The 55,695-nt window shown below is 66.1% G+C and carries 54 protein-coding genes and 7 pseudogenes (1 of these 61 only partly in view); 36 read left to right on the top strand and 25 right to left on the bottom strand.

Annotated features, from left to right (window positions below):
• The 6 genes in view from ASG77_RS00275 to ASG77_RS00250 are tightly spaced (at most 58 nt apart) and all read left to right on the top strand, a layout consistent with a single transcriptional unit that may run on beyond the window.
• Positions 1-232, top strand: partial view of a fumarylacetoacetate hydrolase family protein gene (locus ASG77_RS00275; RefSeq protein ID WP_056339607.1) — the 3' end only. It extends 1,295 nt beyond the left edge of the window; 232 of the gene's 1,527 nt are visible here — the last part of the coding sequence; the start codon falls outside the window, past its left edge; the stop codon is at positions 230-232.
• Positions 229-909: a GntR family transcriptional regulator gene (locus ASG77_RS00270; protein WP_056339604.1), complete on the top strand. Its 681-nt coding sequence runs from the start codon at positions 229-231 to the stop codon at positions 907-909. Before ASG77_RS00275 ends, ASG77_RS00270 begins: the two co-directional genes overlap by 4 nt.
• Before the next feature lie 58 nt (positions 910-967).
• Positions 968-2,482 (top strand): 5-carboxymethyl-2-hydroxymuconate semialdehyde dehydrogenase, encoded by a 1,515-nt coding sequence (hpaE, locus tag ASG77_RS00265; protein ID WP_056339601.1) that lies wholly within the window; start codon positions 968-970, stop codon positions 2,480-2,482.
• A gap of 33 nt (positions 2,483-2,515) precedes the next feature.
• On the top strand, positions 2,516-3,595 hold the full coding sequence (gene hpaD / locus ASG77_RS00260; RefSeq protein WP_056339600.1) for a 3,4-dihydroxyphenylacetate 2,3-dioxygenase: 1,080 nt from the start codon (positions 2,516-2,518) through the stop codon (positions 3,593-3,595).
• Between the two features lie 2 nt (positions 3,596-3,597).
• On the top strand, positions 3,598-4,383 hold the full coding sequence (gene hpaH, locus ASG77_RS00255) for a 2-oxo-hept-4-ene-1,7-dioate hydratase (protein WP_056339597.1): 786 nt from the start codon (positions 3,598-3,600) through the stop codon (positions 4,381-4,383).
• Positions 4,368-5,165 (top strand): HpcH/HpaI aldolase family protein, encoded by a 798-nt coding sequence (locus ASG77_RS00250; protein WP_082575759.1) that lies wholly within the window; start codon positions 4,368-4,370, stop codon positions 5,163-5,165. The genes hpaH and ASG77_RS00250 overlap by 16 nt, the downstream gene beginning before the upstream one ends.
• On the opposite strand, the gene ASG77_RS00245 is transcribed toward ASG77_RS00250, so the two are convergent.
• The 3 genes from ASG77_RS00245 to ASG77_RS00235 all read right to left on the bottom strand — a co-directional run bounded on the left by ASG77_RS00245 (position 5,140) and on the right by ASG77_RS00235 (position 7,334).
• Positions 5,140-5,769 (bottom strand): dihydrofolate reductase family protein, encoded by a 630-nt coding sequence (locus ASG77_RS00245; protein ID WP_056339591.1) that lies wholly within the window; start codon positions 5,767-5,769, stop codon positions 5,140-5,142. The two genes, ASG77_RS00250 and ASG77_RS00245, sit on opposite strands and share 26 nt — an antisense overlap.
• A gap of 207 nt (positions 5,770-5,976) precedes the next feature.
• On the bottom strand, positions 5,977-6,570 hold the full coding sequence (locus tag ASG77_RS00240; RefSeq protein WP_056339584.1) for an adenylate kinase: 594 nt from the start codon (positions 6,568-6,570) through the stop codon (positions 5,977-5,979).
• A 245-nt stretch (positions 6,571-6,815) separates the two neighbouring features.
• Complete coding sequence (locus ASG77_RS00235; RefSeq protein WP_056339583.1) at positions 6,816-7,334, bottom strand: flavin reductase family protein; 519 nt, start codon at positions 7,332-7,334, stop codon at positions 6,816-6,818.
• Between the two features lie 251 nt (positions 7,335-7,585).
• On the opposite strand from ASG77_RS00235, the gene ASG77_RS00230 reads away from it, so the two are divergent.
• From ASG77_RS00230 to ASG77_RS00220, 3 genes are all read left to right on the top strand, one after another.
• Positions 7,586-7,987 carry a RidA family protein gene (locus tag ASG77_RS00230; RefSeq protein ID WP_056339582.1) on the top strand — a complete coding sequence of 134 codons (402 nt, stop codon included), beginning with the start codon at positions 7,586-7,588 and terminating at the stop codon, positions 7,985-7,987.
• Positions 7,988-8,167: 180 nt separating this feature from the next.
• Positions 8,168-9,412 carry a non-homologous end-joining DNA ligase gene (ligD, locus tag ASG77_RS00225; RefSeq protein WP_056339581.1) on the top strand — a complete coding sequence of 415 codons (1,245 nt, stop codon included), beginning with the start codon at positions 8,168-8,170 and terminating at the stop codon, positions 9,410-9,412.
• Positions 9,413-9,521: 109 nt separating this feature from the next.
• Positions 9,522-9,740: a three-helix bundle dimerization domain-containing protein gene (locus ASG77_RS00220; RefSeq protein WP_056339580.1), complete on the top strand. Its 219-nt coding sequence runs from the start codon at positions 9,522-9,524 to the stop codon at positions 9,738-9,740.
• Positions 9,741-9,828: 88 nt separating this feature from the next.
• On the opposite strand, the gene ASG77_RS22330 is transcribed toward ASG77_RS00220, so the two are convergent.
• The 4 genes from ASG77_RS22330 to ASG77_RS00215 all read right to left on the bottom strand — a co-directional run bounded on the left by ASG77_RS22330 (position 9,829) and on the right by ASG77_RS00215 (position 11,808).
• Positions 9,829-10,176, bottom strand: a complete 348-nt coding sequence (locus ASG77_RS22330; RefSeq protein ID WP_082575758.1) for a DUF202 domain-containing protein — start codon at positions 10,174-10,176, stop codon at positions 9,829-9,831.
• Positions 10,176-10,343, bottom strand: coding sequence for a hypothetical protein (locus ASG77_RS21630; protein ID WP_156380145.1), 168 nt, complete (start codon positions 10,341-10,343; stop codon positions 10,176-10,178). Before ASG77_RS21630 ends, ASG77_RS22330 begins: the two co-directional genes overlap by 1 nt.
• Before the next feature lie 5 nt (positions 10,344-10,348).
• Positions 10,349-10,627, bottom strand: coding sequence for a carboxypeptidase-like regulatory domain-containing protein (locus tag ASG77_RS22090; RefSeq protein WP_235564217.1), 279 nt, complete (start codon positions 10,625-10,627; stop codon positions 10,349-10,351).
• A gap of 107 nt (positions 10,628-10,734) precedes the next feature.
• Entirely contained in the window at positions 10,735-11,808 is a 1,074-nt protein-coding gene (locus ASG77_RS00215) for a DNA polymerase IV (protein ID WP_442854224.1), read from the bottom strand.
• Positions 11,809-12,075: 267 nt separating this feature from the next.
• Here ASG77_RS00215 and bioB point away from each other — a divergent pair, with 267 nt between their 5' ends.
• From bioB to ASG77_RS00190, 6 genes are read left to right on the top strand one after another with little or no spacing between them, the layout of a single operon-like run.
• Positions 12,076-13,101: a biotin synthase BioB gene (bioB, locus tag ASG77_RS00210; RefSeq protein WP_056339577.1), complete on the top strand. Its 1,026-nt coding sequence runs from the start codon at positions 12,076-12,078 to the stop codon at positions 13,099-13,101.
• A gap of 50 nt (positions 13,102-13,151) precedes the next feature.
• Positions 13,152-13,403 (top strand): biotin synthase auxiliary protein BsaP, encoded by a 252-nt coding sequence (gene bsaP / locus ASG77_RS20955; RefSeq protein ID WP_082575824.1) that lies wholly within the window; start codon positions 13,152-13,154, stop codon positions 13,401-13,403.
• A complete protein-coding gene (locus tag ASG77_RS00205) occupies positions 13,400-14,758 on the top strand; it encodes an adenosylmethionine--8-amino-7-oxononanoate transaminase (protein ID WP_056339576.1) in 1,359 nt (452 codons plus the stop codon). Before bsaP ends, ASG77_RS00205 begins: the two co-directional genes overlap by 4 nt.
• 8 nt (positions 14,759-14,766) lie before the next feature.
• Complete coding sequence (locus tag ASG77_RS00200; protein ID WP_056341451.1) at positions 14,767-15,924, top strand: aminotransferase class I/II-fold pyridoxal phosphate-dependent enzyme; 1,158 nt, start codon at positions 14,767-14,769, stop codon at positions 15,922-15,924.
• Positions 15,921-16,598: a dethiobiotin synthase gene (gene bioD, locus ASG77_RS00195; protein WP_056339575.1), complete on the top strand. Its 678-nt coding sequence runs from the start codon at positions 15,921-15,923 to the stop codon at positions 16,596-16,598. Before ASG77_RS00200 ends, bioD begins: the two co-directional genes overlap by 4 nt.
• The gene (locus ASG77_RS00190; RefSeq protein ID WP_327019602.1) at positions 16,595-17,836 is read left to right on the top strand and encodes a cytochrome P450; all 1,242 of its coding nucleotides are present in this window, start codon (positions 16,595-16,597) and stop codon (positions 17,834-17,836) included. The genes bioD and ASG77_RS00190 overlap by 4 nt, the downstream gene beginning before the upstream one ends.
• Before the next feature lie 78 nt (positions 17,837-17,914).
• Here ASG77_RS00190 and ASG77_RS22325 read toward each other — a convergent pair.
• Positions 17,915-18,122: pseudogene (locus ASG77_RS22325) on the bottom strand (glyceraldehyde-3-phosphate dehydrogenase); the annotation flags it as partial.
• Between the two features lie 116 nt (positions 18,123-18,238).
• Here ASG77_RS22325 and ASG77_RS00185 point away from each other — a divergent pair.
• From ASG77_RS00185 to ASG77_RS00170, 4 genes are all read left to right on the top strand, one after another.
• Entirely contained in the window at positions 18,239-19,138 is a 900-nt protein-coding gene (locus ASG77_RS00185) for a LysR family transcriptional regulator (RefSeq protein ID WP_056339574.1), read from the top strand.
• 138 nt (positions 19,139-19,276) lie between these two features.
• Complete coding sequence (locus ASG77_RS00180; protein ID WP_056339573.1) at positions 19,277-20,374, top strand: tartrate dehydrogenase; 1,098 nt, start codon at positions 19,277-19,279, stop codon at positions 20,372-20,374.
• Between the two features lie 148 nt (positions 20,375-20,522).
• Positions 20,523-22,007, top strand: coding sequence for a C4-dicarboxylate transporter DctA (gene dctA / locus ASG77_RS00175; RefSeq protein WP_056339572.1), 1,485 nt, complete (start codon positions 20,523-20,525; stop codon positions 22,005-22,007).
• A gap of 1 nt (position 22,008) precedes the next feature.
• Positions 22,009-23,157, top strand: coding sequence for a glycerate kinase (locus ASG77_RS00170; protein ID WP_056339571.1), 1,149 nt, complete (start codon positions 22,009-22,011; stop codon positions 23,155-23,157).
• 112 nt (positions 23,158-23,269) lie between these two features.
• On the opposite strand, the pseudogene ASG77_RS00165 reads toward ASG77_RS00170, so the two are convergent.
• Positions 23,270-24,658, bottom strand: a pseudogene (locus ASG77_RS00165) (SLC13 family permease); the annotation flags it as partial.
• 540 nt (positions 24,659-25,198) lie between these two features.
• On the opposite strand from ASG77_RS00165, the gene ASG77_RS00160 reads away from it, so the two are divergent.
• The 3 genes from ASG77_RS00160 (at position 25,199) to ASG77_RS00150 (ending at position 26,603) form a co-directional block, all read left to right on the top strand.
• The gene (locus ASG77_RS00160; protein ID WP_056339568.1) at positions 25,199-25,483 is read left to right on the top strand and encodes a hypothetical protein; all 285 of its coding nucleotides are present in this window, start codon (positions 25,199-25,201) and stop codon (positions 25,481-25,483) included.
• A gap of 120 nt (positions 25,484-25,603) precedes the next feature.
• Positions 25,604-25,846: a hypothetical protein gene (locus ASG77_RS00155; protein WP_056339565.1), complete on the top strand. Its 243-nt coding sequence runs from the start codon at positions 25,604-25,606 to the stop codon at positions 25,844-25,846.
• A 55-nt stretch (positions 25,847-25,901) separates the two neighbouring features.
• Positions 25,902-26,603 (top strand): universal stress protein, encoded by a 702-nt coding sequence (locus ASG77_RS00150; protein WP_056339562.1) that lies wholly within the window; start codon positions 25,902-25,904, stop codon positions 26,601-26,603.
• Between the two features lie 213 nt (positions 26,604-26,816).
• Here ASG77_RS00150 and ASG77_RS00145 read toward each other — a convergent pair whose 3' ends face one another.
• From ASG77_RS00145 to ASG77_RS00120, 8 genes and pseudogenes are all read right to left on the bottom strand, one after another.
• On the bottom strand, positions 26,817-27,680 hold the full coding sequence (locus ASG77_RS00145; protein WP_056339559.1) for a universal stress protein: 864 nt from the start codon (positions 27,678-27,680) through the stop codon (positions 26,817-26,819).
• 134 nt (positions 27,681-27,814) lie between these two features.
• Positions 27,815-28,444 (bottom strand): hypothetical protein, encoded by a 630-nt coding sequence (locus ASG77_RS21625; protein WP_156380144.1) that lies wholly within the window; start codon positions 28,442-28,444, stop codon positions 27,815-27,817.
• Positions 28,399-29,424: a hypothetical protein gene (locus ASG77_RS21620; RefSeq protein WP_156380143.1), complete on the bottom strand. Its 1,026-nt coding sequence runs from the start codon at positions 29,422-29,424 to the stop codon at positions 28,399-28,401. The genes ASG77_RS21625 and ASG77_RS21620 overlap by 46 nt, the downstream gene beginning before the upstream one ends.
• A 7-nt stretch (positions 29,425-29,431) precedes the next feature.
• A pseudogene (locus tag ASG77_RS22780) lies at positions 29,432-30,365 on the bottom strand (ATP-binding cassette domain-containing protein).
• Positions 30,366-30,434: 69 nt separating this feature from the next.
• Positions 30,435-30,527: pseudogene (locus ASG77_RS22775) on the bottom strand (DUF3040 domain-containing protein); the annotation flags it as partial.
• Positions 30,528-30,566: 39 nt separating this feature from the next.
• The gene (locus ASG77_RS00130; protein WP_056341447.1) at positions 30,567-31,952 is read right to left on the bottom strand and encodes an MBL fold metallo-hydrolase RNA specificity domain-containing protein; all 1,386 of its coding nucleotides are present in this window, start codon (positions 31,950-31,952) and stop codon (positions 30,567-30,569) included.
• 71 nt (positions 31,953-32,023) lie between these two features.
• Positions 32,024-32,386 carry an SPW repeat domain-containing protein gene (locus tag ASG77_RS00125; protein WP_056339558.1) on the bottom strand — a complete coding sequence of 121 codons (363 nt, stop codon included), beginning with the start codon at positions 32,384-32,386 and terminating at the stop codon, positions 32,024-32,026.
• Positions 32,387-32,434: 48 nt separating this feature from the next.
• Positions 32,435-32,905, bottom strand: a complete 471-nt coding sequence (locus ASG77_RS00120; RefSeq protein WP_056339555.1) for a universal stress protein — start codon at positions 32,903-32,905, stop codon at positions 32,435-32,437.
• 199 nt (positions 32,906-33,104) lie between these two features.
• Between ASG77_RS00120 and ASG77_RS00115 the strand changes: the two genes are divergently transcribed.
• On the top strand, positions 33,105-33,803 hold the full coding sequence (locus ASG77_RS00115; RefSeq protein ID WP_056339552.1) for a response regulator: 699 nt from the start codon (positions 33,105-33,107) through the stop codon (positions 33,801-33,803).
• 15 nt (positions 33,804-33,818) lie between these two features.
• Here the strand turns inward: ASG77_RS00115 and ASG77_RS00110 are convergent, their stop codons facing one another.
• Entirely contained in the window at positions 33,819-35,537 is a 1,719-nt protein-coding gene (locus tag ASG77_RS00110; RefSeq protein ID WP_056339549.1) for a sensor histidine kinase, read from the bottom strand.
• Between the two features lie 174 nt (positions 35,538-35,711).
• On the opposite strand from ASG77_RS00110, the gene ASG77_RS00105 reads away from it, so the two are divergent.
• The 5 genes from ASG77_RS00105 to ASG77_RS00085 all read left to right on the top strand — a co-directional run bounded on the left by ASG77_RS00105 (position 35,712) and on the right by ASG77_RS00085 (position 40,217).
• Positions 35,712-36,176: a pyridoxamine 5'-phosphate oxidase family protein gene (locus ASG77_RS00105; RefSeq protein WP_056339546.1), complete on the top strand. Its 465-nt coding sequence runs from the start codon at positions 35,712-35,714 to the stop codon at positions 36,174-36,176.
• A 139-nt stretch (positions 36,177-36,315) separates the two neighbouring features.
• Positions 36,316-36,765: a pyridoxamine 5'-phosphate oxidase family protein gene (locus tag ASG77_RS00100; protein WP_056339538.1), complete on the top strand. Its 450-nt coding sequence runs from the start codon at positions 36,316-36,318 to the stop codon at positions 36,763-36,765.
• Between the two features lie 52 nt (positions 36,766-36,817).
• The gene (locus tag ASG77_RS00095; protein WP_056339535.1) at positions 36,818-37,282 is read left to right on the top strand and encodes a pyridoxamine 5'-phosphate oxidase family protein; all 465 of its coding nucleotides are present in this window, start codon (positions 36,818-36,820) and stop codon (positions 37,280-37,282) included.
• A gap of 58 nt (positions 37,283-37,340) precedes the next feature.
• Positions 37,341-38,282 carry an alcohol dehydrogenase catalytic domain-containing protein gene (locus ASG77_RS00090; RefSeq protein ID WP_056339532.1) on the top strand — a complete coding sequence of 314 codons (942 nt, stop codon included), beginning with the start codon at positions 37,341-37,343 and terminating at the stop codon, positions 38,280-38,282.
• Positions 38,283-38,312: 30 nt separating this feature from the next.
• Complete coding sequence (locus ASG77_RS00085) at positions 38,313-40,217, top strand: heavy metal translocating P-type ATPase (RefSeq protein WP_082575755.1); 1,905 nt, start codon at positions 38,313-38,315, stop codon at positions 40,215-40,217.
• Positions 40,218-40,223: 6 nt separating this feature from the next.
• Here the strand turns inward: ASG77_RS00085 and ASG77_RS00080 are convergent, their stop codons facing one another.
• Positions 40,224-40,646, bottom strand: a complete 423-nt coding sequence (locus tag ASG77_RS00080) for a pyridoxamine 5'-phosphate oxidase family protein (protein WP_056339529.1) — start codon at positions 40,644-40,646, stop codon at positions 40,224-40,226.
• A gap of 211 nt (positions 40,647-40,857) precedes the next feature.
• On the opposite strand from ASG77_RS00080, the gene ASG77_RS00075 reads away from it, so the two are divergent.
• Positions 40,858-41,346 (top strand): pyridoxamine 5'-phosphate oxidase family protein, encoded by a 489-nt coding sequence (locus ASG77_RS00075; protein WP_056339527.1) that lies wholly within the window; start codon positions 40,858-40,860, stop codon positions 41,344-41,346.
• 14 nt (positions 41,347-41,360) lie between these two features.
• Here the strand turns inward: ASG77_RS00075 and ASG77_RS22950 are convergent.
• The 4 genes and pseudogenes from ASG77_RS22950 to ASG77_RS00055 all read right to left on the bottom strand — a co-directional run.
• Positions 41,361-41,714: pseudogene (locus ASG77_RS22950) on the bottom strand (universal stress protein); the annotation flags it as partial.
• A 161-nt stretch (positions 41,715-41,875) separates the two neighbouring features.
• Positions 41,876-42,622, bottom strand: coding sequence for a glucose 1-dehydrogenase (locus ASG77_RS00065; protein ID WP_056339523.1), 747 nt, complete (start codon positions 42,620-42,622; stop codon positions 41,876-41,878).
• A gap of 105 nt (positions 42,623-42,727) precedes the next feature.
• Positions 42,728-43,384 carry an integrator complex subunit 9 gene (locus ASG77_RS00060; protein ID WP_056339520.1) on the bottom strand — a complete coding sequence of 219 codons (657 nt, stop codon included), beginning with the start codon at positions 43,382-43,384 and terminating at the stop codon, positions 42,728-42,730.
• Positions 43,385-43,464: 80 nt separating this feature from the next.
• Positions 43,465-43,908, bottom strand: a complete 444-nt coding sequence (locus tag ASG77_RS00055) for a universal stress protein (RefSeq protein ID WP_056339519.1) — start codon at positions 43,906-43,908, stop codon at positions 43,465-43,467.
• 327 nt (positions 43,909-44,235) lie between these two features.
• On the opposite strand from ASG77_RS00055, the gene ASG77_RS22945 reads away from it, so the two are divergent.
• The 5 genes and pseudogenes from ASG77_RS22945 to ASG77_RS20945 form a co-directional block, all read left to right on the top strand.
• Positions 44,236-44,949 (top strand): hypothetical protein, encoded by a 714-nt coding sequence (locus tag ASG77_RS22945; protein WP_082575753.1) that lies wholly within the window; start codon positions 44,236-44,238, stop codon positions 44,947-44,949.
• Entirely contained in the window at positions 44,931-45,941 is a 1,011-nt protein-coding gene (locus ASG77_RS00045) for a zinc-dependent alcohol dehydrogenase family protein (RefSeq protein ID WP_056339515.1), read from the top strand. Before ASG77_RS22945 ends, ASG77_RS00045 begins: the two co-directional genes overlap by 19 nt.
• 2 nt (positions 45,942-45,943) lie before the next feature.
• Positions 45,944-48,583, top strand: a complete 2,640-nt coding sequence (locus ASG77_RS00040; protein ID WP_082575752.1) for a cation-translocating P-type ATPase — start codon at positions 45,944-45,946, stop codon at positions 48,581-48,583.
• Between the two features lie 45 nt (positions 48,584-48,628).
• Entirely contained in the window at positions 48,629-49,102 is a 474-nt protein-coding gene (locus tag ASG77_RS00035) for a universal stress protein (RefSeq protein WP_056339512.1), read from the top strand.
• Positions 49,103-49,122: 20 nt separating this feature from the next.
• Positions 49,123-49,912 (top strand): annotated as a pseudogene (locus ASG77_RS20945) (phosphoketolase); the annotation flags it as partial.
• A gap of 161 nt (positions 49,913-50,073) precedes the next feature.
• On the opposite strand, the gene ASG77_RS00020 reads toward ASG77_RS20945, so the two are convergent.
• The gene (locus tag ASG77_RS00020; protein ID WP_200950591.1) at positions 50,074-52,521 is read right to left on the bottom strand and encodes a heavy metal translocating P-type ATPase; all 2,448 of its coding nucleotides are present in this window, start codon (positions 52,519-52,521) and stop codon (positions 50,074-50,076) included.
• A 609-nt stretch (positions 52,522-53,130) separates the two neighbouring features.
• Entirely contained in the window at positions 53,131-53,907 is a 777-nt protein-coding gene (locus tag ASG77_RS00015; protein WP_156380142.1) for a hypothetical protein, read from the bottom strand.
• A gap of 190 nt (positions 53,908-54,097) precedes the next feature.
• Between ASG77_RS00015 and ASG77_RS00010 the strand changes: the two genes are divergently transcribed.
• Positions 54,098-54,574: a hypothetical protein gene (locus tag ASG77_RS00010; RefSeq protein ID WP_056339498.1), complete on the top strand. Its 477-nt coding sequence runs from the start codon at positions 54,098-54,100 to the stop codon at positions 54,572-54,574.
• Between the two features lie 282 nt (positions 54,575-54,856).
• A pseudogene (locus ASG77_RS22940) lies at positions 54,857-55,554 on the top strand (DUF305 domain-containing protein); the annotation flags it as partial.
• Positions 55,555-55,695: the final 141 nt, after the last annotated feature.

Genomic DNA, 55,695 nt, shown 5'->3' with positions numbered 1-55,695 from the left:
CACCGTGCAGCCCGGCGACATCATCGTGGCGGACTCGGACGGCATCCTGGTGATCCCGCCGGCCTTGGCCGATGAGCTCGCGGACGACTCCATCATCCAGGAGCGTGAGGAGACCTTTATCGCGGAAATGGTGGCACAGGGCCACAGCGTGGACGGCCTCTACCCGCTGAACGCCGCCTGGCGCCTCAGGTACTTGGAATGGGAAGCCATGGGAAGCGGTCAAAGCCAATGAGTGAGACGTTGATGGCGACAGGCAGCAAGTCCGAACAGGCCTACGCGGCCGTCAAGGCACGGATCGTGGACGGAACCTACTCCCCCGGCTACCGGCTGGTCCTGGCCGCCATCGCCAAGGATCTGGGCGTCAGTGTCGTCCCGGTCCGTGAAGCGATCCGCCGGCTGGAGGCCGAAGGACTGGTGACGTTCGAACGGAACATCGGCGCTACGGTCTCCGGGATCGACCCCACCGAGTACCTCTACACGATGCAGACCCTGAGCATCGTCGAAGGAGCCGCCACCGCATTGTCCGCGCCGCTGATTGGCCCGGCGGACATTGCACGCGCCCGGGCGGTGAACGAGGACATGCGGGAATGCCTCCAGCACTTCGACCCCGTCCGCTTCACGGCGCTGAACCAGGACTTCCACAGCATCCTCTTTGAGCAGTGCCCCAACCCGCACATCCTGGACCTGGTGCACCGGGGCTGGAACCGGCTCGCCTCGCTGCGGTCTTCGACGTTCCGCTTCGTTCCAGGCCGTGCCCACGAATCGGTGGACGAGCACGAAGCGCTGCTCCGGCTTATCGAGGCCGGCGCCGGCGCGGAAGAGATTGAGAAATCCGCCCGCCGGCACCGCGCCGCCACCCTGGACGCGTACCTCGCCCAAAGCAACGCGGGGTCACTAAACACCCGATAAACGGCCCCGCGTAGGCAAGAAGTGACCCCGCGTTGCACTATCAGTTAGGAAGACAACAATGACGTTCACCGCCGAACAGACCACGAACCATTACGTGCCGCAGGACCTCCCCGCCCACATCCAGCACTACATCAACGGCGAGTTCGTTGACTCCGTGGGCGGGAAGACCTTCGACGTCCTGGACCCGGTCTCCAATACCAACTACGCCACCGCCGCCGCCGGCCAGAAGGAGGACATCGACCTCGCCGTGGCCGCCGCCCGCGAAGCCTTCACCAACGGCCCGTGGCCACGGATGAAGCCGCGGGAACGCGCACGTGTCCTGAACAGGATCGCCGACGCCGTCGAGGCCCAGGAAGCACGGCTCGCCGAACTGGAAACCTTCGACACGGGCCTGCCCATCACGCAGGCCAAGGGTCAGGCGCTGCGCGCGGCGGAAAACTTCCGGTTCTTCGCGGACCTGATCGTCGCCCAGTTCGACGACGCCATGAAGGTCCCCGGCGCGCAGATCAACTACGTCAACCGCAAGCCGATCGGCGTCGCCGGGCTCATCACCCCGTGGAACACCCCGTTTATGCTCGAGTCCTGGAAGCTCGCCCCCGCGTTGGCCACCGGCAACACCGTGGTCCTGAAGCCGGCCGAATTCACGCCCCTGTCCGCCTCGCTCTGGGCACAGATCTTCAAGGACGCCGGCCTCCCGGACGGTGTGTTCAACCTGGTCAACGGCCTGGGCGAGGAAGCGGGCGACGCGCTGGTCAAGCACCCGGACGTCCCGCTGATCTCCTTCACCGGCGAGACCACCACGGGCCAGACGATCTTCCGCAACGCCGCCGCCAACCTCAAGGGCCTGTCCATGGAGCTGGGCGGGAAGTCCCCGTGCGTGGTGTTTGCCGACGCCGACCTGGACGCCGCGATCGATTCCGCCCTGTTCGGGGTCTTCTCCCTCAACGGCGAACGCTGCACCGCCGGCTCCCGGATCCTCGTCGAACGCGCCATCTACGACGAGTTCTGCGAAAAGTACGCCGCCCGCGCCAAAAACATTGTGGTCGGAGACCCGCACGATCCCAAGACCGAAGTCGGTGCCCTGGTCCACCCCGAGCACTACGCGAAGGTGGCCTCCTACGTGGAGATCGGCAAATCCGAGGGCCGGCTCCTGGCTGGCGGCGGCCGCCCGGAACACCTTCCGGAAGGCAACTACATCGCACCCACCGTGTTCGCCGACGTCGCCCCCGACGCGCGGATCTTCCAGGAGGAAATCTTCGGCCCCGTCGTCGCCATCACCCCTTTCGAGAACGACGACGAGGCGCTGGCTTTGGCGAACAACACCCGCTACGGTCTGGCGGCCTACATCTGGACCCAGAACCTGACCCGCGCGCACAACTTCTCGCAGAACGTCGAAGCCGGGATGGTGTGGCTGAACAGCCACAACGTCCGCGACCTCCGCACACCGTTCGGCGGCGTCAAAGCCTCGGGCCTGGGCCACGAAGGCGGCTACCGCTCCATCGATTTCTACACCGACCAGCAGGCCGTGCACATCAGCCTCGGCACCGTTCACACACCCAAATTCGGCGCCTGAGCCACCAAGCCCTTTCAAAGAAGAGAGAATCCCATGACCGACTTTGTCCGCACCCCCACCGTCCCGGCTCCGGACATCGTCCGCTGCGCCTACATGGAGATCGTGGTCACAGACCTTGCCAGGTCCCGCGCGTTCTACGTCGACGTCCTGGGCCTGCACGTGACCGAGGAAGATGAAAACAACATCTACCTGCGCTCCCTGGAGGAGTTCATCCACCACAACCTCGTGCTCCGCAAGGGACCCATCGCCGCCGTCGCCGCTTTTTCCTACCGGGTGAAGTCCCCCGCCGAAGTTGACGCCGCCGAGGCGTACTACAAGGAACTGGGCTGCCGCACCGAACGCCGCAAGGACGGCTTCACCAAGGGCGTCGGCGACTCCGTCCGCGTCGAGGACCCACTGGGCTTCCCCTACGAGTTCTTCTACGACGTGGAACACGTCGAACGCCTCACCCAGCGCTACGACCTCTACTCCGCCGGCGAACTGGTCCGCCTGGACCACTTCAACCAGGTCACCCCCGACGTGCCTCGCGGCCGCAAATACCTTGAGGACCTCGGCTTCCGCGTCTCCGAGGACATCCAGGACTCCGACGGCGTCACGTACGCCGTCTGGATGCACCGCAAGCAGACCGTGCACGACACCGCCCTGACCGGCGGCAACGGCCCGCGCATGCACCACATCGCATTCGCCACGCACGAGAAGCACAACATCATCCAGATCTGCGACAAGATGGGCGCCCTGCGCATCAGCGACCGGATCGAACGCGGCCCCGGCCGGCACGGCGTCTCCAACGCCTTCTACCTCTACATCCTGGACCCCGACGGCCACCGCATCGAGATCTACACCCAGGACTACTACACCGGCGACCCGGACAACCCGGTTGTCACCTGGGACGTCCACGACAACCAGCGCCGCGACTGGTGGGGCAACCCCGTGGTCCCCTCCTGGTACACCGAAGCCTCCCTGGTCCTGGACCTCGACGGCAACCCGCAGCCCGTCATCATCCGTGAGGAAAAGAGCGAAATGGCGGTCACCGTAGGCGCCGACGGCTTCTCCTACACGCGCAAAGACGCCGAAAGTGCTGCGGAAGGCTTCAAGCTCGGGGCGCAGCTCTAGCCATGCTGGACGCGAAGACGATTGAGGCCATCGCCGACGAACTCCTGGCGGCCGCCCGGACCCGCACCCCGGTCCCCCGCCTCACGGCCCGCTACCCGGAGATGACGGTGGAGGACTCCTATGCCGTGCAGCGGCTGTGGCGGCGGCGCAACGAGGACGCCGGCCGCAAGCTGGTGGGCCGCAAGATCGGCCTCACCTCCAAGGCCATGCAGTCCGCCACCGGCATCACCGAGCCGGACTACGGCGCCATCTTCGATGACATGGTACTCGGATCCGGCTGCTCGGTGGAATGGGACCAGTACACCCATCCCCGGGTGGAAGTTGAACTGGCGTTCGTGTTGAAGAAGGACCTGTCCGGACCCGGCTGCACCATCTTCGACGTCCTGGACGCCACGGACTACGTGGTCCCGGCCCTGGAAATCCTGGACTCCCGGATCGAAATGGAGGGCCGGACCATCGTGGACACCATCGCGGACAACGCCGCGATGGGCGCCATGGTGATCGGCGGCAACCCGGTCAAGCCCGACGCCGTGGACCTCCGCTGGGTCTCCGCCATCCTCTACAAAAACCACACCGTGGAGGAAACCGGTGTTGCCGCCGGCGTCCTGGACCACCCCGCCAACGGCGTGCACTGGCTCGCCAACAAAATCGCCGCCCACGGCGACGGGATGAACGCCGGGGACATCATCCTCGCCGGCTCCTTCACCCGCCCGCTCTGGGTGTACAAGGGCGACACCATCCACGCCGACTACGGACCATTGGGGGCCATCACATGCCGCTTCGAATAGAACCGGGCGCGACGTTCCGGGACGCCCTCGCGGCGGCGAGCCGCCCGCTCGCGGGAATGTGGGTCTGTTCCGGCAGCCCGCTGATCGCCGAACTCTGCGCCGGATCCGGCCTGGACTGGCTCCTGATCGACGCCGAACACAGCCCCAACGGCCTCGAATCCATCCTGGCCCAGCTCCAGGCGGTCAACGGCTACCCGGTCCAAGTCTTGGTCCGGCCGCCGGTCAACGACACCGTGCTGATTAAGCAGTACCTGGACCTGGGAGTGCAGAACCTGCTGGTCCCGATGGTGAACTCGGTGCAGGAGGCGGAAGCTGCGGTGGCCGCCACCCGCTACCCGCCGCACGGCGTCCGCGGCGTGGGATCCGCCCTGGCCCGGGCCTCACGCTGGAACCGTGTCCCGGACTACCTCGCCCGGGCGTCGGAAACCATCAGCCTCACCGTCCAGATCGAATCGACGGCGGCTGTTGAGGCCGTCGAGGAGATTCTGGCCGTGGACGGTGTGGACGCCATCTTCCTGGGACCCTCCGACCTCGCCGCCTCCATGGGCCTGCTGGGACAGCAGGAACACCCCAAGGTGCGCGCCGCCGTCGAACACTGCCTTGCCGCCGCACAAGCGGCCGGGAAACCGGCCGGGGTGAACGCGTTCAACCCGGACACCGCCCGCAGCTACCTCACGGCCGGCGCCGCCTTTGTCCTGGTGGGCGCCGACGTCGCCATCCTGGCCCGCGGCTCCGAGTCGCTGGCCGCCGCGTTCATTACCCGCGACCCGGCGGACCGCTGAGTACGGTGGGGATGTACTCGAGCAGCTGTAGCCGACCGTCGAAGGTCCGGCTGTTCACCATCTCGAGCGAGATGTCCGGATAGCCGTCGTAGATCCGTTCCCTGCCGGTGCTGCCTGTAATCACCGGGAAGACGACCAACCGGAACCTGTCCACGAGGCCGGCGGTCAGCAGCGACCGGCAGAGACTGAGGCTGCCCAGGGTGCTCAGGGTTCCGGTCCTGGTCCGTTTCAGCTCCGCCACGGCCTGGACCGCGTCGCCGGTGACCAGCTCCGAGTTCGGCCAGGTCAGGGGCGCCTGCAGGGTGGAGGAGAAAATGACCTTGGGCACGGCGGCAAGGCCGGTCAGGCTGGCCCCCTCATTCTCGGAGAATCCCGAGTCCTCGGCCGCGGCCTCCTCTGACATGCCGGACATCAGCCGGTAGGTATTCGCCCCCATAAGGAAGGTGTAGTTCTTCTCCCCTTCCTGCCCGAGCCACGTCAGGTATTCGGGCCCCTCCAGACCCCACCAGCCTGGCCACCCCTCGGCCGAGGCATACCCATCCAGGGAGATGATCAGGTCGACCATCAGATCCGCTGAGGACGCCTCTGCAGTTGTCTCGCCCATGGCCTCTCCTCGATTGATCGACGTCGGCACCGAGCTGAACTGGTGGGGCATCGGCGCCCGTGCGGGCAATGCTAGCCCTGCAGCGATCAGACGTTCAAGGGGGCAGTGTCGGCTCAGGTCCAACCGGCCCGGAACGTATCATCCGGAGTTGCCCACGGGAGAACGACGGCGGGAGGAACCGCCGTCGTTCTCCCGCCCGTGAAACCTTTACAGTCTGCGGGCGGGCGCGCTCAGCACGTCGTCGATCCTGCCCATGACACTGTCCGTGACGGCCTCGATCCCGCCCATCCCGTCCACCTCGGCGAGGATTCCGCGGCCGGCATACTTGGCCACCACGGCCTCCGTCTGCTGGTGGTACAGGTCCAGCCGGTGACGGATGACGCTCTCGTTGTCGTCGCTCCGGCCCGTTTCCCTGGCCCGGCCCAGGAGGCGCGAGACAAGTTCCTCGTCGTCCGCGGTCAACTGCAGGACCACGTCGAGTTTCTGTTCGCCGGCAGCTATGATTCCGTCGAGGTAGTCCACCTGCGCCACCGTGCGAGGGTAGCCGTCCAGCAGAAATCCCTCTTTGGCATCGTCCTGGCTGAGCCGGTTCCGCACCATCTCATTCGTGACGCTGTCCGGCACGAAGTCTCCGTTATCCATATACTTCCGGGCCTCTAGACCCAGCGGCGTTCCGCCTTTGACGTTGGCTCGGAAGATATCGCCGGTTGAAATGGCCACAACGCCGAGGCGTTCCGAAATCCGTTCCGCCTGCGTCCCCTTGCCCGAGCCGGGCGGTCCCATAATCAGCATTCTCGTCATTCAATACTCCTTGCTGCCTATGTGGACGTCTTCGTCCTGGCCCGATGCGACTGATCCGGAGGTTGCGGCCGGGCTGCATCGGCGCCTGACAGCAGCGTACGACGGCGGGAGGATCCCCGCCGTCGTACGCTGCTCTACGTGCTGTTACCGGTACGACTGGTGCAGTGAGCGGCACCCGGATTGGCGTCAGCCGCCGCTGGAGCGGGCGCCGGCCCCAGCCTACGGAATCTCTATCTAACCGCCGTTTAGGCGACGCTCTCCAGCGCTCCGGACCGGGACGGCACTCCTTCGAAGTACCCACCCTTAAAGAACAGAAGTGGCTCTGCGCCCTCCCGGGCACCGAGGGCGCGGACCGCCCCCACCACGATGGTGTGGTCGCCGCCGTCGTATTCCTCATGCAGCTCGCAGTCCACCCAGGCGAGCGCCTGGTCCAGCACCGGGTTCCCCAGCGGCGAGGCGGTGTAGTCGACGCCGGCAAACTTGTCGGCTCCGGAACGGGCAAACTGGGCGGCAAGGTGCTGGTGCCTGGCAGGCAGGATGTTCACGGTGAAGCGTCCGGCCCGCCGCAGCAGCGGCCACGTGCTGGAGGTGCGGGCGGGGCTGAAGGTGACCAGGGCCGGGTCCAGGGAAAGGGAAGCAAAGGACTGGCAAGTGAAGCCGGCCGGTCCTTGGTCCGTCGCCGCGGTGATCACGGTCAGGCCGGACGCGAAGTGGCCCAGGACGTGGCGCAGGCGCTGGGGGGTGAGATCAAAGTGTTCCGTCATGTTCTTTCCTTTCAAGGCCGATACGTCCAACCAACCAGCCGTTCGGACCCCCATTCAAGCGGCGGCGAAACGCGCCGACGCGCAAGGCAACGTGGCTTCACGGCCCGAAGCACGGGGTAACCCAACGGACCCCTGCTTCGCTGTGTTTCGACTGTCGCCCGCAGCAGCGCCCGCAGTAGCGCCTGACGATCAGAGCCTCCGTGAATCGGAGAGGCCTCCCCTCTGCCCACGGTCGGTGAGACCATACAGGCATGGCACCCATACAGCGCATCCGCCCCCAGGGGCTCATCTCGAGCCCCGCCTTCAGCCACGTCGCCATCGTGCCGCCCGGCGCGACTACCATCTACGTCGGCGGCCAGAACGCCGTCGACGCCGACGGCTCACTCGTCGGGGAGGGCGATGTGGCCGTCCAGTCTGCCCGCGCCCTCGAGAACGCACGGACTGCGCTCGCCGCAGCCGGCGCTACCCTCGGCGACGTCGTGCAGTGGACAGTGCTCTTCGTCGATGGCGTCGACCTCGCGGCGGCGTACGGGGCGATAGCATCGGAACTCGCGTCCGACGAACCGGCCCTGGTGACCGGAGCGCGTGTCGCGGCGCTGGGCGTGCCCGGGGCACTGGTCGAGATCAGCGCGGTCGCCGCCGTTATGCGGTGACGGAGATCCCAGCGAGCAGCTGGCCAAGCCCTCTGCTGGACGGCCACCGCCAATGTGATCGTCGACGCCGATCGCGGCTACGTCGCGTTCGGCTCCAGCGGCGCGCTGGTGGCCGTAGTGGTGCAGCTGTTCCCTTCAGCAGGTCTGGCTGGGGCATCCAATCGTTGCTAGCGTGGCGGCATGAACCCGTCGAAGACCCCGGCCGAGATCCTCGACATTGCCGGCACCGAGGTGAGAATCTCAAGTCCGGACAAGGTGGTGTTCCCCGAGCCCGGGCTGACGAAGCTCGACCTGGTCCGCTACTACCTCGCCGTCTCGGATGGTGCGCTGCGCGGCGCCGGCGGACGTCCGATGGTGCTCAAGCGCTTTCCGAAGGGCATCGACGCTGAACCGTTCTTCCAAAAGCGCGTGCCCGAAAACCACCCCGCCTTCATCGACACAACAACGCTGCACTACGCGTCGGGGACATCAGCCGAGGAGGCCGTCATCCGGGATGCCGCGGGCCTGGCGTGGGTGGTGAATCTTGGCTGCCTGGACCTCAACCCGCATCCCGTGCGCGCTGAGGACCTTGAACACCCGGACGAGCTCCGGGTGGACCTCGATCCGATGCCGGGCGTTGACTGGGCCCAGATCCTTGATGTCGCGCATGTCGCGCGGGAGGTGCTCGACGACGTGGGGCTGGTGGGGTGGCCAAAGACAAGCGGATCGCGCGGACTGCATATCCTGGTGCGCATCGCGCCGCAGTGGTCGTTCCGCGAGGTGCGGCTCGCCGCCGAGACCCTCGCCCGCGAGGTCGAAAACCGCGCTCCCGGCCTGGCCACCGCGCACTGGTGGAAGGAAGAGCGCGGCGAGAGCGTGTTCGTCGACTTCAACCAGAACGCGAAGGACCGCACCGTGGCATCGGCGTACTCGATCCGGCCCCTGCCCGACGCCCGGGTCTCGACGCCGCTCACCTGGGATGAGGTCCGCTCCATCCGGCCGGAACAGTTCACGGTCCGCACGGTGCCCGGGCGCTTCGCCGACGTGGGCGATCCCCACGCAGGCATCGATGACGCGGTGGGCACACTCGACGGACTTCTGGCACTGGCGGCCGAGCTCGGCCCCGCCGAGAAGCCGCCGCGCAGCGGCGACGGCTCCGGCCGCCGGCAGTCGCTGATGCCGCTCATCGAGGTTGCCCGCACCAGGACCAAGCCCGAGGCCCTCGCGGCACTCGATGAGTGGAAGTCCCGGCACTTGGACCTCGTCCCGGCCCTGCACCCCGCCGATGTGCTCGTCGACGGAATGCGTGGATCAAGCTCGATCTGGTACCGGGTGCGGGTGAACCTGCAGCACGTCCCCGAACCGGAGCGTCCGCCACAGGAGGAGCTCATCGCCGACTACGACCCGTGGGCCGGCAAGGAGTGGCCCGGGCGGCCAAGGCCCTGACACCGCAACGGAAACCGGACGTGCGCGCGTCGAGCGGGTCTTCTGCGCTTCCCCCCATCCCTGCAAAAATGTGATAGACGCCACAAGCCTTCGGCATCAAACTAGTTGGATGGAAGATACGGAGAAGCACGACACCATCGCCAAAGTTACCGACCTGCTCGCCGCACGCTATCCCGACGCACCCCGGCCGGTGGTCGTCCGGGTCGTCACAGAGGAATACGAAACACTCGATTCCGGCCGGATCCGGACCTATATCCCGACCCTTGTCGAACACGGCGCCAGGAACAAACTCCACCGCGAGTTCTCCCGCCGGAACAGGGAAACCTGACGTCCCGCCGAACCGCGTCCGCAGCTGGTCAGGGACGCGCCATCGCATTCGCAGGTCCCTTGGGGCGTCGATGCCCTCGAAGGAGCCATCACCTACCCTGCATGGCTTTCCTTGCCCAGTTGGTACCTGATCGCCTCCGATGACCGGATGATCCCGCCGTCGGGACACCCCAAAGCCGCATCAGCCTGGACCGTCGCGCACGGGATATACCCTGGACGTCGAACTCCCCCGCGGCGTCAGGGCGACGGCGGAAATGCCGGACGACGGCGGCAGCCGCCACGGCGCGGATCTCACCAGAGTTGTCGGCTGAGAGTCCGGCACGAGGACCCGGACGCGGCGGCAAAAGAGCCATGCTGGTCCGGCCCCAGGAAAGCACCGTGCGCTCGGGTTGGAGCCCGGGGTCCTCGTGCGTGGGAGCAGCTGGAGCTCCCGGCATCAGTTCAGCGCGATCAGGATGATCACTACAGCTGCAGTGACTGCCCCGCCCAGGCCGAGGAGCGGAACAATGATCGGCAGGGGAAGTGGTTTTCCGTGCCGCATGCTCGACTCGATGGAGACCCACCGCACTGCGGCGCCGGCACTGATCAGCATCCCGATAGCCACCAGGCTTAGCGAATCCCGCTGTCAACAACCAGCGTGATGTGAACGGGCCTGTCCGAGATGACCACCAGCTCGGTAGCCGTCGAAGCGTAGCCGCCGACGTTGGTCGCCCTGATCACATATCGTCCGTCAGGCAGCGTCAGATTGAAGGCACCGGTGCTATCAGTTTGTGTTGAGCCCCGGACGGCATCCCCGTCCAAGGCAACAACCGCGGCCCCTGATACTGGGCGCGGTGGACACTCCTGACCAACACGTTCGACGGGACAGACCGGGGCGGTCAGGACCACCCCGGCAACGTCCCCGGAATGCCCCGTGACCGGACCGCTTGGACTGGTGCACCCGCACAACCACAGGACGGCGGCCAATAGAACCCAGACGGAACACTTCACCTCACTCACCAACCGCCTCGCGTGGGCGTATGTCCCTTTCGGGCATCGTCGGGCATGGCCATTTCGGCCCGCAGGCCTAGGAGCCGGATCGGACGGCCCGCTTCGATTCCTGCTGCGAGCTCCAAGGCCCGCGCGAGGATTTCCTCCCTGTCGAATGTCTGGGGAATCTTCCTCCCGTGGTTCTTGGTCACGAACGGCGCGTACCGAACCTTCAGAGTCAGCCCAACCACGGGCCGTCCTTCAGCCACGACATCCTCAAGGACACGAGCTGTCAGCTCCCTCACGGCGTCGTCCACCTGGGCGGGCTCGGTCAGGTCCCGCTGGAAGGTGGTCTCCCGGCTATGCCCGCGGGCAACCCACGGCGTGTCGTCCACAACGCTGGCGCCATCCCCGCGTCCGAGCTCCGCGTACCAAGGACCCATCCTGGGGCCAAACTCCGGAACCAGGTTCTGGGGGTCAGACGCGGCGAGCTCGGCCACTGTATTGATGCCGAGCTTGGCCAGCCGGCCCGACACTTTGGTTCCGACACCCCACAGGTCCTTGGTGGGCCGACTGCCCATAACGTCGAGCCAGTTCCCGGCAGTCAGACGGAAAACGCCGGCCGGCTTGCCGAAACCGGTGGCGACCTTGGCCCGGACCAACGTGTCGCCGATGCCCACGCTGCAATGCAGCCGCGTTCGCTCCAGGACAGCGGTCTGCACCTGCCGGGCGTAGGCTTCCGGATTCACTGTCTCAGTGCCCATAAAGGCTTCATCCCAACCCAGTACCTGCACGGTGGCGCCGGGCTGCGCGCGCAGCGTAGCCATCACCGTTTCAGACGCCGCGAGGTAAGCCTCCTGATCGACGGGCAGGATCACAGCGTCGGGCACTTTCCGGGCCGCAATGCGTAAGGGCATTCCGGAACCCACACCGAAGGCCCTGGCTTCGTAGGATGCGGTCGATACCACAGCTCGTTCCGTGGGGTCCCCCCGACCGCCGATAATGATCGGCTTCCCCGCAAGCTCCGGCCGCCGGAGCACTTCGACCGCCGCGATGAACTGGTCGAGATCGACATGCAGCACCCACCGGATTCCGCTCACGCCACCAGTCTGCCCTAATCATCCCTGGCAAGCATCGGCCCGCCACATAGCGATCAAGCGTCCGCACGGGAACCGCAACGCTAAGACACCCGCAATGGCAAACGGGCCGTTCGGACACCGCTCGCCAGCGCCAAATGGGGCAGCCACTGGTCTGTCCAATTTCAGCCTCATCACTTTGTCGAAACCCAACAAAATCTCGCCTCTAACTGGGAACTACCGTCGGTTCGGAAGAAACATCCGCAGCTATGCAGCCCCAAAGGACAATCGATGACGATGCAGCCAGAGCTCCAGGCCAACCCCGGCCCCATCCTCGAGACCGCCCGGAAGCAGGTTCTGGAGCAGGGCATCGGACTCTCCGAAAGCCAGCTGGTGGAAATCCTCAGGCTGCCGGACCGGGACCTGCCCGCCGCACTCCAGCTTGCCCACGAGGTGCGGCTCAGGCATTGCGGTGAGGACGTCGAGGTGGAAGGCATCATCTCCATCAAGACCGGTGGCTGCCCCGAGGACTGTCACTTCTGCAGCCAGTCCGGCTTGTTCGACTCCCCCGTCCGCGGCGTCTGGCTCGACATCCCCGAACTGGTCAAAGCCGCGAAGGAGACCGCCGCAACCGGAGCCACCGAGTTCTGCATCGTCGCCGCCGTCCGCGGCCCCGACATCAAGCTCATGAACCAGATCAAGTTCGCGATCGACCGCATCAACGAAGCCGTGGAGATCAACATCGCCTGCTCCCTGGGCATGCTCACCCAGCGCCAGGTGGACCAGCTCGCCAGCTGGGGAGTCCACCGCTACAACCACAACCTCGAAACCGCCCGCAGCTACTTCCCCGAAGTCGTCACCACCCACAGCTACGAAGAACGGCTCGAGACCTGCAACATGGTCAAGGACGCCGGCATGGAACTCTGCTGCGGCGCCCTGATCGGCATGGGCGAGAGCCTGGAACAGCGCGCCGAACTCGCAGCCCAGCTCGCGGCCCTGGAACCCCACGAAGTCCCGCTGAACTTCCTCAACCCCCGCCCCGGAACCCCGCTGGAAAACCAGGGCATCATGGACGGCAAGGACGCCCTCCGCGCCATCGCCGCGTTCCGGCTGGCGATGCCCCGCACCGTGCTCCGCTACGCCGGCGGACGGGAGCTGACCCTCGGCGACCTCGGAACCAAGGCAGGCCTCATGGGCGGCATCAACGCCGTCATCGTCGGCAACTACTTGACCACCCTGGGTCGCCCGGCAGACGCCGACCTGAACCTGCTCGTCGAGCTGAACATGCCCATCAAGGAACTCCAGAAGACACTATGATCCCCAACCGCTCCCTAACCTCGCAAGCTCGGCCAGGGAACCCGGCGGTCGTGGCCCCAGGCTCGACGAGCTTTACCACCGGCGATGCAGCAACCGCAACCACGGCTAAGTTCTGCGGGCACTGCGGTGAACCGTCCGACGTCGGCGCCAGCCCGGCGTCGGACGTTCACCGCCGTTGCGGCGAACGGCTCGCCATGGAACCGCCGCGGTACTGCGCCGCCTGCCGGCGGCGGATGAAAGTCCAGGTGACGCCGCTGGGCTGGAGCGCCGAATGCTCCCGCCACGGGATGCTCGCACCATGAGTGCCGAGACGCCGCCGGGCCTGATCCAGCGGGACCGCGCCCGGCTGTGGCACCCCTACGCGCCGGCGTCCCCGGACCTTCCGCTGTGGGAGGTCGAGGCGGCCGACGGCGTGCGGCTGCGGCTTCGGGCCGAGGACGGCGCACGCCACGAGGTGGTTGATGCGATGTCCTCGTGGTGGTCAGTGATTCACGGCTACCGCAACCCGGTGCTGGACTCCGCCGCCCATAAACAGCTGGAGAGTTTCAGCCATGTGATGTTTGGCGGACTCACGCACGCCCCGGCGGTGGAACTGGCCGAGCGGCTGGTGGACATGGCCCCTTCCGTACCAGGACGGCCGGGCTTGGAGCGGGTATTCCTCGCGGACTCGGGTTCGGTTGCCGTGGAGGTTGCGCTGAAGCTGGCCGTGCAGTTCCAGACCACGTCCGGGCACCCGCAGAGGCAGCGGTTCCTGAGCATCCGCGGCGGGTACCACGGCGATACGTTCGCTGCCATGGGTGTCTGTGATCCCGTGGACGGGATGCACTCCGCGTTCCCGGGCCTGCTGGCGGGCAACGTGTTTGCGCCGCGTCCCCCGGCGGCCGCCTCCGCAACCCCGGAATCCGTGCAGGCGTGGGCATCCGACCTGGAGGACATCGCGGCTGCGCATTCCGGGGAGCTGGCCGCGATCATCGTCGAACCGGTCCTGCAGGGTGCCGGCGGCATGCACGCCTACCCGGCCGAATGCCTGACAGTGCTGCGGCAGGTGGCGGACCGGCATGGCCTGCTGCTCATCTTCGATGAGATCGCCACCGGTTTTGGGCGGACCGGCGAGCTGTTCGCGGCCGATCATGCCGGCGTCGTGCCGGACATCATGTGCGTGGGCAAGGCCTTGACCGGCGGGTACCTGACCCTCGCCGCAATGCTCTGCACCGCGGAGATTGCCTCGACTGTGTCCCGCGGCCAGGCCGGCGCCCTGCTGCACGGCCCCACCTTCATGGGCAACCCGCTGGCATGTGCGGTGGCCAACGCCAGCCTCCGCATCATCGGCGACGGCGGCTGGCGGGCCGACGTCGCCCGGATCGGCGCCGGCCTCGCATCAGGGCTCACCCCCGCCTGGGACCTTGAGGCGGTCCGGGACGTCCGCACCATCGGCGCCGTCGGAGTCATCGAGCTGCACGACGCCGTCGACGTCACCGCGCTCACCGCCGCGGCCATCCGGCACGGGGTCTGGGTCCGGCCGTTCCGGAACCTCGTCTACACCATGCCCCCGTACATCAGCACCGCAGCAGACATTGAGCAGATCACTGCGGGCATGACGGCGGCCGTCGCCGAAGTGCACGGGCGCGTCCCGGCACGGTCCGGAGGTGCGGCATGAGCAGCTCGATGATCCAGTGGCTCGAGCGGCAGGCCGCAGTCCGGGACCGCCGGGGCCTGGTCCGCCGCCCGCTCCCCCGCGCCGCGGACGAACAGTTCATCGACCTGGCCAGCAACGACTATCTCGGCCTCGCGGCGGACCCTCGCGTCGCCGCGGCAGCTGCCGCGGCCGCATCTCTGTGGGGTGCGGGCGCCACGTCCTCCCGCCTGGTCGCCGGAACCACCCGGCTGCATCTGGACCTCGAGCAGGAACTGGCCATGCTGGCCGGGATGGACACGGCCCTGGTGTTCTCCTCCGGCTACCTGGCCAACATCGGCGTGATCACGGCACTCGGCGGCCCCGGGACCCTGATCGTCGCGGACGAACACTGCCACGCCTCAATGATCGACGGATTCCGGCTCAGCCGCTCCCGCACCGAATCCTTCACCCACAACAGCGTGGAGGAAGCGAGCCGCCTGCTTGCCGACCGGCCGGAGCCACGCGCGCTGATCGCCGTCGAATCCCTCTACAGCGTCTTCGGCGACGAAGCCCCACTCGCTGACCTGCTGGCCCTGGCCGAGGAACATGACGCCGTGCTGCTCATCGACGAGGCCCACAGCCTCGGGGTCACGGGCACCGGGGACTTCCAAGGCCGCGGCTCGGTGGCCGGAACCTTCCTTGCCGGGCATCCGAATGTGGTCGTGACCGCGACGCTGTCCAAGGCCCTAGGCAGCCAAGGCGGAGCAGTCCTGGGATCCCCGTTGCTGCGGGAACACCTCGTCAACCGGGCCCGAAGCTTCATCTTCGACACCGGGCTCGCGCCTGCCTCCGCCGCCGCAGCCCTCGCCGCGGTGCGGATCATCCGGGACGAGCCCTGGCGGACCGGATCCGTGCGAAGCAACGCTGCAGCGCTGGCCGCCGGGCTCGCCCCTGCCCTCGCATCCCGCGGCGCCACCGTCGAGCAGACCGCGGGGGCTGTCCAGTCCATCGCCATGCCGTCCGCCGCAGCAGCCCTGGCAGCTGCCGAGGCGGCGCGGACCGCCGGCGTCCGGATCGGCTGCTTCCGCCCGCCATCCGTTCCGGACGGGATTTCCCGGCTGCGCCTGACCGCGCGCGCCACGCTTACGCCCAACGAAATCGATGACTGCTGCGCAGTGCTGCGCGGCATTTTGGAGGAACTTCCATGAACCTGCCCGGCATCATCCTGGTCACCGGTACGGACACCGGCGTCGGCAAAACAATGACGACGGCGGCCCTCGCCGCCGTCCTCCACGAAACGGGGCGCAGCGTCGCGGTGTACAAACCGTGCCAGTCAGGAGCCGCCGACGGCGATTCCGACGCGGCCGAAATCGTCCGGCTCGCCGGCGCCGTGACAGCTGAAACCGGAGTCGTCCTGCAGCAGCCGCTGGCACCTGTCGCGGCTGCCGCCGTCGACGGAACGTCCCTTCCCCCGGTTGCCGAGCACGCTGGGAAAGTCCGCGGGCTCGCCGCGTCCCACGATCACGTCCTGGTTGAGGGCGCAGGCGGGCTGCTGGTGGAGCTGGATTCCGACGGCGGCACCCTTGCGGAACTTGGATCACTCCTGGCCGCGGCATTTGTGGTCGTCGCCCGGCCCGCCCTCGGCACGCTGAACCACACCGCCCTGACCCTCGAAGCGCTGGACGCGCGGGACCTGCAGGTCCTTGGCGTCGTGCTCGGCAGCTGGCCACTCATCCCGGACGTTGTGCATCACAGCAACCGTCAGGTGCTCGGATCGCTGCGGGTACCCTTCCTCGGCGCCCTCCCGGAGCACGCGGCGGAACTGTCCCCGGCGGATTTCCGAGCCGGAGCAGCCGCCTGGCTGAACGGACTCCCCGCGTGAACCCGGCGCTGACGGCCGCCGGACCCGTTGAGTTGCTGGTGCCCGGAGGTCCCGGACAGGCTGAGACCACGGGACACGACGGCGGCGCCAGCTGCCCGTACCTCGTGGTGCGAGACCCGGACGCGGTCCGTGAAGTGCTGCACCGGCCTGCCGACTTCAGCCCCGCGAACGCGCTGGTCGCCGTGACGCCCCTTGCAGGGCCCGCCCTGCGTGTTCTCCAGCGCGTCCACTTTGCATTGCCTCCCGTTCTCGCCAGCAACGACTCGGACACACACGCCGGGATCCGCAAGCTCGTCACGGGCTTCTTCACACCTGCCACCGTCGCCGCCATGGAGCCGCGGATCCGGGAACTGGCCCAGGAAGCGGCACGGAACGCCGCGGACCAGCTCGAATCTTCCGGCCAGGTGGACCTCGTTCAGGCGGTGGCGGCGTTTCCCCCAGCAGTCGTCATGCTCGAACTCCTCGGACTGCCCGTCCGGGATCTTGCGGACCTCAAGCGGTGGGGCCTTGACTCCATGGAGCTGTTCTGGGGCTGGCCCGACGGGAGCCGCCAACTCGAACTGGCCCACAGCGCCGCAGATTTCTACGTCTGGCTGCGCAAGCTCGTCGCGGAATCCAGGGCGGCCCCCGGACGGAACCTGTTCAAATCCCTGGCCGAGCACGGCCTGTCCACCCCCGAAATCTGCTCACTAGGCTACTTCCTGCTGATCGCCGGACAGGAAACAACCACCCAGCTGATCAGCACCACCCTGTTCCGCCTCCTGGAGGGATCCGCGCCTCTAGGCTGGAAGGACGCGGCCACCGCAACAGGCTCCGGGACCATGGTCCGGCACGTGCTTGCCACGGAATCCTCCGTGCCCACCTGGCGCCGCGTGGCAGCCCACGACACGAACCTCGATGGCGCCCGGATTCCTGCCGGCACCGAAATCCTCCTCGAACTCAGCGGCAACCACATCACGTCACCGGCCGCACTCGCGAGCCAGTCCATACCTTCGGAGACGGCCCACCGCGGTCAATCCACCGGCCATGGCCTTGTTTTTGGCTCCGGCATCCACCGCTGCCTGGGCGCCAAGCTCGCCGAGCTGGAGGCCGCCATAGTTGTCCAGGAGTCCGCCACTGCACTGACGGACGTACACCTGCAGGACCACCAGCCCGATTGGATCCAGCTCCTGTCCTTCCAAGCACCCCGGACCGTCACGGTGGCGAACAGTCCACGAAACTTTGCCCGTCATTCGTAAGATATTCCTGGCAAGTGCTGCTTCTAGACGGCACTGTTGACGCGACAGGTGATGCAGGTTATTAGGGTGGGAAGATCGGCCGACGAGGGTGACGTCGGTGCTGGTGCGGTCATCGCCGCCACGCTTGCCGACTACCTCGGCAAGCTCGGCGCGGAGGAACTCTTCCAGGGTGGCGCCGTCGTCGTCTGCCTTGAACTTCGCTGCGGTGCGGTCTCTGCGAGCAGGAGCCCGGTGTTGCTCATGCGGCGGGCGAATCGATGCGCCTTGGGATGTTCATGGTGGACTTACGATGCATCTGATAGGCGTAGGCTATCTATTCGTTCGCGCGGAAACTTCTTTCGGACGGCCTTGTTCCCGCAGACGGCTGGGGCCCGTCGGGGCGAACTATCTACGGGAGGTGGCGTGGACACACGTCAGTTGAAGTATTTTCTGGCCGTGGTGGACCACGATGGATTCAACCGTGCCGCGGAACATCTGCTGATCGCCCAGCCCTCGCTTTCCCAAACCATCGCCGGCTTGGAGAAGGACCTGGGCGTGCCCCTGTTCCACCGCATCGGCCGGCGGGCGGTACTCAGCGAAGCCGGGAAGGAACTCGTCGGGCCGGCACGGCTGGTGCTGCGGGACCTTGACGCCGCGCAGTCGGCGGTGCAGGCACTAAGGGGCTTGCGCAGCGGCCGGCTGGACATCATCACCATGCCGTCCCCCGGAATCGAACCTTTGACTTCCATGATCGCCAGCTTCTCCCGGCTGCATCCCTCGGTCCGACTCAACGTTGGGGCCGCTTTCACGCCGGAGGAAGTCATCGAATCCGTCCGGAACGGCAGCAGCGAGATCGGTCTGGCGGGTTCCGCCACCCAGATCAGGGTTCCGGGCGTCCAGGTGCTGGAGCTGGAGCGGCAGCCGCTGATACTCATCGTCAACCCGCAGGCCGACACTTTCAATTCCGGGACGGCCATCCAGCGGGAAGATCTGGGCGGGCACCGGCTGATCGCCAGCCAACGCGGCTCGCTGATGCGCTGGCTGGTCGATGATGCGCTGGCGCACGGGGTCCGCACCGAAATCGTGGTCGAGGTCGCGCACCGGACCTCGATTCTGCCGCTGGTGCTCGCAGGGGTCGGCCACGCGGTGATGCCCTCCTCCTGGGCGCCGCTGGCGCACAAATCCGGGCTGCGGACGTTGCTGATCCAGCCGGTCTCGCATCTGGATGTGGCGATCCTGAGCCGAAAGGAAGACCTCACGCCGGCGGCCCGGGCCTTCCTGAAAGTAGCTGAGCTGCACGTTGCACAAAATAACGATCGCTGACCTGCCCTCGTTCGATCGGTAGGTAAAACCTATTTAGTGCATCGGATCTTGGTCTTGGACGCCTCATGCACCCAGGCCTTCTACTTGAAGAGGAAGGCAGTGTGACGCTGCTAACAGACTCAACGAGGAGGCAGGCACATGAGCGCCACCCAGAAATTCACCATCGCTTCGATCCCCGCAGACGGTGTCGGCAAGGAAGTTGTTTCCGCTGGCCGCCGGGTCATGGACGCCCTGGCGGCGAACTCCAACGGCAAGTTCGCCTTCGAATGGACCGAGTTCCCGTGGGGCTGCGGTTACTACGATAAGACCGGCCTGATGATGGATGCCAACGGCTTGGAAACCCTGAAGAACTTCGACGCGATCTACTTCGGCGCCGTCGGCTGGGAGAACGTCCCGGACCACATCAGCCTCTGGGGCCTGCGCCTGAACATCACCCAGAACTTCGACCAGTGGGCCAACATCCGCCCCGTGAAGTTCCTGCCCGGCATCCAGTCCCCGCTCCGCAAGGCAGACAACACCGAACTCGACTGGGTGGTCGTCCGTGAAAACAGCGAAGGCGAATACGCCGGCCTCGGCGGACGGAACCTCAGCGGCCGCGGACCGGGCAACGAAGTCGCCCTGCAGACCGCACTCTTCACCGAAAAGGGTTGCGAACGCATTATGCGCTTCGCCTTTGATCTGGCCCGGACCCGGACGGTGAAGAAGGTTTCCTCAGTCACCAAGTCCAACGCGCAGCAGTACGGCATGGTCCTGTGGGACGAAGTCTTCAACCGTGTGGCCCTGGACTACCCGGACGTCCAGACCGAAAGCGTCCTCGTGGATGCGATGAGCGCCAAGTTCATCCTCAAGCCGGAAGACCTCTCCGTGGTGGTCGCGTCCAACCTGAACGCGGACATCCTCTCGGACCTCGGCTCGGCACTGGCAGGCAGCCTGGGTCTGGCGGCCAGTGCCAACCTGAACCCGGAGCGCCGCTTCCCTTCCATGTTCGAACCGGTCCACGGCTCGGCCCCGGACATCGCCGGCAAGGGCATCAGCAACCCGATCGGCGCGATCGCCAGCGCCGCCCTGATGCTGGACCACTTCGGCCTGCACACCGAAGCCCGCCAGGTCGAGGCCGCCATCGAGCAGACCACCGCCGCCGGGTTCCTGACGCGCGACGTCGGTGGCGAGGCCAACACCGATGACGTCACCGATGCCATCATCAAGGCCCTCACCCACACCCTGGCCGTCGTCTAGCCAGAACGCCCGACCGCCGGGGCCAACCAGCCCTGGCGGTCAGTACATAGCCCGGAGTGGACGGTGGTAGAACACCGCCGCCGTCCACCCCGTGATGCTCTCATTCATCAAGCACCCTCCAGCTATATTCCACAACGAGGTAGGAATCATGGATCACATCACCACCGCCGGCACGGCAACGCCGGCCCCGAAGACACGCTGGTACAAGCAGCTCTACTTCTGGGTACTGACCGCCATTGTTGCCGGCATTCTCGTCGGCTGGCTCGCACCGACGGTCGGCATCGCCATGGAACCCATCGGGACGACCTTCGTCAGTTCGATGAAGATGCTCATCGGCCCCATCGTATTCCTGACGATTGTGGGCGGCATCGCCAGCGTCGCGGACCTGAAAAAGGTCGGCATGACCGGCCTGAAGGCCCTGACCTACTTCCAGGTCGGCACGATTCTCGCCATGGTCTTCGGCCTGGTCGCGATCAACCTCTTCCGCCTCGGCGACGGGGTCAACGCCGACGCCGGTTCGATCAAGACCACCGAATCGGCTGCCAAGCTCATCGACGCCGGAGCGAACCAGGAGTGGTGGCAGTTCCTCACCCACATCATCCCCAACAGCATCATCGGGCCTTTCGTTGAAGGGGACATCCTCCAGATCATCTTCATCGCCGTGGTCTTCGGCATCGCCCTGAACGCCATGGGCAAGGTCGGAGCACCCGTCCTGGACGGCGTGCAGCGCCTCACCGGCGTCATGTTCAAGATCCTGAGCTTCATCATGAAAGCCGCCCCGATCGGCGCCTTCGGTGCGATGGCATACGCAGTGGGCAAATTCGGCGTCTCCTCCCTCACCAGCATGGGCGGACTCATCGCTCTCTTCTACATCACATCCATCATCTTCGTCGTGGTGGTCCTCGGCTCCGTCATGGCCTTCCTGAAACTGAACATCTTCAAGATGATCCGCCACCTCAAAGAGGAATACATGCTCATCCTGGGCACCTCCACCGCCGAACCGGCCCTCCCGGGCCTGATGCGCAAGCTGGAGCATGCCGGCGTGAAGAAGGAAACCGTTGGCCTGGTGGTCCCCACCGGCTACAGCTTCAACCTCGACGGCGCCGCGATCTACCTCTCACTCGCAGCCCTCTACATCGCCCAGGCCACCAACACGGACCTGACCCTCGGCCAGCAGCTAGGCCTGCTCGCCGTGATGCTACTGACCTCCAAGGGCGCGGCAGGTGTGGCTGGCGGCGGCTTCATCGCCCTGACCGCCACGCTCACCACCATCGGCACCATCCCGGCTGCCGGCATCATGCTCATCTTCGGCATCGACAAGTTCATGTCCGAATGCCGGGCCCTGGTGAACTTCACCGGCAACGCCGTGGCCACCCTGTTCATCGCCTGGTGGGACCGCACCCTGGACGCGGACCGCGCCCGCCGGGTCTTCGCCGGCGAAACCGTGGAACCCATGCCGTCCGAGGACCCGATCCACGTCGACGAGGTCACCGACATCGACGATGACCTGACAGAATACGGGCACCACGCGCCCAAACACCCCTCAGCTGAGGAGACCGCACCCAAGCATGCCGTCGACGCCGAATCCGGCAAGTCCGCTGACCGCCGCCCGGCCTTCTCGGAAACCGTCTGAGATGACCAGTACAACCGCCCCGCAGACCGTCCGGACCCTCATCGCACCCGACAAGTTCAAAGGCAGCCTCACCGCCAGCGAAGTAGCTGACGCCCTGGCAGCCGGACTGCGCTCCGCAACCGAAACCGGGACGGTCCTTTGCGAACTCCTTCCACTCGCGGACGGAGGTGACGGCAGCGTAGACGCCGCCGTCGCCTCCGGCTTCACCCGACGCACGTACACCGTTGCCGGACCCACCGGACAGCACACCCAGGCCAGCATCGCTTTCGACGGCGTCACCGCCGTCGTCGAGGTCGCCAACACCTGCGGCCTCGGGCTGCTGCCCGAGGGAAAGCTTGAGCCGCTGAACGCATCCAGCCGAGGCTTCGGCGAAGCCATCCTGTTCGCCCTCAGCCTCAACCCCGCCCGGATCGTCATGGCCCTCGGCGGCAGTGCCAGCACCGACGGCGGCATGGGCATGCTCACCGCCCTCGGCTATAGCTTCCGCGATGCCGACGGTCGGCAACTCTACGGCAGCGGCCGGACCCTGACCCAAATCCACACCGTCCACAGCACCGCGCTGCCCGAACTGGCCGATACCGAACTCATCGTCGCCAGCGACGTCCACAACCCCTTGCTCGGAGCCCAGGGCGCGCCGGCCGTCTTCGGACCCCAAAAGGGCGCCTCACCCGAAGACGTCACAGCACTCGACCAGGCGCTTGAGCACTTCATCGCCAAAATGACCGAGGCCGGATCCGCCTACGCGGCGGCCCTGGCAGAACACGAAGGCGCCGGCAGCGCCGGCGGCATCGGCTACGCCTGCCTGCTGCTCGGGGCGAAACAGGTCTCGGGCGCCGACTACTTCCTGGACCTGCTGGACTTCAACACCCGCAAGGACAACTGCGACATCGTCATCACCGGCGAAGGCAGCATCGACGAACAGACCCTGGCCGGTAAGTTGCCCGCCGCCGTAGCGCGCCGCTCCGGCGCCCGCCCGATCATCGCCGTCGCCGGCCGCTCCCTCCTCCCCAAGGAGAGGTGGGCGGAAATGGCATTGACCCGCGTGTACACACTTGCCGAGTACACCGACCAGGACTCCTCCAAAGACCCCGACCTCTCCGCCGCCCTGCTCCGCAGGATCGGCAAAGATATCGGAACAAGCCTCCTGTAGCGGTTCAAACCTGCTTCAGGAACAGATTCGTCCGCTCGGGGGTGACCCGGGCGGACGATTTGTTTGCCGTGAATTCCGGCCGGCCACGGCCAGGAACGGACGGCGCCCGCGGTTACCGGCCGATGCCGGTGACAGCTACCATCACCGGGACGATACTGACGATCAGGAGCGCCCCGAGGATGTCGAAGACCACCCCGGTGCGGATCATCCTGATGATCGGAACGGCGCCCGAACCGTAGACAATCGCATTTTGCGGGGTGGAGACGGGCAGCATAAATCCGAAGGACGCGGCGAAGGTCGCCGCCAGCGCAGGCACAAACGGATCAACCCCCATCGCCTGGCAGAGCGGGATAACGATAGGCACGACGACGGCCGCGGAGGCGGTGTTGCTGGTCGTCTCCGAGATGAGGACGGCCAAAACCGCGGAGAACGCCGTGATGGCGACAACGTTGGTGATGTTGAGGTTCTGGGCCGCGGCGGCCCCGATGCTCTCTGCCAGCCCGGTAGCTGCCAGGAGAGACCCGAAAATAATGCCGGTGCCGAAGAGGATGATGGTTCCCCAGTCGATTCTCGCGGCGTCCGACCAGATGAGCGTGGCCCGGCGTTCTTTCCAGTTCGTGGGAAGAATGAACAGCAGCGACGCTCCGAGCACAGCCACGATACCCTCATCCAGCCGGTCATCCAGGAAGAGGTAGAGAGCGGAGGCTGTGCCCGTGACCAGGCTGGCCACAGCTGGAAGCAGCCAGAAGCTGACGGTGAACCCGAAAGCGATCAGCGTGTTTACTTCCGCCCGCGACATTTTGCCGTGGGCCGCCTTCTGCTCACGGATGTACTCCTCAACGCCCTCGATCCGACGGACTTCGGGCTTGTTGAGCAGGAACATAGTCACCGCCAGCACCACGAACATGGCCAGGCAGAGCGGAGCTGCGGTAGCCGTCCACTGGGCGAAGGAAATACGTTCCCCCGTAGCCTCCTCGATCAGGCCCCGGCCGATGAGATTGGGCGGGGAGCCGACCGGTGTCAGGAGCCCTCCGACGCTGGCACCGTACGCCAGCATGAGCATTAGCGCGGCGCCCACTCTCAGGCGGAGCCGGTCAAAGTCGGCCCGAACAATACCGCGGTCCTGCATGAGCTGGGCAATGACGGCGAGGATTCCGAGGGCTGTGGGCATGAGCATCGCCACTGTCGCCGTGTTCGACACGAAGGCCGACAAAAGACACGTGATGACGCCGAAGGCGATGATTACGCGGTAAGTGGACGTGGCCACGCCAGGCACAGAGAGCACCGCGAAAGCGAGCCGTCGAGCGATGCCGTGCTTAAGCATCGCCTGGGCGAGTATGAAAGCGCCGATGAAGGTGAAGATCGTCGTCGACCCGAATGGGGCCAGGACCTCACTGGCCGGGGCGACGCCGAGGAGCACGACGGCGGCCACTCCCAGAAGGCCTCCCACAGGAATGGGAATGGGTTCACAGATCCACAGGATGATCACACCCAGCAGAACCGCAGCTAGAAGCTGTTATGTCCGGTCCATGGGCACGGGCAACAGCGCGAAGGTAAACGCGACCGCAGGGGCGAGGAAGAAACCCACTGTTTACCGCGCCCGCTCGAACTTCTCCTCTTTTGGAGAGAGCGCCTGCTCACTCAGGCTCCGAAAAGTCGTCCCTCCCAGCAGGGCCGACCGGACGTCAGTCCGCCCGGCATCACTCGTGGGGTCTGCCGGCAGATTCGTAGACATCCGCGCCCTTCCCTCGTTGCTTTCACCCACCATGCATCCGCGAGACACACAATGTCCAAGGGAATATCGCGCCGATGCTATCCGCACAGGCGCCGGATCCGCTACGACAAATCCGCGGACCGGCTTCTTCTCCACACCATTCATACCAAGGAAGCGCGGATCCTATGCCTCCCCAGTGAAGGGGCATATGGTGCTGGCCACATCCCGACATGATGCTGCGAGAGACGATTCGGGTCGCCCGCCGCTGCGTTCGCCCCCCCGGCGCATTTCTATCGCTCCGCCTCAGCCTCGACCGCTTCGCTCTCGATGGAGCCGCACGCCGATGCTGGCATCCGCGACTGGCTGGCGACGCTGCGGCCACAGGCTCCAAGACGCAAGGCGGCCGCCTTCGACACGCGAGCCCAGGGTCCGGCACTTCTGACTGGCCGGGCTTCCAAGGGCATCACCGCGCTGCTGCACGAAGCGGGATTCGAGATCGTCGCTGAACCGGAGAGCTTCAAGGTCACCACGGAGCCACGGTTGGGCCCGGGAGAGATTGAACGGGCCAGACTCTGGGAAGAGTCCTTGATTGCCAAGGCCGCTGGCATTTGAAGCCCTGCCGGCGAGGAGACCTTCGGCCCTACACCGGAAGCTGATGGCTTCATAGGCTTCAGGCAGATGACGGACACGCTTTGGGTCCGCACAAAGCATCCGTCCGACAGGAGAAAGAAAATGTCCCTACCGGGCATGGAACCAGGCCGCAGCTCCTCGTTCCAGATTGACAACTCCCGGACCGACCGCAGCGAGGGCTGGTCGGTGCTGGTCAGCGGGCCTTCCTCCCACGTCCTGGACCCGGACATGCTCACGGATCTGTGGGGACAGACCATGGCAGAGCCTTGGGCCGGCGGGAAACGGAACCTCTTCATCCGGATCCATGCGGCCACCGTGACCGGACGCCACGTGCACCTCGCCTGACAAAGCACGCCTTAGACCACCGCCCGGACAACCACCAACGAACCCCAGGAGAGTCATGGATCACCTTGTTGTCGGGTATGACGGATCGTCCGAAGCCGGCCCTGCTGTCCGCTGGGCCGCCCGGCAGGCCTCGCTCCGTGGCGGCGAACTCCACCTGGTACATTGCTCGCTGTGGCCAGCCCTCACCCATGACCTCGGTCCCGTGCCTGGGGTTGCGGACAGCGGACTGCGCCATGCCGCCGAAGCAATCGTCGCCGAAGGAGCAGGATACGCCCATGCCGAGGTCCCTGGACTGACCATCACCACCGGTCTCATGTACGGCTGGGCTGCCGAGAACCTCAGGAAACTCTCTTCCGGCGCCACCATGCTGGTCGTTGGCAGCCGGGGGCTCGGCGGCTTCATGGGTTTGCTGGTCGGCTCCGTCAGCCTCGAGCTGGCCTCCACTGCCGCCTGCCCTGTGGCCATCGTCAGAACAGGAGAACACCCCAACGGTCCTGTCGTCGTCGGAATCGACGTCGAGGAATGGGAACCCGCCCTCCGGCACGCCTGCACCCTGGCCACACTGTTCGAGACCACCCTGAGGGTCATCCATGTGCGCAGAAGCACGGAGAGCAGCACCAGCCCGGAACAAGGCCTGACACCCCCAATGCCAGGGAAGTGCTGGATGCGGCGGTCCGCCGCGCCCTTGACGCACTACCTGGCCTCATCGTCGAGGAACGCCTGCTGGCTGGCTCTTCCATCGCCGGAACCCTGTTGAACGAGGCGCACGACGCCCAAGCCATGGTCGTCGGGACCCAGTGCCCCGTCCTCGTCGTGCGGCCCGGCCGTCAGCACGCACAGCGACGCCCCGGCGCCCAGGTCCGCCATCAGGACCCGCCCGCGCCGGTCCCGACCGCCGGCAGACGGCAAGGACCCGCTGAAAGCGGCTTTCACTGCCGGCCTGCCGCTGTTCTCCGACCTCGCTGTTCGCCTACCGGGCGTGCTTGACCGTGCGCACACGGGTGATGATGGTGGGGCAGGGCAAGTGTGTGAGGACCGTGTGGGCGGTCGATCCCAGCATGAGCCGTTTGAAGCTGCCGCGGCCCCGGCTTCCGAGGACCAGCAGGCGCGCGTCCTGGGCTGACGCAACCAGTGCGTCGGCCGGTTCCTTGTCCGTTTCCAGGACCTGGTGTACGACAAGGTCGGGGTAGATATCGGCCAGTCCGGCGATCGTCTCGGCCAGGACGATGCGTTCTTCTTCGACGATGAGTTCCGCGAAGTTGCTTTCCGGCATGCCCTTCTGGACCCAGCGGTTGGGGCCACGGAAGGCGTGCAGCACGGTAAGTCCCTGACCGTCGCGGTCTGCCTCCGCGGCGGCGAAGGCCACCGCCTGGGTTGATTCTTCGGAGCCGTCCACGCCAACCAGAATTCCGTGGCGGGCAGCAGGATCGTGCTCACCGATGACGGCAACCGGGCAGGTGGCCACGGCGGCGATCTGCAGGGCCCGGTCGGTCAGGGTGCCGCCGGGCCAGGCATGTCCGGAGCCGATGACCATCATCGCGGCGTCCTTGGAGCGCTTCCGCAGGGCATATCCCGGGCTGCCGGAGCCGAGCATGGTGCGGACGTCGACGGACGGCGCTTCGGCGAGGGCACGGGCCTTCGCTGTGGCAACGAGCTCGGCCCCTGCCTTCCTGAGCATCTCGTAGTAGCCGGGGGTGTCGTACGTCCATCGGTCATCCACCGCGTGGACGAGGAGTACGGGCATTTTCAGGGCCGCGGCCCTGTGCATCGCCCAGGCCAGCGCCGCTTCGCTGCTGCCGGAATCGTTCACGCCGACGACAATGGGATTTTTCATGGCATGGCCTGCTCTTCCTGATCTCTGGTCCTGGTCCGGGACCGGGACCGGGGGTGGTGTCTGTTTCAGTTTCCGCTGTGCGGGTCCGGATGGTTAGGGCCGGAAGTCCCGCGCAGCGCCGTTTCCTGGGTTGCTCATGTGGCGTGCAGCCCGCGGCGACGCATGCAGGCGAGGGCTGCAGTCACCGCGGCGGCCGCGACGGCGAGCATCCACAGTCCTCCGCTGATGTCTGTCTCGGCTCCTGCCGGAATGGGCGTGTGGGTGAACGGGGACAGGCTCCGCAACGCTTCGGGGGCGCCGATCAGGCCCCCGAAAATGCCCAGGAACGCCCCGAGTCCCATGAGCGACCACCACACGGCGGCCGTCATCTCCGGGAGCAGGACAAAGACCAAAGCCAGGACTGCCAAATAGGCCAGGGCTGCCGGGAGCTGGACTGCGGCGGCAATGAACGAATCCGCAACCCGTTCCGGGACGTCCCCGGAGACGAGGACACTGGCAGCGGAGACGACGGCCCCGCTGAGCAGAACCAACACCACACCGAGGGAACCCAGGGCCAGGTAGTCCCGCATCCAGCGGACCCGGCTGACGGGGGTGGCGAGGATGAGCTCGGCCGTCCGGCCGGCCTCCTCCTGCCGCATCCGCACGATGGCCTGGACGGCGCAGGCCGCGGCGAGGACCCCAACCATACTGAACATGGCGGAAATCAGCACCTGGGAAATCAGGATGTCCCCGGCGGGCACAATGCTTCGCAGGGCTTCTCCCAAGGTCGGATCTGTCCCGGCCGCCTGTTCGACAAGCCGGGCCAAGGAACCGGCCAGGAGGCCGGCGGCCGCGGATCCAAGGCACCACCCGGCCACGGTGGGCCATTGCAGCCGCCAAGCCAGGCCGAAGGACCCGGACAGGGCCCGGGGGCGTCCTTTCGTCCTGCTCGTTCCGGCAGGAGGCTCGCTCCGCTGTCCCGGTGCGACTGCAGGGCAAAGACCACTGCGGAGCCGACAGCCGCGAAGCCCACACCCTGCAACAAGGGCGCGGGGTTGTTTGCGGTGTAGGCGGCCGTTTGTTGGTGCCATCCGATCGGTGAGAACCAGCTGGGCCAGGCGGCGCTCATGCGCACGCCGTCGGGCTGCGGTGTTCCGAGCGCGTCGCCGAGCCCCCGGAGCAGGTAGGACAGGACGACGGCGGACGTGGAAACAGCGTTCGCGCCGCGGCCCGAACGCATGAACTGGGCTGCGAGCAGCCCAAACCCGAGAAACGCCAGCCCGGTGGCGGCAACCGCGGCACCGGCGATGAGGGATCCGGCCGGGTCCAGGCCCCCGGCGGTGAACCCGGCGGCGACGGCAGCGCACAGCACCAGGTTGGCCACTGACCCGTGGACGAGGGTCGCGATCGTGGGAACGTTCCGCGAGGCAGAAGTGGCGGCGAGCAGTTCAGCCCGGCCACTTTCTTCCTCGGCCCGGCGTTGCCGCACGGCAAGGAAGGTGTTCATCAGTCCTGCCATCAACGCCAGGAACCTGAAGATCTGGAAGAACACGAAGGCATCCAGCCGGGTGCCCTGGGGCAGGCCGCGCAGCATCAGGATGGCGGGGTTCGCCACGGCGAGCCTGATGATGCCCGCACGTCCGACGTCGTCGCCGTAGGTGTCGGCGACGGCCGTGGCCGAAAGAACCCCAGCAGTCCGATGCCGCCGATCCAGAGGGAAAGTTGCCAGCGGTCCCGGCGCAGCCGGTGCAGCAGGAGAATCCACAGGAGACTCATCGCAGCCCCGCTTCCACCCCGTCGGCGGCGAGTTCATCACCGTAATGGCGCAGGAACAGTTCCTCCAGGGATGGTGGTGTGATCGTCAGGCCCTGGACTTTCAGCGATGCCAGCAGGGGCAGGACCGCGGTCAGCTGGTCGCTGTCGGCGGTGAAGGTGAGGCGTCCGCCGGCGTAGGCCAGGTCGCGGATGCCGCCGCTTCCGGCCAGCTGCGTGCGTGCGGAATCGGTCGCGGTGAAGGCGACTTCGCTGCGGGTCAGGTGCCGGCGCTGGTCAAGGGTTCCGGACTCGACGGTCTTGCCGGCCCGGATGATGGTGACCTTATCGCAGAGCCGCTCCACCTCGGAGAGGATGTGGCTGGAGACAGCACCGTGGCGCCGGCTTGGGCAACGCGTTCGATCTCCTGGTTGAAGACGGTCTCCATGATGGGGTCCAGCCCGCTGGTCGGCTCATCCAGGACGTACAGGTCCGCCGATGTGGCGAGGGCGGCGATCAGGGCCACTTTTTGCCGGTTGCCTTTCGAGTAGGACCGGCCCTTCTTGCCCGGGTCGAATTCGAAGGCGGCCTGCAGCCTTGCCTTCGTGGCCCTGTAGGCATCGGCGTTGGCGGTTCCGCCGCGCAGCCTGCTGATCAGGTCGATGGCTTCCCCGCCCGTCAGGTTGGGCCACAGGCTCACGTCCCCCGGGACGTAGGCGATGCGCGGTGAAGTGCGGCCGCGTCCGTCCAGGGGCCGTGCCCGAACACGGTCACAGAGCCGCCGCTGGCGCGCACCAGTCCCAGCAGGATGCGGATGGTCGTAGATTTCCCGGCCCCGTTGGGGCCGAGGAATCCGTGGATCTCGCCCGGGGCGACGCTCAAGTCCAGACCGTCGAGTGCTTTTACCCGCCCGAAGCGTTTCTGCAGGTTCCGGGTTTCAAGGATGCTGTCCATGGTCTTCACCAGAGTTCCTGTTGGTCGCTGGAGGTCGCCGGCGACGGCGGGCCGCGGCCGCACGGTCGCGGGGCCGAGTCTGGAGGCCAGTTTGGGGTAGACGCGCTCCAGGCTCCGGGCGATCTCCTCCAGCGCCGTCTTCTCGTAGTCGGAGAGTGCCATCGTCGGCCTCCTGTGTCGTGCATGCGTGGGTCTGGGGCTTTAGTGCGGGTTGTCCAGCGGGACAGCTTCAAGGTATTCCGGGACGCGGGCGCTCCAGCCCAGTTCGCGTTTGATGCGTGCCCGCAGGGCGTCGGAGGCGTCGGGCTCGCCGTGCGTAATGTAGGTCATCCGCGGGGCCCGTGTGGCTGTGCGCATCCAGCCGATGATGCCGTCGGCGTCGGCGTGGGCTGAAAAGCCTTCCATCTGGAGGACTTCGGCCCGGATCGGGACGTCCTGCCCGTAGATCCTCAGCTCCTCTGCCCCTGCGGCGAGTGCGGCGCCGCGGGTTCCTCCGGCCTGGTACCCGCTGAGGATCAGGGCGTTTTTGGGGTCGGGTCCATAGGCTTCGATATGGTGCAGGATCCTGCCGCCGGTGAGCATTCCGCTGGCGGAGATGATGATCATGGGCCCTCCCCTGAGGTTCAGGAGTTTGGAGTTATCGGCGGTGCGCGTCATGGTGGCCAGCTGGTACATCGCCTTGAACTCCTCCGGGCGGAGGCGGTGTTCGTCGCGGTGCTGCTGGTACATGTAGGACGCGTCGATGGCCATGGGGCTGTTCAGGTACACCGGGATGTCGGGGATGAGGCCTTTGTGGCGTAGCCGGGAAAGATGGAGCATCATCGTTTCTGCCCGGCCGACAGCGAAGGCGGCGATCATGATGACGCCACCGCGTTTGGCTACACGCCGGACCACGTCGCCGAGTTGCTGTTCAGGGTTTTCCGGTGGGTGGATTCTGTTGCCGTAGGTGGATTCGGTGACGAGCACGTCAACGGCTTCCAGGTCCCGGGGCGGGAACATGAGCGGGTCATCGGCCCGGCCCAGGTCACCGGTGAAATGCAGTGAATTTCCCCCGGCGTTCAGGTGGATCTGTGCGGCTCCCAGGATGTGCCCGGCGGGCAGGAACGTGGCTTCAATGCCCTCGCCGAGCACGAGCGGGGTGTCGAAGTCCTGGGGCCGGAAGCTGTTCAGTGATTTGACCGCGTCAGCGGCGGTGTAGAGCGGCAGGGCCGGGGCATGGATGGAGGAGCCGCGGTGATCGGCATAGCGGGCTTCCTCTTCCTGGAGGTGGCCGCTGTCCGGAAGCAGGAGTTTGCACAGTTCGCTGGTTCCGTGGGTGGCGTACACCGGGCCGGCGAACCCGTCACGGACGAGAGCGGGAACGTAACCGGTGTGGTCAAGATGGGCGTGGGTGAGAAGCACCGCGTCGATGGACGCGGCGGCAACCGGAAGCGGGGCGCGGTTGCGGTCGCGGATGCGTTTGTAGCCCTGGAAGAGACCGCAGTCGATCAGGATCCGGGTCCCGCCTGATTCAAGGAGGTACCGGGAGCCGGTGACCGTGTCGGTTGCACCGAGGAACCGGAGCCTGGCCGGGTGTTTGCTCTTCATGCTGGCCTCCTGCAAGGTGAAAGTGGTCCGGGTGCCCTGCGTGTGGGCGGGCACCCGGAAACGGGCTCAGGCTACGGAGCCGGCATCATGTGGTGGTGGCGGTATTCCTCGGTGCTCGGCTTGATCGCCAAGGCCGTGACGATAAACGCGACGGCACCTGGGATCCAGGCACTCCACGCTGCACCCATGGATGAGGCGAACCCGCCCACCCACGGTGCCAGCAGGAGGGCCACGGCGAGCACGGCCTGGGCCCATTCAGCGGCAGGCATCCCGGGCCAGGCCAGGTTGGTGGCCCCGCCCACGATAAGCAGGGCGCCAAGGGTGACCATGAGGGCCGTGGACGACCCTGTCTGGGTGGTCCACAGCACCGACAGTGCCGTGTAGGCTCCGGCGGCAATGACTGTCCAGTCCTGCCAGCGTGTCCATTTCTTCATTGGGATCATGCTCCTTCGGTGGTTGGTGATTTCTGGGTGACCGCCGAGTCATGTGCGGGGCGGGGGCAAAGGGTTCCTGCCGGGATCAAGTGGCGGGACAACGAGGACGGGACAATGCGCGTGGGCGACGCAGGCCGTCGTGACCGAACCCAGCAGCAGCTCGCGGAATCCGCCGCGGCCGCGCCGGCCAACGACCAGCAGGGAGGCGTTCTTGCTGGCGTCGATCAGCGATGGGCGGGGGGCGCCCCGCACCAGCCTGGTGGTGACGTTTCGTGGAACTTCAGGGCCGAAGGCCTCGGCCAGGGCATGCTGGAGACTCTCGGCTGCCTCATGGGTGAATCCCTCGGTGCCCATCCCGTCGAAGGCCTCAAACCCTGCGGGGAAGTCCCAGCACGCCCAGGCCTGGACATGCGTGCCCAACACAACGGCGAGGCGCGTGGCTTGCCGCAACGCCTCGATGGACGCAGCCGAACCGTCGACGCCGACAATGATCAGTCCGCGCCTTCTGCCAGTGGCCATGGCCGCCCTTCCTGGTCGTTCCGATACGGTTTCTCTAAGACTGCGCAGAAACGAGGACACGAAACAGGGCCGAAAGTCACGGCACCGACCCGGGCCCTTCGGCCCTTGTTAACCGGCGTCCGGTCGGGAACAATATGCAGAGCCGGGCAAGGAATCCGGCCCACTTTGACGGCCACGCCGGCCGCAGGACGGGAGGACCGTGGACCATCAAGCAGCACCGTCCCGCGCGGAGACCGGTCCCGCCCCTGCGCCGATCCGTGTCTTCGTTCTCGATGACCACGAACTGGTCCGCCGGGGACTGCAGGAGCTTCTGGAAAGTGAAGGCTTTGAGGTCGTCGGCATGTCGGGGTCCGCGGAGGAGGCCACCCGCCGCATCCCGGCCTTGCGGCCCGATGTCGCGATCCTGGACGCACGGCTTCCGGATGGGACAGGCATCGAGGTCTGCAGGGACGTGCGCTCCGTGGACCCCTCGCTGAACTGCCTGATCCTGACCAGCTACGACGACGAACAGGCACTCCGCGGCGCCGTCCTTGCCGGAGCCGCCGGGTATGTCCTGAAGGAAATCGGCGGCACTGACCTCCTGGGCGCCCTGCGCCGGGCCGCCCGTGGCGAATCGTTGTTTGATGCCGAACTGAAAGCAAGAATCATCCAGGGACTCACCGAACCGAAGAAGCCGGACCCGAGGGTTGCCTCGTTGACCCCGCAGGAGCGGCGTGTCCTGGAGCTCGTCGGCGAAGGCATGACCAACCGCCAGATCGGCGAACAGATGCTCCTGGCCGAAAAGACGGTCAAGAACTATGTGTCCTCGATGCTGGCCAAGCTTGGCTTCGAGCGGCGCACCCAGGCGGCTGTCTACATCGCCCACGGGCCGGACCCGGAGGCAGGCTCCGTTCACTGACCAGCGGCCCGGGACTCAGCGGGCCGGAACCGACCACACCAGAGTCGTCCCTTTCGTTGGCGCGCTGGTGATGGCGCACGTGCCCTTCAGCTCCCTGGCCCGGTGGTCCATGTTCAACAGGCCGTTGCCCGGTTTGGGATCGTTGAACCCCTGGCCGTTGTCCTCGACGGTGAGGACCAGGGTGCCCTCGGTGACCGCGACGGACACCCAGATGGCCTGCGCCCCCGAGTGCCGCACGGCGTTGCTCAGGGCTTCGGAGAGCACTGCCAAAAGGTGGATCGTCGTGACGCCATTGATGATGGAATCGACATCGCCTGTCAGGGCCAGGTGCGGTGCGAACGGAAGCGGCCGCGCGACGTTCCGGACGGTTCGGAGGATCCGGCTGCTGAGCAAATCAGGCTCACCGGAATCGGCCTGCAGGGAATAAATGGTGTTGCGGAGGTCCCTGATCGTCCCATCCAGCTCCTGGGTCACGGCGTCGATTCGGTTCAGCGCGGATTCGCCCGAGGTGAAGCGACGCAGGCTCTGGATGCTCAGGCCGGCGGCGAAGAGCCGCTGGATGACCAGGTCGTGCAGGTCCCGCGCGATCCTGTCCCGGTCGCTGAACACCACCAGCTGTTCGCGCAACCGGTGGATGCGGTCCAACTCCAGCGCCAGCGCCACGTGCGAACCGAAGACCGCCCCCATGTCAACATCGGTTCTCGGGAACGGGCCGGTCCCGGGTGCCCGCACAAGCACCAGGAGCCCGTGGTGGGAACCCTGGGCGCTGAGGTCGACCGCCAAGAGCTTTCCCCAGTAAGTTTCGTCGCCGGGACCGAGAATACTCCCGGCGTCCTCCACACACGCCGGTGCGCCGGTGTCGGCAACGGCCCTGATCTCGGGGGAATCCATGGGCAGGGTCCGCCCGGTGAATTCCGGACCGTCGGCCCCCGCCACACCCACCACCCGGTAGGAGCCCACTCCGTCGTCCGGTACAAGGATCAGCGCCAGTTGGGCTCCGGACTCCCTCAGCGCCTTGTCGGCAACGACATCCAGTGCCACCCGCCCGGATTCGTCCGTGCGGTCATCGCCGAGCATCCGTCCGGTGACATCCATGCTTGCCTCTAGCCAGGAGGCCCGGCGCCGGGCCTCCTCGTACAGGCGGGCATTTTCAATGGCCACCCCGGCGGCGGCGGCCAACGCGACCGCGAGGTCCTCGTCCTCGGGTGTGAAATCCCCTCCCCCGTCTTTCTCTGTCAGGTATAGATTGCCGAAGACAACGTCACGCACGCGTATCGGAACACCGAGGAAGGACTTCATGGGTGGATGGTGTGCCGGGAACCCGTAGGCGTTGGGGTGCTGGCGCAGATCGTGCAGCCGAAGGGGTTCAGGTTCAGTGATGAGCAAACCCAGGACGCCGTGGCCGGTGGGCCGCGGTCCGATCCGATGGGCGAGGTCGTCATCGATGCCGACGGTGATGAAATGGCTCAGCGACTGGTCTTCGCCAATGACGCCGAGAGCGCCATAGCGGGCGTTCAGTAGCCGGCACGCCGATCTGACCACCCGGTCCAGGACTGCGTCGAGGCTGAGGTCCTCGGCAACAGCGACGACCGCTTCCAGCAGCCCGCGCATGTGTTCCTGTGCGTGCAGGAGCTCCCCTGCCCTGGCCAGGAAGTCTTTCAGGAGGTCTTCGATCCGGACACCGACGGCTGGCCCGCCGTCGGGCTTCTCCGGGCCCGCACTGGAACAGTTCATCTCTGCCTTTCGCCTGCCGCCGTCATCACAGACAGGGATGCCCGCGCCTCGACAAGGAGCACATCCGATGACAGACTACCCCGGCACCGCGGCCCCAACCAGACGTCCAGCCACGGATCGAACGGGGTCTTTGGGCCCTGTTCCGCGGCCCGCCCCGGGCGTACCCTCGGCACCATGACGAACAAAACACCAGAGGCAGAGGTTCTGGAATCCCACCAATGCTGGGAACTCCTGCGCAGTGTCTCGGTGGGACGCCTGGCCCTCTGGGTCCAGGACCACCCCGACATCTTCCCGGTCAACTACAAAGTCGACCACGGAACACTGGTCTTCCGGACAGGCGAGGGTACCAAGCTCCACACAGCGCTGGGAGAAACAGCAGTAGCGCTGGAAGCCGACGGCGTCAACGCCGATACCGGTGTCGCCTGGAGCGTCGTCGTGAAAGGCCGAGCCACCGCCATCACACTCACCCAGGAAGTGCTCGATACCGTCGGGCTGCTCCTCTTTCCCTGGCAGGCCGGCCGCAAAGACCACTTCATCCGCATCGTCCCAGCCTCCATCACCGGACGCCGCTTCACAGTGACCCCGCCCCTGACCTGGTGGAGCCCCCTGGACGACACCACCAGGGCAGGACTCGAATAGCGCATCCCGGAAGTGGGTCCAAAGGCCCTAACGACTGTGCTCTGCCGTCGGTAGCGTCACAGCTATAAGGGTCAAACAACGTCCGACTGGTGGCTGTCTGGCCGACCGAAAGATCGAAGTACACGATAAAGGAGCGAGAATGTCTCTGTCTCCCCACAACATGGATGAAGGCCGGGTTGACGGCGGAATGCACGTCACGGAAGAACTCACTACCGAACGATGCTGGGAACTTCTGCGCTCAAGCAGCACCGGCCGTTTCGGTTTCCTTGAACAAGGCAGGATCGTTATCCTTCCCGTGAACTATCTCGTCGACCAGCAATCCATCTACTTCCGCACAGCCGAAACCGGGCCCATCGGCGGGGCCGTCCCTTCCCTCGAGGCGTCGTTCCAAATCGACGGTTCGCGCCCCGACCGGAGCGAAGGATGGTCCGTCCTGGTCAGCGGCCCATCCTCCCGTGTCAAGGACAAAGATCTTCTGACCCGCCTGTGGGGGAAGGCCATGGCGGAACCTTGGGGCGGCGGAGAACGCAATCTGTTTGTCCGTATCCAGGGATACAGGGTCACCGGCCGCCACGTTCATCTCGGGTGAGCCGGGTCCAAAGGCCCTAACGACGTCGCTCCCCCGTCGGTAGCGTCAAGGCATGACCCAGGAAGCAGCGGACCCCATCGAACGGCTCAGCCCCGACGAGTGTTGGGAGCTGCTCGGGCGCACCAGCGTCGGCAGGTTCGCCGTGATCGTCGAGGACCATCCCGAGATTTTCCCTGTGAACTATGTTCTGGAGCACGGCAGCATCGTCTTCCGCACAGGCGTCGGGACGAAATACTGGGCCACCATGAAGGACCCGTGCGCGCTGGAAATCGACGGCTACGATGCCTCGTCAGGGAAGGCCTGGAGCGTCGTCGTGCGCGGCCGGACACGCCTGATCCTGGACCGTGAGGAAAAGAAGGCTGCCGATGCCCTGAACCTTGACCCTTGGCAGCCGGGCAGCAAGAGCCACTATCTGCGGCTGGACTTCGAGGCCGTCACCGGCCGGCGGTTCACGACGACACGACCTGACATCTGGCACACTCCCGCCACCGACCCCCGCACAGACATCTTCCACTGACCCGCCGATCACCGGCGCCTGTGCCCCGGCGCTGGGCCTCCAACCGGATGGAAACCACATGAAAGCCCTTGTTTATGGTGGACCCGGCAAGAAGTCCTGTACTGACGCCCCGGACCCCCGGATTATCCACCCCACCGACGCCGTGGTCCGTATCGATACCACCACCATCTGCGGCACTGACCTGCACATCCTCAAAGGCGACGTGCCGGCCGTCCAGGAAGGACGCGTCCTTGGCCACGAAGGCGTCGGCACGGTCACCCGCGTCGGGCCATCGGTCACCCGGATCCGGGCCGGGGACCGGGTGATCATCTCGTGCATCAAATCCTGCGGCCACTGCACCAACTGCAAACGAGGCCTCTACTCGCACTGCGCGGGAGAGGAAGGGCTGGCAGGAACCGGTTGGATCTTCGGCCACCTTATGGACGGCACACAGGCAGAGCAGCTCCGTGTCCCCTATGCGGACAATTCCCTGCACAAGGTCCCGCACGGGGTCAGCGACGACCAAGCCGTCATGCTCTCCGATATCCTGCCCACGGCCTTCGAGATCGGCATCCAGGCCGGGCACATCAGCTCCGGCGACACGGTCGCCGTTGTCGGCCCCGGACCCATCGGCCTGGCGGCCATGGCCACGGCAGGCCTGCACGGTGCGGCGACGGTCATCGCCATCGACCTCGATGAATCACGGCTGGCACGGGCCCGGGAATTCGGTGCCACCGACACCGTGAACCCGGTGAGCCCCGGGTGGATCGGCGACGTCATGGCCCTGACTGACGGCGCCCGGGTGGACGTCGCCATCGAAGCCGTCGGGATCCCCGACACCTTCGACATGGCACTGCGTCTGGTGCGCCCCGGCGGGAACGTCGCCATCCCTGCCGAAAAGTTCGCAACCCACCAATTTCCGTTCGACCGGATCATGGATGCCTACGACACATTCTCGCGCGCGGCGGAAACACACGCGTTGAAAGTGATCCTTAGCCGGGAAAAGCACCAGGAATCCTGAAGGACGGCCAGGGCAGGGACCGCCGTGTCGATGATCATGCGGTTTTCGCTGGTGTCCGCCACCCTTTTGGTCGGGGTTCTTGTTGCTGCGCTTCTGGCTGCCGGTCACACGGCGGCTGCGGAGGGAACGGCAAACATCTACTCCCTGGGCATCGCGGTGTTCCGGGCTGTGTCGATGGTCCGGGGGCTGCTTCGAGGGCGGTGGGGAATCGATCTGCTCGCAGTGACAGCGATCGGAGCGACTGTCGCCGTCGGCGAGTACATCGCCTCGTTGATCATCGTGCTGATGCTCAGTGGCGGGGAAGCCCTGGAGACCTTCGCCCAGGGGCGGGCTTCCCGGGAGCTGCGCTCCCTGCTGGACCGGTCCCCGCGGACCGCGCACCTGGAACGCCCTGGACTTCCCGTGGAAGACCTGCCCGTCGAAAGGGTCAATCCGGGGGACGTGCTTCTGATCAAGCCCTCGGAAATCGTCCCCGTTGACGGAAAGCTTCTCACGGCGGCGGGGATCTTCGACGAATCTGCCCTGACCGGCGAAAGCCTGCCCATGGAACACCGGCAAGGCGAGAGACTGCTCAGCGGCTCCGTCAACGGAGAAAACGCTGTCCGCATGCGGGCAACGGCCACCGCGGCCGATTCCCAGTACAGCCAGATTGTGGCGCTGGTCCAGGAAGCCGCGGCAAGCCGGGCGCCCATAGTCAGGCTCGCCGACCGGTACGCAATCCCCTTCACCCTGCTGGCGTTCCTGCTGGCCGGAACAGCATGGTTCCTCAGCCAGGACCCCGGCAGATTCGCGCAGGTCCTGGTCGTCGCCACCCCGTGCCCCCTGCTGATCGCGGCACCGGTGGCGTTCCTCGCCGGCACCAGCCGGGCAGCCCAAGCCGGAATCATCATCAAGAACGCCGGTACCCTCGAGCAACTTGCCCGGATCCGGACAGCGGTTTTCGACAAGACCGGCACCCTGACGCGCGGCCGGCCAACCCTGCACGAAATCCGGGTCTCGCCCAACGCCGCGCCGCACCTGTCCGCTGCCCGGCTGCTGCAGCTGGCAGCATCCGCGGAACAGTACTCCTCCCACGTACTGGCCGCCTCCGTCATCGCGGCCGCGCTCACGCGGGAACTGCCCCTCCTCACGGGAACCGACGCCCACGAGCACGCCACCGACGGCGTCGCGGCCACCTGCGGCGAGCACACGGTCGTCGTGGGAAAACCCACTTTCGTTGAATCAGCCACGACCGGTTTCGAAAGGACGAAGTTGGTGAGCGGTCAGCTGGGCATCTACGTCGGAGTCAACGGACAGTTCACAGGAACACTGATCATGAGCGATCCCCTGCGGGAAAATGCCGTGGAAACCCTGGCCTCGCTCCGAACGCTCGGCGTCAAGGAGACAATGCTGCTTACCGGCGACACAGCCGCGACCGCCTGGCACATCGCCGCCGAGGCAGGGATCAGCCATGTCCTGGCGGAATGCCTTCCGGCTGACAAAGTCGCCGCCGTCGCAGCCCTGGGCACCCGGCCCGTAATGATGGTCGGTGACGGCGTCAACGACGCCCCCGTCCTGGCAGCCGCAGACGTCGGAGTCGCCATGGGCGCCAAAGGAGCCACGGCCGCCAGCGAGTCAGCAGACGTCGTGATCATGCTCGATGACCTGTCCAAGGTCGCCGCCGCCGTGTCGATAGGACAGCGCACCATCCGCATCGCCCACATGAGCATCTGGACCGGCATCCTGCTCAGCATCGGGCTGATGCTGGCCGCCGCCTATGGCTACGTCCCCGCAGTCGCCGGCGCCCTCCTGCAAGAACTTGTGGACCTCGCAACGATCCTGAACGCGCTCAGGGCACTCGGCGGCGAGTCCAGACAGCATGACCGGGCCGGCCAGCCATTGACGCGTCCGCCGCGGCCCGTCCCGCCCGCCAAACGGCAAGTGCCTGGCCGCTGAACCAGCTCAGTACCGCTCCGGTTCCTCACCCAGTTCAAAATGCCTGCCGTGGATGCGGTTAGGAGTGATCTCGACATAGGTATATTTCCGGGTCGGGATCCAGGGTTTGAGGGGCAGCTTGTCCGCTTCGTCGATCTCTGTCTGTGACTCAATCACCCGCGCCGTGCCGTGCAGAACGACGCTCCACGCCTCGTCGTCGACAACCTCGTCCACTTCAAAGGCCACCTTGTCGTTTACCGTCAGGCCGGCCAGCTTGGTTCCCGGATTCGTTCGAAGAAGCAGCAACCCGTTGTGGGCCAGGAAATTGATCGGATAAATGTCAGGTTCGCCCCCGACGCAGATGGCAAGGCGCCCATGCTGGCTTCGTTCGAACACTTTCCATGATTCAGCGTCGGACAAGATGGTTCCGGGTCGTTCGTCACTTTCCATGGTTCTCACTCCTGGACTGCTCGGTGCGTCCTGCCTCGGATCAGCTGACGCTGTTATTGCCGAAAGCGTACGCCGGCGCCGTGGCCTCCGACAGAGTACAAGGTCCCGTTTGGGACTGCACCAAGGCCCGCCGTTCCGCTGCGTGCGGCGGTCCTGGCGGACCTTCCTCCGCGCCTACTCCTGCGCTTACCGAACGTGTAGGCTCGGCGCCATGACCTATTCTGAGCCAGGGCCGTCAACTGAAACCCTCAGTGTCCATGACTGCTGGAAGTATCTCCGCTCCGTGTCCACGTGCAGGGTTGCGCTCATCAGCGACGGGACCCCGGAGATCTTCCCCGTGAACTATGTTCCCAACTACGGAACAGTGATATTCCGGACAGGCCCGGGGACCAAACTCGACGCCGTCCTTTCAGGCGGTCCGGTCGCGCTGGAGGCCGACGGCTTCAACTCCTACGGCACCATTGCCTGGAGCGTCGTCATCAAAGGAGTCCCTGAGATCGTTACGGGCGAAGAGAACATCCAGGAAGCCCTCGATGGCGGACTGTCGCCTTGGGAACCCGGAGCCAAGGACACCCTCGTGAGGGTCACCCCCACCGAAGTGAGCGGCCGGAAATTCGTCATCGAACCACCCACGCACTGGTGGCCCCCCATCGATCCAACGTCGACCCCGGGTCAGGAAGCCGTCGGCGACAGAAGCTGACCGGCGGCTGTGTGTCAGGCCGGTCGTGTCACGAGGGTCGGGCACTGGATGTGGAGAAGTACAGTCTGGGCCACCGAGCCAACCAGGACACGCTCCCCTCCCCTTCCCTTGCACCCCATGACCAGAAGCCTGGCCCGGGAACCCGCATCGATCAGAGCTTCTGCCGGGCCACGGCGCAGGTCCATGACTTCATGCACCACCAGCCCGGGGCATCGCCCGGATAGCTTGTCCCTTGCCGAAGACAACACCGACTGGCCCTCAAGGCCCGAGGCTGCATCCACGGCTTCCTGGCCTTCACTGCCAGAGGCAGCCGGAGCATCGCGGCCGCAGGCATGGACGACCGTCAGTTCCTGTCCCGTCCGAAGGGCCTCTTGGGCGGCTCAGTCCATGGCGAGCTCCGAATCACTGATTCGCGGAGGACTCTCGATGCTTCGGGTGTGGCGATGAACGTGGCCATACGACGGCAATCCGTCACGATCTGCCGCGGACCTAGCTGGGAGGCTGGGCGGGGTCGGTTCCCCGCGGGAGGCTAGCCTTCCTGGCGCGGGGTTACCGTCCCAGCGGTGTCACCTCCGTCGATGACGAATTCGGCTCCGGTTACGAACGATGATTCGTTCGAGGACAGGTACAGGACGAGGTCGGCAACTTCCCCGGGATGGCCTATGCGGTTGAGCGCTACGTGACTCATGTCCATCGTCATGCCGGCCGTCATCGGAGTAGAGATGACACCGGGATGGACGGAGTTCACCCTGATGCCATGACGCCCCAAGTCCAGTGCAGCACTCTTGGTAAGTCCGCGTACGCCGAACTTCGAGGCCGTGTATCCCGGGATCTGCTCATAGCCGCGGATGCCGGCAATCGAGGAGATGTTGATGATGGCCCCGCCCTTGGACTGCTTCAGGGCCGGTATCGCAGCCTTGATTCCGTTGAAGGTGCCGGTCAAGTTGACGGCGATGACGGTATTCCATTGGTCCAGGGTGTACTCCTCAATCGGGGCGAAGTTCACGATGCCTGCATTGTTCACCAGGATGTGCAGACCACCGAACATCCCGACCGCGGCCGTCACTGCGGCCTCCCAGTCCTGCGGACTGGTCACATCGAGGTGAACGTAGAGGGCGCCCGAGCCCATCCGCTCCGCGGTTTCCTTTCCCTCTTCGTCCAGGACATCGCCTATGACCACCCTCGCTCCTTCACCGTGCAACCTCGATGCCACAGCGGCTCCGATGCCCCGCGCACCCCCGCTGACCAGGGCTACCTTGTCGATGACGCGTTCCATTGTGATGCTCCTATTTCCTAGATGCTGTTGATGGTGGTGACACTGGCGAAACAGTGGTCAGGGCGATGCAACGGGGCCGCACTCATCCGGCGCATTCGGTCAGCTTTAAGGGGGTCGGAACTGAGTTTCGAGGTGGTGAAGGATGCGTCCGCCGGCCGGCATCCCGCTTGCCGAAATGATGATCATCGGACCGCCCCGAAGATCCAGGAGGCGGGAATCGTCCGCCGTCCTGGTCATGATCGCCAGCTTGTACATCGCCTCGTACTCGTCTTGCTTGAGGCGGTGTTCTTCGCGGTGATGGCGGTACATGGCCGTGGCATCGATCGCCATGGGGCTGTTGAGGTAGACAGGGATGTCCGGAATAGCCCGTTTGGCGCGAAGCCTGGATAAGTGAAGGAGGAGGGTTTCGGCCCTGCCAACAGCAAAGGCCGCCATCAGCACTACGCCGTTTCTATTGGCAACGCGGTTGACTACGTCCGCGAGCATGGCCGCCGGGTCGCCGAGGGGACGGGCACGATTACCGTAAGTGGACTCCATCATGGGGACCCGGGCGGACTCCAGAGCCTTTGGCGGCCGTGCCTGGTCAATGGATGCCGGGGTTACAGGAGAGGGAACCCAGTTTCGCTGGCGCAACCGCTTGTACCCTTGGAACAGGCCGCAGTCGGCCAGAACCCGGCGGCCGTGCGACTCAAGGGGGTAGCGGGATCCGGTGACTGTGTCCGTGGCTCCGAGGAACCGCAGCAGGGCAGGACTGTCTTTCATGTCGGCCTCCGGTGTGGGCAGCGGCTCATGACGCCTGCTCCTGGGATGCCGAGGTGGATGCGCTGCGCTTCTCGGCCCGTTCATACTGGGGCTTCGGGGACATGGACCACCAGCACGGGGCAGTGTGCGTGGGCGACGCAGGCTGAACTGACAGATCCCAGCAGCAGTTCTCCGAAGCCGCCGTGTCCACGTCGGCCGACTACGAGCAGAAGCGCCTTCCTGCTGGCGTCAATCAGTGAAGAGCGTGGATGGCCGTGCACCAGTCGGGTGACCACGTTTCGAGGTTGCTCGGGGCCGAAGGCTGTGCTGACGGCGGCTTCGAGCGATTCCTGCGCGGGCCGGGCGAAACCATCAACTCCGATCGCGAGGTAGGCCTCATAGCCGATGGGAAACTCCCAGCAGGTCCATGCCTCGACCGTGGCGCCCAATGGCAGGGCCAGCTTTTGCGCCTCCCGAAGGGCCTCAATGGAGGCTTCAGAACCGTCAACTCCAACGATGATCTTCGGGGGCTGTTTCCTGGCCATGGCGTTCTCCGGCTCCTCCGTTGGTCGTTGTGATCCAAGACTGGTCCGGTGAATCGGTCGTCGATAGGGCCAAAAGTCACTGACCCGGTGACCACCCACTGCCAGGTCGACGCCGCAGCTCCCCGTGCGTCGGGTCGAAAGCCTCTGACTAACTGCGGGGCGGCCTCGTAGCGTCAGCCGTATGAGTGCCCGTGAGTCGACGGTGTCAGCCGACCGCTCTGACTGGGCCGTAAACCTGGTCAGGCGGCACCCAGCAGTAGCAACCACGCTGGGCGCGGGTGTGTGCGGGGCGCTTCTCTTCGCTTTCGGCCAGCCGACCGCTGCCGGATGGGTTGGCAGCGATTTCTCCCTGGCCGCGGCATGGGGACGCGCTCAGGCGATATCGACCCCTCAATTGTGGTCTTTCTCCAACGTCACGGCTTGGACGCAGACTCGATTGAAGCGATGCTGAACAGTGCCTCCGGCCTGCTGGGTTTGTCCGGTTTCTCCGACATGAGAGATGTGGGGCAGGCTGCCGAACAAGGCCAGACGGGCGCCCGGCTCGCCCTGGACATGGCGGCCCACCGGCTGGCCAAGTACATCGGTGCCTACAACGTGGCAGCTGGAGGCGCCCACGCGTTGGTGTTTACAGGCAGAATGGGTGAGCACGGCCGGCGCTTCAGGGCACGGACGGCGAGACACCTGGAGCCGCTGTCGCGCCCGGCACGGTGTGACGGCGCAAGGTTCGACGATGACTGCCGACCGCCGCGGTCGTGTCCCCTGGGGGCGCCGCCGTCGCTCAGCGGCGGGACCTCGCCGACGCGCAACAGCGGCGCCGCCGCCGTCGGTCTCCTCAGCCAGGTGGCCGCCGCGGCGGCCACCTACAGCGCAGTGAGGGCCTTTTGGCCCTATTACCGCATCACTTCTTCGCAGAATCTGGGAGAAGGTTCAGCGCGGTGCGGCCACGTCCGGACACGTCGGCGGGGAGGGCGGCAGGCTACCGGCACCCGTCAGGGGACCCCGGTGACTCGAAGGAGGCACGCATGCGCGCATGGTGGGTAGAGCATCCCGGTCCGATCGCGGATCATCCGCTGAAGGGCGGGGACCGGCCGGAGCCCGAACCCGGCCCGGGAGAGATCCTGCTGAAAGTCCGGGCCTGCGGGGTCTGCAGGACAGACCTGCACCTGGCCGAGGGTGACCTTCCACCCCGTGCCCCTGGTGTCATTCCCGGGCACGAGGTGGTCGGTGAGGTGGCTGGCATGGGTGAAAGCAGTGCGAGGTTCCGCATCGGTGAACGCGTGGGTGCTGCCTGGCTGGGAGGCACGTGCGGAACCTGCCGATTCTGCCTGAATGATCAAGAGAATCTGTGCCTCACTCCGTGCTTCAACGGATGGGACAGGGATGGCGGTTACGCGGAATTGATGGTGGTCAACGAAGACTATGCCTATCCCATCCCCGAGGTTTTCACCCATGAACAGGCCGCACCGCTGCTGTGTGCCGGGATCATCGGGTACAGGGCACTGCGGCGCGCAGCGCTGCCGAAGGGAGGGCGGCTGGGCATCTACGGCTTTGGCGGTTCAGCGCACCTTGCCGCACAAATCGCACTGTTCGAGGGGGCCGAGGTCTACGTGATGACACGCTCGGAGAAGGCGCGCCAACTGGCGCTGGACCTCGGCGCAGCCTTCGCCGGCGATGCCCGGCAGCAGCCGCCTGTGCCCTTGGATTCTGCGATCCTGTTCGCCCCTGTCGGCGATTTGGTCCCCGTGGCGCTGAGGGCACTGGACCGCGGTGGGACCTTGGCCATCGCAGGAATCCACCTGAGCGACCTTCCTCCGCTCAACTACGCCAAGGAACTCTTCTACGAGCGCCAGGTCCGCAGTGTCACGGCCAACACCCGGCAGGACGGCAACGAATTCATGTCGATAGCGAGCCGGATTCCGCTGCAGCCAAGCACCACAGCCTACCCGCTCTCAGCAGCGAACACGGCACTGCGCGACCTGGCCGAAGACAGGATTACCGGGGCGGCGGTTCTGCTGCCAGGCAAAGGGCACTGACCGTGGCTGAGGCCGCAAGGACCATCCGGGATGCGGGCTCCGGCGGATTGACGTCTGACGATGCCCGGAACCTCCTCCGCGTCCACGGCCCGAATCAGCTGCCCGACGTAGGGACCGTTCCGCGCTGGCAACGGCTGCTGGCAGAGTTCGTGCACTTCTTTGCCCTGCTCCTCTGGGCGGCCGCCGGCCTGGCCTTTGTTGCGGGCATGCCCCAGCTGGGTATCGCGATCGTGGCCGTGGTGATCATCAACGGCGTCTTCGCCTACGTCCAGGAGGAGCGGGCGGAGCATGCTGCCGCAAAGCTCAGGGCACTGCTGCCCACGCAGGTGCTGGTCCGGCGCGACGGCAAACCAACCCGCGTTGCTGCCACGGAGCTTGTCCCGGGGGATGTAGTCCTTCTCACCGCCGGGGACCGGATCCCCGCCGACACCCGCTTTGCCGCGGCCTCCGGCTGTTCCGTGGACGAGTCAATGCTGACCGGCGAAAGCGAGCCGGTCCCCAAGCAGGCGGGAGCGCCGGGGACAGGCGGAACATTCCTGGTCAACGGTGATGCTGAAGGCATCGTCATCGCAACGGGAACTTCCACCCGCCTGGCTCAGATCGCCGCGTTGACCGCCAACGTCAAGAGGCCGCCGAGCCCCCTGACCCTTGAGCTGGAGCGCATTGTGCGGACCATCGCCGTCGTTGCGCTGACCGTTGGTGGAGTGTTTTTCGCCGTATCGGCGATGATCGGGATCTCCTCGCGTGACGCTTTCCTCTTCGCCATCGGCGTGGCGGTGGCGCTGATCCCGGAAGGGTTGCTGCCCACCGTGACGCTGTCCCTCGCCATGGGAGCGCAGCGCATGGCCGGCAAAAAGGCCCTGGTTCGCCACCTGCAGGCGGTGGAGACCCTCGGGTCCACCACGTTCATCTGCACCGACAAGACCGGAACCCTGACGCAGAACCGCATGAGCGCCGTGGAAGTGTGGACACCAGCGGGCACTGTCAGGATCGCAGGGGAGGGCTATCAGCCCATCGGTGACGTCGAAGGCCCGACGGCCGCTGTTGGGCTGGCCCGGCAGGCCGCCGCTGCCGCTGCGCTAGCCTCTCGCGGACGAACCATGCTCCGTAACGGATCATGGGAACCGGATGGCGACCCCATGGAGGCCGCCCTTGACGCCCTGGCCGCCAGGCTCCAGGCCACGCGCTCGGCGGGCAACACTCCGGACATGGCGCGGCTGCCGTTCACGCCCGCCCGCCGGCGCGAATCAGTTCTCGTCGGATCCATCCTCTCCATGAAAGGCGCACCGGAAACGGTCCTGCCACTGTGTGCCAGGATGACAGGGCCCGACGGCGGCAGTGCGGTTTTGGTGGATACTGCCACGGTTCATTCGGCCATTGAGCGCATGGCCTCGGAAGGTTTGCGTTTACTCGCCGTCGCGGGGCGGACGTTTGAAGAAGGGCCGCTCTCCAGCGTAGACGGCCTCCGGGCCGATGAACTCGAGTCGGATTTGGTCCTGCTCGGACTTATCGGGCTGCACGATCCACCCCGTCCAACCGTCGCCGAGGCGCTCCACAAGACGCGTCAAGCAGGGGTTAGGGTGGCGATGGTCACTGGAGACCATCCCTCCACCGCCGCCGCGATCGCCCGCGAAATCGGGCTGTCCCTGGATGACGAGAGGTTCGTTGACGGCCAAAACCTTCCTTCCGATGAACAGGAGCTGGGGGAGCTGCTGGATCACGACGGCGTCGTGGTCAGCCGGGTGACTCCCGAGCAGAAACTCATGGTTGCCCGCGCCCTGCAACGCCGCGGGCACGTACTCGCCATGACGGGCGATGGCGTGAATGATGGACCGGCCCTGCGCGAGGCCGACGTTGGCGTTGCCATGGGCGTCGGCGGAACCGACGTCGCCCGCGAAGCGGCCGACCTGGTGCTTCTCGACGACGACTTCGCCACCATCATTGCTGCCATCGAGCAAGGACGTGCCACTTATGCGAACATCCGCCGATTCCTGACGTACCACCTGACCGACAACGTCGCGGAACTTACGCCGTTCGTCATTTGGGCGCTCTCAGGGGGATCCTTTCCGCTCGCCCTGGGCGTCCTGCAAATCCTCGCCCTGGACATCGGTACGGACCTGCTGCCGGCCCTTGCCCTGGGCGGCGAGGAAGCGGGTGCCGGGGTGATGCGGCGTCCGCCGGAACGGCGGCACCTCATGGACCGCGCCCTAATGGTCAGGGTTTTCGCCGTGCTCGGACCGATCGAAGCGCTGATCGAGATGACTGCATTCACCTTGGTCCTTTCAGCTGCTGGATGGTTTTCGGGTGGCGCCGGCCATTCCGAAACCGTGCTCTTGGAGGCCTCCGGTGCGGCCTTCACGGCTGTGGTCCTTGGCCAGTTCGCGAACGCATATGCGTGCCGCAGCACGACGAAACCTCCGTGGCAGCTGGGATGGCTGGGCAACAGGATGTTGCAGTGGGCAGTTCTGGCCGAAGTGGCTGCCTTACTGATCTTCCTGTTCATCCCCTCTGTTGCGGCCGTCCTGGGCCAGGCTCCGCCGTCGCCGTTTGGCGCCCTGCTCGCAGTGCTGGCCGTCCCTGCCGTCCTGGCCGCCGACTTTGTGCATAAGCGCATTCGGCACATGGGAAGGCCCCGCATGTGACCTTAGTCCCTTGTCCCGCAGCCGTCGCACCGGCACTGTGGAGACATGAACACCCAAGCAACATCGCCCCGGATCATCGTTGGCGTCGACGGCTCGGAATACTCGTCCAATGCGCTCAGGCTGGCACGCCGCGTGGCCGATAGCTTCGATGCCCCCCTTGAAGCCATCACATGCATAGGGACTCCCGACTTCTACATTGCCTCGCACCTGGATCTGGGATATGAAAAGTTCACCCAGCAGCTGGAGGAAACGGCTGCGCGGCTGGCTGACGAAGCGCTCGACAGGGCCTTCGGCGAAGATCGGCCGGCTCGCCTGGGCGTGACAGTCAAATTCGGGTCGCCGGCAAAGGTCCTTGTCGAGGAGAGCCGCGACGCCCAGCTGCTGGTGATCGGCCGCCACGGTGGCGGAGGTTTCCTGTCGCAGGCGATCGGGTCCGTGGGCAGGGCCTGTGCGGCGCATTCACACTGTCCCGTGCTTTTGGTTGACCAAGCGAACTCCACCGAAAGCGCCCCGGGCTGATTTGCGGTGGAGGGAAACGCATGGACATACAACTGAACCAGGATGCTGCCGGAGGCGACGGCGGCAGCGGGAGAGACGACCTGGCCCTCGTTGACCGGTACTGGCACGCTGCCAACTACCTCACGGTTGCCCAGATCTATTTGCAGGACAACGTCCTACTGCGGGAGCCGCTACGTCCTCAGCACATCAAGCCCCGGCTGCTGGGACACTGGGGAACGTCGCCTGGGCTGTCCCTCGTTTACGTCCACCTCAACAGGCTGATCCGCAAGAACCGGGCCAACATTGCGTTTATCGCGGGCCCTGGTCATGGCGGCCCGGCCATCGTTGGCCAACGTCTATCTCGAAGGGACATACTCGGAGATCTACCCGGAAGTCGGTCGGGACATAGCCGAGGCTTCGCCGCCTGGTCCGTCAGTTCTCCACCCCGGGCGGAATTGGTAGCCATGTTGGGCCGGCGGTCCCCGGCTCATCCATGAGGGTGGAGAGCTGGGATACTCGCTCGCGCATGCCACTAGTGCCGTCATGGATAATCCCGGGCTCATCGCTGCCTGCGTGGTAGGTGACGGCGAAGCGGAAACGGGACCCCTGGAGGCTTCATGGAAAGCCCCGTCGCTCCTTAACCCTGCCCGTGACGGAGCCGTCCTGCCGATACTTCATCTCAATGGCCACAAGATTTCCGGTCCAACGGTGCTCGGCCGGCATACCAACGACGACGTGGCGGCCCTGCTCAGGGCGCACGGCTGGGAGCCACTTGTTGTGGATGGCGATGATCCAGCGGCAGTCCACCCGGAGCTGGCCTCCGCCCTGGACCGGTAGAACTCTGAGCCGGCGTAGGTTGCGCGGCGCAGTTCCTGCAGGGCATGGTCCTGATGGGCGGCGATCCGGGCCGTGCCCCAGTGGTCCCGTCTCCGCCACGCGGCCCGCAGAAACAGCACCCGGGTGATGAGGCGGATGTCCATGGCGGTGGTCGCTTAGCGGTTCCCGGCCGGGGCCAGCGGCCGGTCAGCCTGTGCGGGGGTGGCCTCCGGTGATTCCGGCCGGGGAAGCCGGAGCCTCTTGAGCAGCAGGGCGTTGACGGCGACCAGGAAGCTGGACCCGGACATCGACAGGGCAGCGATCTCGGGGCTAAGGACAAGGCCGGCGAAGGCGAAAACCCCTGCCGCGATCGGCAGGGCTATCGCGTTGTACCCCACTGCCCAGCCCAGGTTCTGCCGCATCTTGCGCAGGGTGCCTTTGCCGATCCACAAGGCGATCGGCACATCCAGCGGGTCAGAGCGCATGAGCACGAGGTCTGCGGTTTCGATGGCCACATCGGTGCCGGCCCCGATCGCGATGCCCAGGTCGGCCTGCGCCAGGGCCGGGGCGTCGTTGACGCCGTCCCCGACCATGGCGACTTTCTTCCCTGTCTGTTGCAGTTCGGCGATCTTCGCTGATTTGTCTCCGGGAAGTACTTCGGCAATGACGGTGTCAATGCCCAGCTGACCGGCGATCCTCCGTGCGGTCGCTTCGTTGTCTCCGGTGAGCATGACGACCTCGATCCCGGCCTCGTGCAGGGCTGCGACTGCGGCGGCCGCGGTTTCTCTCGCGGCGTCCGCCAAAGCGATCACCGCCGCGGCCTTGCCGTCGACAGCGACGAGCACGGCGGTCCGTCCGGTGGCGGCAAGTTCATCGCGCACCGCGGCCAGCGGGCCCAGGTCGATACCTTCGTTCGCCATGAGCTTGCGGTTGCCGACCAGCACCCGGCGCCCGTCCACGGTGGCGCCGGCCCCGTGCCCGGGAACATTGAGGAATTCCGAGGCCGACAGGACGGGTGCACCCTGTTCCTGGGCATGCCGGACCACGGCGGCGGCGAGCGGGTGTTCGGATTCCTGCTCCACCGCGGCGACGAGGGCCAGAAGTTCGCTTTCGCTAATTCCTTCGACGACGACGTCGGTCACTTCCGGTTCGCCCCTGGTCAGGGTTCCGGTCTTGTCCATCACGACGGTGTCGATCCGGGCGGAAACCTCCAGGGCGGTGGCGTTCTTGAACAGGACGCCCCGTTTGGCGCCGAGGCCGGTGCCGACCATGATCGCCGTCGGTGTGGCAAGCCCCAGCGCGTCGGGGCAGGTGATCACGACAACGGTGATGGCGAACAACAGGGCGGCCTGAACCCCGACGCCGATGCCGAGCCACGCGGCAAAGGTCACCGTCCCACCGATCAGGGCGACCAGGACAAGCCAGAACGCGGCCCTGTCCGCCAGCCGCTGCCCTGGTGCCTTGGAGTTCTGGGCTTCCTGGACGAGGGCCACAATTTGGGCCAGGGCGGTGTCGGCTCCGACCTTGGTGGCCCGGACCCGCATCGTGCCCGTGGTGTTGATGGAGGCGCCGATGACTTCCGAGCCGGTGGTCTTGGTCACCGGAAGGCTCTCGCCCGTGACCATGGACTCGTCGACCTCTGACTGTCCGTCCTCGACCTCCCCGTCAACGGGGATTTTCGATCCCGGCCGGATCAGCAGCAGGTCCCCGGTCTGGACTTCGGAGGTGGGGATCTCGACCGTGTCGCCGTCACGGATGACGACGGCGACCGGCGGGGCAAGCTCGAGCAGTGTGCGGATGGCCTCGTTCGCCCCGCCGCGTGCGCGCATCTCGAACCAGTGGCCCAGCAGCACGAAGGAGGTCAGGACGGTGGCGGCTTCGTAGAACACCTCGCCGCCGCCGGTCAAGGTGACATAGACGCTGTAAAGCCATCCGGTGCCCACGGCGATCGCGACCAGGACCATCATGTCCAGGGTTCGGGCCTTCAGCGCCCGATAGGCGCCATCGAAGAAGATCCACGCCGAGTAAAAGATGACCGGCAGCGACAGAATCAAGGCCATCACGTCGTCACGAAGCCCGAACGGCGTCGGCGCGGTGAAGCCGAACATGTCCCGGCCCATCGGGGACCACAGCGTCACACCCACCGACAGGATCGCCGCGACCAGGAACCGGTTCCGCATGTCCTTGACCATGTCATCCATCGACATGCCGGCGTGATGTCCGCCATGGCCCATCACGTCCTGCGGCGTCCGGGCCATCGCACCATGCTGATCCGGGCTGTAGCCGGGGTGGACGTGTCCGGCATGCGGATGGACGGGTCCGGCCTTGCCGGCGGTGTCATGCCCCGACCCGGGCGTGCGCCTTGTTTCGTCCATCGGGTAGCAGACGTGATCGGGGACCGATTCGCCCCGGCAGTGGTATCCGCAGTCCCGGATCCACCCGGAGATCTGCTCCACGGAGGTCACGGACGGGTCGAAGCTCACGGTCGCGGTCTGGGCGACCGCGTTCGCGTCGACGGCGGCGACTCCGGGCTGCTGCAGCAGGACGTGTTCCACGACCGCTTTGGAGGTGGCCCAGTGCAGGCCGCGGACCTCCACGACGGTGCGTTTCAGATGCGTGGTCACTGCTCCTCCTTCGGCGCCGCTGCTGCCGGACGGGCCGTCCGGATCAACAGACAGGCTGCTGTTGGCCGCTGCCGGTTGGTGATCGTGTGGGGGTTGGGGTGCGGCAGGCAAGGTGTGTCCTTTGGCAGTGAGGGATCCGGGGAGGGCGGGGGGTTCGGTCCACCCGCTGTCGGACCTTCACTGCGTATGGGCGGTGGCCCGCGACGTCGTTTTCCGGTTAAAGCCGAACGTATACCCCTATGGGGTATCCGTCAAGGTGTACGCCCGGAGATGGCGGCGGATTACGTCCGGCGGCTCTGGCGGAGCACGGTGAGCCGGGTGGTGTATTCGCTCTCGTCGATTTCACCGCGTGGAAAACCGTTCCACGAGCAGGTTTTCCGCAACTCCCGGACCCTGTCCGCCGCCCTCGTACTTGCGGGTTGCCCGCGCCCATAGAGCGGGCAAAGAAGATGATGGCGGTGATGACAGCGGCCCAGAACAGGACGAAGCCCGCACCCATCAGGATGTATCCCCGGAGGTCCATGTTCCCGTCCCAATACATCATCGCCGTCTCCTTCCGCGGATGCACCGGCACCTGTGGTTCACTATGGTCCCGCACGGCCTGCCGCGTCAGAGTCTTTGGTCCCCGTGCCCCGGCTTGTCCAGGTGCGGGGTGGACGGGCTACAAGCCAGAGCGAGACCATGTCCAGGCCGATGCCGGCCACGGCCCACGGTGGCGGCCGTTCTCCGGGGAGGAACAGCGAGACTCCGACGCCGATGACGGGCACGAGCATGGTCCAGGCGGTGACAAGGTCGAAGCGGGAGCGCGCCGCCTCCCTGAATGCCGAGAGCGGCGGGGGTGCCGCCGGCTTCCGTGGCGCCGCGGTTGGCCGCTTCCATCAGGCCCGGGCCTCCCCCGGTGATCACCGCGAACCCGGCGTCCGCAAACCGCGCACCCATCGTCCGGGCTGCCGTGTAGCGGGGATCCTCCGGTCCGGGACGCGCGGATCCGAAGACAGCGACTGCCTTGCCCAGCCGGCCCGAGAGCAGGCGGAATTCGGCATCGATTTCCGTGCTGATCCGTTCCATCCGGGCCGGGTCGTCGGCCGGGTCAGCCAGCGCCGCGAGCAGTTCCTCATCAGTCATCTTCATGACGGTGATCCTGTCGGGTGCATCCGGCAGTGCCGGTCGTGTTCCCCGCGTTCTTCCGCTGCGAGGCGTCCGTCCTCGATGGTGATCACCCTTTTTCGCGGCGGTCCGGAGCCGCTGGTCATGGCTGACCATGATGACAGCCCTGTTCTCCCGGCAGGCTGTCTCACACAGGAGCAATGTCACGTCCTGGCCGGTCTTCGCGTCCAGGTTCGCAGTGGGCTCGTCGGCGAGGATCAGCCGGGGATCGTTGGCCACGTCCTGCACCTGTTGCCCTCAGTGTGGTCCCGCATCGTTTTGTCCGCAAGGTTCCGAGGATCCCGGCCTCTCACCTGCACCGGCCGGCGGCAGTAACAGAATCCGGGGCCGGATCGTTGTATCGGCAACTGCCCCACCACATGGCCGGTAACCTTGAACCAGTAAGCCCGCAACAGAAGGGAGGAACGTTATGACCGCACCGGCACACGCCCCGGCGATCACGTTCCTTCGCCGTGCGGGCCTGTTTACCGCGGTCCTGGCCCTGATCGCCGGTATCTTCGGTATGCACGTCATGACCGCCACCCATGCCATGCACTCCCCAGCCACGGCGACTGCATCGGTCAGCGCCCCTCATGACTCATCCCCTGCCGGCCACACGGCAGAAGCTTCTGCCGGACCATCCTCTGCCCCGGAAAGGTCCGCGGCGCAGGACGAAGCCGGTGCCCGGACCGTGCGGTGCACGGACTCGAACAACTGCACCAGCATGCAGTCCATGAACGCGGCCTGCACCCCGTCGGCGAAAACCGGCTCCCTGGCCGCCCCGCTGCCGGGCACCGGAATCATCGCCCGGAACACCAACGCAGCGATGCCCAGCGCGATCGGCCTGCGGTGGTCCTATCTTCCCGGCAGTCCTTCGCCGGGTGAGCTCTGCATCAGCCGAACGTAAAACGGGCCCCGCGCTGCGAACTGGCCAGCGCGCTATCCCTGCCCGGTGCCGGCTCGTTCGAGCCCCTCCGGCGCATCACCGATGCACACTCACCCACCACGGCGCCCACGCGGCACCTGATGTCTTGAAGGACCCGAAAACCATGATGAACAAGAAATTCCTTGCCCTTTCCACCACTGCCGTCGCCGCGGCACTCGCCCTCGCCGGATGCTCAACCGGGACACCCGGATCCTCCGCCACCTCCAGCTCCGCCTCGACCGGCAGTTCCATGCCGGGCATGGNCGCCGCGGCACTCGCCCTCGCCGGATGCTCAACCGGGACACCCGGATCCTCCGCCACCTCCAGCTCCGCCTCGACCGGCAGTTCCATGCCGGGCATGGGCCAGGGCCCGGGGATGATGTCCAGCAGTGCACCGGCTGCCGCGGACGAACACAACGCGGCCGACACCATGTTCGCCCAGGGAATGATCCCGCACCACGAACAGGCCGTGGAAATGAGCGAGATGATGCTTCAGAAGCAGGACATCCCCGCGTCGGTCACTGACCTGGCCACCAAAATCAAGGCAGCCCAGGCACCGGAGATCGAAACGATGACGGGCTGGCTGAAGAGCTGGAACGAAAGACATCCCCGCGTCGGTCACTGACCTGGCCACCAAAATCAAGGCAGCCCAGGCACCGGAGATCGAAACGATGACGGGCTGGCTGAAGAGCTGGAACGAATCCGCCACCATGGGCGCCGGCCACAGCATGGACGGCATGATGGGCGAGGGCGACCTGAAGCAGCTCGAAGCCGCCCAGGGCACCGCAGCGGCCAAGCTCTTCCTGACCCAGATGATCGCCCACCACGAAGGCGCCGTGATGATGGCCAAAACCGAAACGTCCCAGGGCAAGAACGCCGACGCGATCAAACTCAGCAAAAACATCGTGACCGCCCAGGAAGCTGAAATCAAGGAAATGAAGGACCTCCTGGCCACCCTCTGACCGGTGTCCTCCGGCGCCGGCCCTCAGGGGCCGGCGCCATCCCTGCCATCTCACAAGCTGAATCCCTGGAGCCCCCATGACCAATCCCTTGCGTCCAGTGTGTCCGCTGCGGAGGCCTGACGTAAGTTGCGGCCTGTAAAG

Source organism: Arthrobacter sp. Soil762, from assembly GCF_001428335.1.
GTDB lineage: Bacteria > Actinomycetota > Actinomycetes > Actinomycetales > Micrococcaceae > Arthrobacter.
Note: the sequence above shows the minus strand (reverse complement) of the source record. Positions and strands in the feature narration are given on the sequence as shown.

What these genes read in the sequence shown, in the direction of transcription:
- ASG77_RS00270 (WP_056339604.1), top strand. Translation starts at nt 229, where the DNA reads ATGAGTGAGACGTTGATGGCGACAGGCAGCAAGTCCGAACAGGCCTAC.
- hpaE (WP_056339601.1), top strand. Translation starts at nt 968, where the DNA reads ATGACGTTCACCGCCGAACAGACCACGAACCATTACGTGCCGCAGGAC.
- hpaD (WP_056339600.1), top strand. Translation starts at nt 2,516, where the DNA reads ATGACCGACTTTGTCCGCACCCCCACCGTCCCGGCTCCGGACATCGTC.
- hpaH (WP_056339597.1), top strand. Translation starts at nt 3,598, where the DNA reads ATGCTGGACGCGAAGACGATTGAGGCCATCGCCGACGAACTCCTGGCG.
- ASG77_RS00250 (WP_082575759.1), top strand. Translation starts at nt 4,368, where the DNA reads ATGCCGCTTCGAATAGAACCGGGCGCGACGTTCCGGGACGCCCTCGCG.
- ASG77_RS00245 (WP_056339591.1), bottom strand. Translation starts at nt 5,769, where the DNA reads ATGGGCGAGACAACTGCAGAGGCGTCCTCAGCGGATCTGATGGTCGAC.
- ASG77_RS00240 (WP_056339584.1), bottom strand. Translation starts at nt 6,570, where the DNA reads ATGACGAGAATGCTGATTATGGGACCGCCCGGCTCGGGCAAGGGGACG.
- ASG77_RS00235 (WP_056339583.1), bottom strand. Translation starts at nt 7,334, where the DNA reads ATGACGGAACACTTTGATCTCACCCCCCAGCGCCTGCGCCACGTCCTG.
- ASG77_RS00230 (WP_056339582.1), top strand. Translation starts at nt 7,586, where the DNA reads ATGGCACCCATACAGCGCATCCGCCCCCAGGGGCTCATCTCGAGCCCC.
- ligD (WP_056339581.1), top strand. Translation starts at nt 8,168, where the DNA reads ATGAACCCGTCGAAGACCCCGGCCGAGATCCTCGACATTGCCGGCACC.
- ASG77_RS00220 (WP_056339580.1), top strand. Translation starts at nt 9,522, where the DNA reads ATGGAAGATACGGAGAAGCACGACACCATCGCCAAAGTTACCGACCTG.
- ASG77_RS22330 (WP_082575758.1), bottom strand. Translation starts at nt 10,176, where the DNA reads ATGCCGGGAGCTCCAGCTGCTCCCACGCACGAGGACCCCGGGCTCCAA.
- bioB (WP_056339577.1), top strand. Translation starts at nt 12,076, where the DNA reads ATGACGATGCAGCCAGAGCTCCAGGCCAACCCCGGCCCCATCCTCGAG.
- ASG77_RS00205 (WP_056339576.1), top strand. Translation starts at nt 13,400, where the DNA reads ATGAGTGCCGAGACGCCGCCGGGCCTGATCCAGCGGGACCGCGCCCGG.
- ASG77_RS00200 (WP_056341451.1), top strand. Translation starts at nt 14,767, where the DNA reads ATGATCCAGTGGCTCGAGCGGCAGGCCGCAGTCCGGGACCGCCGGGGC.
- bioD (WP_056339575.1), top strand. Translation starts at nt 15,921, where the DNA reads ATGAACCTGCCCGGCATCATCCTGGTCACCGGTACGGACACCGGCGTC.
- ASG77_RS00180 (WP_056339573.1), top strand. Translation starts at nt 19,277, where the DNA reads ATGAGCGCCACCCAGAAATTCACCATCGCTTCGATCCCCGCAGACGGT.
- dctA (WP_056339572.1), top strand. Translation starts at nt 20,523, where the DNA reads ATGGATCACATCACCACCGCCGGCACGGCAACGCCGGCCCCGAAGACA.
- ASG77_RS00170 (WP_056339571.1), top strand. Translation starts at nt 22,009, where the DNA reads ATGACCAGTACAACCGCCCCGCAGACCGTCCGGACCCTCATCGCACCC.
- ASG77_RS00160 (WP_056339568.1), top strand. Translation starts at nt 25,199, where the DNA reads ATGGAGCCGCACGCCGATGCTGGCATCCGCGACTGGCTGGCGACGCTG.
- ASG77_RS00155 (WP_056339565.1), top strand. Translation starts at nt 25,604, where the DNA reads ATGTCCCTACCGGGCATGGAACCAGGCCGCAGCTCCTCGTTCCAGATT.
- ASG77_RS00150 (WP_056339562.1), top strand. Translation starts at nt 25,902, where the DNA reads ATGGATCACCTTGTTGTCGGGTATGACGGATCGTCCGAAGCCGGCCCT.
- ASG77_RS00145 (WP_056339559.1), bottom strand. Translation starts at nt 27,680, where the DNA reads ATGAAAAATCCCATTGTCGTCGGCGTGAACGATTCCGGCAGCAGCGAA.
- ASG77_RS00130 (WP_056341447.1), bottom strand. Translation starts at nt 31,952, where the DNA reads ATGAAGAGCAAACACCCGGCCAGGCTCCGGTTCCTCGGTGCAACCGAC.
- ASG77_RS00125 (WP_056339558.1), bottom strand. Translation starts at nt 32,386, where the DNA reads ATGAAGAAATGGACACGCTGGCAGGACTGGACAGTCATTGCCGCCGGA.
- ASG77_RS00120 (WP_056339555.1), bottom strand. Translation starts at nt 32,905, where the DNA reads ATGGCCACTGGCAGAAGGCGCGGACTGATCATTGTCGGCGTCGACGGT.
- ASG77_RS00110 (WP_056339549.1), bottom strand. Translation starts at nt 35,537, where the DNA reads ATGAACTGTTCCAGTGCGGGCCCGGAGAAGCCCGACGGCGGGCCAGCC.
- ASG77_RS00105 (WP_056339546.1), top strand. Translation starts at nt 35,712, where the DNA reads ATGACGAACAAAACACCAGAGGCAGAGGTTCTGGAATCCCACCAATGC.
- ASG77_RS00100 (WP_056339538.1), top strand. Translation starts at nt 36,316, where the DNA reads ATGTCTCTGTCTCCCCACAACATGGATGAAGGCCGGGTTGACGGCGGA.
- ASG77_RS00095 (WP_056339535.1), top strand. Translation starts at nt 36,818, where the DNA reads ATGACCCAGGAAGCAGCGGACCCCATCGAACGGCTCAGCCCCGACGAG.
- ASG77_RS00090 (WP_056339532.1), top strand. Translation starts at nt 37,341, where the DNA reads ATGAAAGCCCTTGTTTATGGTGGACCCGGCAAGAAGTCCTGTACTGAC.
- ASG77_RS00085 (WP_082575755.1), top strand. Translation starts at nt 38,313, where the DNA reads ATGATCATGCGGTTTTCGCTGGTGTCCGCCACCCTTTTGGTCGGGGTT.
- ASG77_RS00080 (WP_056339529.1), bottom strand. Translation starts at nt 40,646, where the DNA reads ATGGAAAGTGACGAACGACCCGGAACCATCTTGTCCGACGCTGAATCA.
- ASG77_RS00075 (WP_056339527.1), top strand. Translation starts at nt 40,858, where the DNA reads ATGACCTATTCTGAGCCAGGGCCGTCAACTGAAACCCTCAGTGTCCAT.
- ASG77_RS00065 (WP_056339523.1), bottom strand. Translation starts at nt 42,622, where the DNA reads ATGGAACGCGTCATCGACAAGGTAGCCCTGGTCAGCGGGGGTGCGCGG.
- ASG77_RS00060 (WP_056339520.1), bottom strand. Translation starts at nt 43,384, where the DNA reads ATGAAAGACAGTCCTGCCCTGCTGCGGTTCCTCGGAGCCACGGACACA.
- ASG77_RS00055 (WP_056339519.1), bottom strand. Translation starts at nt 43,908, where the DNA reads ATGGCCAGGAAACAGCCCCCGAAGATCATCGTTGGAGTTGACGGTTCT.
- ASG77_RS22945 (WP_082575753.1), top strand. Translation starts at nt 44,236, where the DNA reads ATGGGTTGGCAGCGATTTCTCCCTGGCCGCGGCATGGGGACGCGCTCA.
- ASG77_RS00045 (WP_056339515.1), top strand. Translation starts at nt 44,931, where the DNA reads ATGCGCGCATGGTGGGTAGAGCATCCCGGTCCGATCGCGGATCATCCG.
- ASG77_RS00035 (WP_056339512.1), top strand. Translation starts at nt 48,629, where the DNA reads ATGAACACCCAAGCAACATCGCCCCGGATCATCGTTGGCGTCGACGGC.
- ASG77_RS00010 (WP_056339498.1), top strand. Translation starts at nt 54,098, where the DNA reads ATGACCGCACCGGCACACGCCCCGGCGATCACGTTCCTTCGCCGTGCG.